Source organism: Flavobacterium zhairuonense, assembly GCF_004352915.1.
Lineage (GTDB): Bacteria > Bacteroidota > Bacteroidia > Flavobacteriales > Flavobacteriaceae > Flavobacterium > Flavobacterium zhairuonense.
Map to the genome: position 1 here is coordinate 115343 of NZ_SJSY01000070.1, position 57671 is coordinate 173013.

The window sequence follows — 57671 nt, forward strand, 5'->3', positions numbered from 1 at the left end:
AAAAGGGCGAAGGTAACTTATTACATTTCTGTCTAAATAATTTACAGTTGTTGCAAAAAAGACTAAACTGCAAATTGTCCAGCGGTATTTTCCAATTACTGCGTTGGTTTGGTTCATAATTTAGTTGGTTGGTTTAGGTTGGTTAGTAGCATCAAATCTCGGTTAGAGATCTTTAATTGGACTGTATTTTGGAACTAATGATTTCATCACTAACCAGCCTGCCAAATAAGAAACAGCACAGATTGAAAAAATAATCATATATCCAGTATTTATTCCGTTTACAACATTTTCACCAGCAGTTGTAAGCGACTTTAAGAACTCTTCTAAATTCCCTACTCCTCTTTCAGCCAGAAAAGCCTTTTCTGTTACTGCATTTTGGAATTGTGGGTATTTTTCCAATAATGGCTGGCCATTTATAGTACTCCAATTTCTCTGTGTAAAATCAAATAATACTCCAGAACCCTTGTTTATAATTGTAGAACCAATTCCTCCAGCTAATCCACCAATACCTGTAATCGTTGCGATTGCTTTTTTTGGAAACATATCTCCAACAGTAGTAAAAATATTTGCTGACCAAGACTGGTGAGCTGCACCTGCGATTCCGATAATAATAACGGGTACCCAATAACTAATATAACCTAAAGGCTGAGCAGCTAAAGCTAACAAGGGAAAGAAAGCAAAAATAAGCATCGATTTCATTCTTCCTTCGTACGGATTCATCCCTTTTTTCTCTACAAAATAGGTCGGCAACCAACCTCCGATAATCGACAATAACGTAATCATATAAAGAACAAATAATGGCAACGCCGCTTGTGTAGAGTCCATTCCGTAAACCGAACTTAAATAAGCTGGCGTCCAGAATAAAAAGAACCACCAAACTCCGTCTGTCATGAATTTTCCAAATGCAAAAGCCCATGTCTGTTTGTATTTAAAACATTCTTTTAAAGACACTTTTGACGAAGTTTCCGGAACAAAATTTTCTAATTTACTTTCAGCAATATCATCTTGCTGAATATAAGCCAACTCTTCTGGAGTTACTTTTGCATGCCTTTCTGGTTTGTCATACATAAACGTCCAGAATCCCATCCAAATAAATCCTAAAGCTCCAATAATAATAAAAGACATTTCCCAACCAAACGATTTAGCAATAAACGGAATTGTAACTGGCGCCGCTAGAGCTCCAACTGTTGCCCCCGCATTGAAAATACTAGTTGCAAAAGCCCTATCTTTTTTTGGAAAATATTCAGCTGTAGTTTTAATCGCTGCGGGAAAGTTTCCAGCTTCACCGACTGCTAGCACAAATCGTGCAAAAATGAACAAAGCCACACTTACATTAATCACTAAAGCAGTATCTTGAACAGTACTGATTATTGCTTTTGAACCATGAAAACCTACTAACCAATCGCCAGTAATGATTCCAGAGGTAGCAATGCCACAGAAAGCGTGAAGGCAAGCTCCTATAGACCAAATCCCGATTGCCCAAAGAAATCCTTTTTTTGTGTCTAACCAATCCACAAATCGACCAGCAAACAGCAATGAAACAGCATAAAAAATCGAAAACAATGCTGTTATGTCTCCATAATCACTGTTTGTCCAATGAAATTCTGGCGCAATAAAATCTTTCCATGTCAAAGAAAGAACTTGGCGATCTAAGTAATTGATAGTAGTTGCAAAAAAAAGCAAAGCACAAATGCTCCAACGATATTTTCCTGCTGATTTGACGCTTTGGCTGATAGTAGCTGAATCTTCTTGGGTCATGGTTATTTTATTGTAAAAATTGATGTTTTTTGGTTCTTTTATTTTATCACGAAATCCGAATTAAAAAGCACTAAAAAACAATGATTTAATACAAATAAAACGAAATAATGTAATCGATTGCACAAATATAGTTTTTAATCTTTATATTCCAAATAAATTATATAAAAAATTATTTTATCCGAGAAAATAAACATATCGCACAAAAAAAATAATACAATATTACATATTAAACAATATATTTGTTAAATAGCAACGGAGCAAATTCATCCGTTACTAGGGCTAAAATTGTACAAAATCCTTAGGCAAATTGCTTTGCTAGCTTCACCATTTTTTAGCTTATTTTCATTCGTATCAAATTCATCACAAAACAATTTTCTAAAAAATGAAACTCATTCTTTCTCCAAAATTATTTATTTACACAACATTATATCTACTAATTATCAATAACTTACACTCACAAAATCAAATAATTCCGTTATGGGCTAAAATTCCAGACGAAATTGTTTCACCTGATTATAAGGAAAAAGAAATCGTAAAAGACGGCGCAATTCAGAGTACAAGCTTTGTTTCTGTCCCTACTTTAACCGTTTTTATTCCGAAAGATGCAAAACCAAATCAAACTGCAATCATTATTTTTCCAGGCGGAGGTTATTCGCACTTAGCAATTGACAAGGAAGGAACCAAAGTTGCAAAATGGCTCAATAGTTTAGGCATTACAGCCTTCGTACTAAAATACCGATTGCCGAGTGATTTGATCATGAAAAATAAAAAAATAGGACCGCTTCAAGACGCACAAGAAGCTGTACGTTATGTACGCGAAAATGCTACAAATTGGAATATTGACAATGCTAAAATTGGCACATTAGGATTTTCCGCAGGTGGTCATTTAGCTTCAACATTAGCGACACATTTTGACGAAAAAACATATGAAACTAGGTCTAAAACAAGTGCCCGTCCTGACTTTTCGATCTTGGTTTATCCTGTTGTATCAATGGAAAACAATATTACGCACAAAGGTTCTCAGACTAATTTATTAGGAAATAGCCCATCGAAAGAATTAATCGATTCTTTTTCCAATGAAAAAAAGGTTAATTCACAAACTCCACCGACATTCTTAGTTCATGCCACAGATGACACTGCTGTTATTCCTGAAAACAGTATTAATTATTATTTGGCACTCAAAAAGAGTGGCGTTACATCAGAGTTGCATTTGTATGAAAATGGTGGCCACGGTTTTGGTTTAGGAGTGAAAGACACGAGCAAAAACTGGACAAAAGACTGCGAAGAATGGCTAAAAAATCACGGATATTATTAAACAAAAAAAGGGTTTTTAGATTGGTTAACGTGTAACTGAACCTAAAAACCCGATAAAAATTTTGACATCTTGTATTTATCTTGCAAATTTACACAAGTACCCACGATCAAATGAATATGTCAAATTTCAACTTACTGTGTTTCTCCAAAAACTAGTAACAATCAATAGAAATCTTTAATGATGATTAAAAAAGGCAAAAACATCATAAATCTCTATTTCTATGAGGCAAATGTATCGCGCTCTTAAAAGATAACATTACGGTTTTCCACATTCTGAAAAAAAAATTCTTCTTTTATTTAATCAAAAAAAAGAAAAACAAAACAAAACACTGTATATCAAAACAATAGCAACTTAAAATTTTATCTGCAAAAATTCAAAAAAAGAAAAATTAACTTTTTCTTTACATTATTTCTTGTCCTAGATTAAGTTCTAAACAAGTATTTACTTCTAATTTTGCTTTGAAAACTGACATATTATGAAAACTCTCGAATTCTTATTACTCGGAAAAAATGAAGCCATTTTAGCTATTTTGCTTCGCTTGGTGAATGCAGATGAAAATTGGAATGCTGTCGCTTTTAATAACGAAAAAGAAGCTCAAGAACACTTTCGAAACCATAAAATCGACATTGTCCTTTTAAGTTCTGCAATTGAAGATCATGTCGAAAAAGATTTTACTTCTTTTTGCCTGAAACAGCAACCGGATGTAGAAGTTATTGAACATTTTGGAGGCGGTAGCGGTTTGCTAAAATCCGAAATTATGCATCGACTATATTTAAAAGGAAAACTTTAAATTTGTGTAATTCAATGCCCCGAAAATGGAAAAGACATATTCAGTCGTAATTCATCCTTCAGATAACGGAATCGATTCTATCAAAATAATGAAGGATTATTTAAAAAGTAAAATTGGCTGGTTTAATAGTTGTAATTCAGTAGCGCATATTACGATTTGCGAATTCAAAATTGATGAATCTCAACTCGACCCCATTAAAAAAAAACTCTCTAAAGTTTCCGACACTTTTACATCTTTCCAAGTATTTTTAGATCATTTTGACTCTTATCAAAATAGTGGCGCTTTTTTTATTGGTGTAACTGAAGATTCAAAAAATAATCTTGTGCCTATTATGAAAAAGATTCATGAAACTTTGAAATTTTTAAAACTCAAAAAAAGTGATGATCCTCATTTATCAATTGGAAGAAGATTAACACCCGAAAATCTAAAAATCGCTTCACAGCTTTTCACTACAATTGATATGGAATTTTTGTTAGACAAAATTGTCTTGCGAGAATTTGATCCTGTTGTAAAGCAGTTTTTTATTATTGATACTATTCCGTTTGGCAATAATCCTCAGCCAGAATTTACACAAGGAAGTCTTTTTTAACCGTAAAGACACAAACTTGAAACTTTAAACCTGAAACAAAAAAACTAATCTTTTAATTTTCGTATATTTGAATTTTACAATTCATATATGAAATCCCTAGATTCATTTTATCAAGATATTACCGAAGGCTCAACAGTTGATCCCACTTCATTATTGCCAAATGACATTCAAAAAGAAATTGGGCATTTTAATGTTTTTGACATTAAAGAACTTCTAGAACGCATGAAAGGAAAACCGGGGATGCCCTATGACAGAAGAGCTTATTACAAAATAAGTTTAATCAGGGGACACAACAAAGCCGAATATGCCGATAAAGTAATCGAAATTAAAAAACAAGGATTGTTATTTGCTACACCAAAAATTCCGTACAACTATTTACCCCAAGACACGAATCAAGGTGGGCAATTTTGCGTTTTTACTAGCGAATTTTTATCCAAAAGCAAAAGCGGAATCGATCTTGACGAACTTCCAATTTTTGCTTCAGACGGATATCCAATTTTCCAGTTATCTGATGAAGAAGTTCTTGAAGTAGAACTGATTTTCAATAAAATACAAAAAGAAATTAATTCTGATTATATTTACAAATACGATTTAATCCGAAATTATGTTGCGGAATTAATTCATTTTGGACAAAAATTACAACCTATTACAGCATTGTATTCCAAACATAATTCTGCCGCTAGAGTTTCCTCTTTATTCGCCGAATTATTAGAAAGACAATTCCCGATAGAATCTCCAAATCAAAAATTGCAATTAAGAACAGCAAAGGATTTTGCAGAAAGATTATCCGTTCACGTCAACCATTTAAATAAAGTTCTAAAAGAAAGCACAGGAAAAACAACAACCGAATTGATTAGCTCAAGACTAACAAACGAAGCGAAAATCCTTTTAAAACAAACCGATTGGAACATTTCTGAAATTGCTTATTCATTAGGTTTTGAGGAGTTAGCGCATTTTTCTAACTTCTTTAAAAAGCAAACGTCATATACGCCTTTGGCTTTTAGAAGTTAACTTTTGTTTCAGGTTTCAGTGGGAACTTTATCAAAGTTTGAAACTTTGACAAAGTTTTACGCGACGTTTTGGAATTTAATTATTGGGATTTTACAACTGATTTGAATTTTGCAAACATCGGTTTGATATTTACAACTCCCCTCATCTACTTTGCTCCTACCTTTGTCTTATCAATTTAAAAGATCGAAAAGATGAATTTATCAAACAACAAAATTTTAATAACGGGTGGTGCAAGTGGCATTGGACTTGGACTTACTGAAAGATTTATTCAAGAAAACAATACTGTTATTATTTGCGGACGAAGAGAATCTGTTTTAAATGAAGTAAAAGCAAAATTTCCTTCTGCAATTATAAAAGCATGTGACTTGTCTATCGAAAAAGAACGCATTGCACTTTATGAATGGATTTCTGAAAACCATCCTGATCTAAACGTATTGATCAACAATGCCGGAATTCAAAAATGGGTTTCTGTAACCGATACTGATTTCTACGAAAGCATGAAAGCAGAAATCAATACAAATATCGAGGCTCCATTACATTTGACATCGCTTTTTATTCAGTTAAAATCTTTGAATACAGTAATGAATGTAACTTCTGGATTGGCATTTTCGCCTTTTGCAAAAGTTCCGGTTTATTCCGCTACAAAAGCGTTCTTTAGATCGTTTACGCTTTCATTGCGTCATCTATTAAAAGCAAAAAATATAGAAGTAATCGAGATTATTCCACCAGCATTAAACACAGATTTAGGTGGCGTAGGATTGCATGATGCACATCCGAGCGTGAGCAGTTTTATCGAATCTATTTTTGAACAATTAAAAGAAGGAAGACAAGAACTAACATTTGGGACAAGCGAAACAAGATTAAACGCAAGCGCAGAAGATTTGAGAAATCATTTTAACGCAATGCATAATTAATGGTAAATGATAAATGATAAATGGTGAATGGTAAATTGTTAATTGAAAACACAAAAAAATGACATTTCACATTCACAATTCACCATTCACAATTCACAATTCACAATTAAAAAAGATGGCAGTAAATACAAAAATAGCTCTCGTTACAGGCGGAAGCAGAGGTTTAGGGAAAAATATGGCAATTGCGATTGCTAAAAAAGGATTAGATGTAATTATTACATATAACAGCAAGAAAGACGAAGCAGATTCAGTAGTAAAAGAAATTGAAAATTTGGGTCAAAGAGCCGCTTCAATTCAATTGAATGTTGGTGATTCTAAAACTTTTGATTCTTTTTTTGAAGAAGTAAAAACAGTTTTGAAAGACACATTCAAAACAGATAAATTCGATTTTATTGTAAACAATGCTGGAATTGGAATCCATAATTCTTTCATTGGCACAACTGAAGCAGAATTTGATCAATTAACAAACATTCAATTCAAAGGTCCATTTTTCTTAACACAAAAAGGATTAAATATAATGAATGACGGTGGCGGAATCGTAAACATTTCAACGGGATTAGCGAGATTTTCATTTCCTGGTTACGCTGCTTATGCTTCTATGAAAGGCGCAATGGAAACTTTGACTAAATATCAGGCAAAAGAATTAGGTGCTAGAAAAATCAGAGCAAATATTGTTGCTCCCGGGGCAATTGAAACTGATTTTGGTGGCGGAGTGGTTCGTGACAATGAACAAATGAATCAGCAAATTGCGTCTGTAACAGCTTTAGGAAGAGTTGGATTGCCTGATGATATTGGTGCTGTTGTTGCTTTTTTATGTACCGAAGATGCACGTTGGATTAATGCTCAAAGAATTGAAGCTTCTGGTGGAATGATGCTTTAAGGATTTCAGGTTTCAGGTTTCAGGTTTCAGGTTTCAGGTTTCAGGTTTGAACGTGAAACTTGAAACCTGAAACTAAAAAAACAATTTGAATTAGTTAGAATTCTTTTTATTCCATTACAATCGTTTTGGTCAAATTTCCATCTTTATCAAAAATGAGATTATAATTTTTACCTTCTTTTTTGACTTTTACTTCATACGTTATTTCATTCTCTGCATCAAGCACAGAATACATTTCTCCCAAAGTCAAAGGAACAGATTTAGTTTTTGACTTGGATTTTGATTTTTCTTTAGAAGCTATATTAGTACGGTAATTGGTGTCCAGATAAAGGTGCGCACTTTTTGGCAATTTAGCGCTTGTTATTTGTTCTTTATAATCTTTAAAATTCCCTTGACTATCATAAATTGTAAAAGCCAGAGTTTTGGGCTTAGACATGAATTTTGCAGCAAAATTAACATCTGTTTCACTCTTGCTAAACACTATTGTCCAAACTGGCTTCTTTTTGGGATATTGTTTCTCAAAAGCGTTTCTTATATTTTCAGATGGCAGTAATATACTTTGACCAATTGATAACGTACTATAGAAAACACACAGAGATAGGTAAATATTTTTCATTTGCATTTTGTTAAAAAGACGCGAATGTAGTAAAAATATTACTTTTAATGAATTTAAAATTCAGAAAAAACAAAACCCGATAGTCCTAAAACTATCGGGTTTGCCTTTTTAAATATATTGAATTAGTAAGCAAGTATATTTCAATTTTTCTCGATAGAGACATTAAAGTCGCCATCTTTATCAAAAACCACATCATAAAATTTGGAGTCTTTTTTAACGCCAACTTCATAAGTCGTTTTATTTTTGTCATCCACCACAACCGCAATTTCTTCAATCTCTTTTAGCGAATAATTCTTTTTCAAATAAGCTTGCGCATTTATTGGCAACTTACTAAGCGAAATTTGCTGCTCGAATGCTTTCAAAACTCCAGAAATGTCATAAATCGCAACCGCTTTAGTATTTTTATCTTTATTGAATTTAGCCTCATAACGAACTTCATCATCATCATCTCCCACATATTCTTCAGACCAAACTGCAGTTTTCCCTGGATATTCCTTTTCAAAAGTAAATTTTACCTTTTCTGGAGGCGTTATTACTTTTTTCATATTTGTTCCTTCCTGTGCGATCAAAAAACCATTGCATGAAAACAAAACAATCAGTAAAAGCTTTTTCATAACTGCTCATTTATGAATTAATAATCGTATTAAAATTACTACTTTTAAATGAAGTACAAATGAAGACGCATTAAAATATTATCAACAATTTCTTATTTTTTTAAACGGTCTGACAATTCTCTTTTATATGTAATTCCTATTGGCAATTTTTCATGTTTGATCACCACAAAATCTTTTTCTGTATCTTCAATTTTGTCTAAAGCAACAATATATGACTTATGAATTCGCATAAAATTTTTCTCAGGAAGGCATTTTTCTAATTCAGTTGTTGTAATTGAAGCTAAATAAGTTCGCTTTGTAGTATGAAGTTTCACATAATTACCAAAACTCTGCGCATACAAAAGCTGCTCTAATTCGATCTCAATAAAATAACCGTCCACTTTTACGCTTATTGAATTTACGATTGTTTCTTCTTCTTTGATTTTTACTGATTCAGTCGAAAAAAAACGGTCGACTGCTTTCAAAAATCTCGGAAAATAAATAGGTTTCAGCAGATAATCAATTACACCATAATCATAACTTTCCAATGCAAATTCAGAATACGCTGTAGTTAAAATTGTTTTAGGATGATTCGGAATAATTTTCAACAATTCCATTCCTGAAATTTCCGGCATATTGATATCCAAAAACATCAAATCAACATGATTTTCACGTAAATAATCCATTGCTTCAATGCCATTATATCCTTGAAAAACCAATTCCAATTGCGGATTTTGTTTGATATAATTCGCCAAAACATAATGCGCCGCCGGCTCATCATCAACAATTATACATTTTTTTGGCTCTTTCATTATACAAACTTTTTCAATTGCAGTTTTAAATCGATTATATAGGTGTTTTTTTCATCCTGAATATCTAACTTATAATCTTTTCCATAAATCAAATTCAGACGCTCAATCGTGTTTTTCAAACCAATTTTTGTCGAAACTACATCTGTTTTTTTCGTCGGAATTGAATTGACGACATGCAAATGAAGATTTCCTTTTTCTACTGTAATAAAAATTCGGACAAAACATTTTTCGATTGCACAAGTTCCATGTTTAAAAGCATTTTCAATAAATGCAATCAAAAGCATTGGCGAAATTTTATACGCATTTTCGTTGTCAATTTTAGAATCAAAAGTAATATCACAACGGTATCCTACTCTTTCTTTTTCAAGCTGTACATAACTGTTTATAAACTCCAATTCATCTTCTAAAGACACACACTGCTTGTTATTGCTTTCGAGTTGGTAACGCATTAATTGCGAAACCTTCATAATCAAATCTGGGGTTCTTTCAGGAAATTCCAAACTGATTCCGTAAAGCGTATTAAAGGTATTAAATAAAAAATGCGGATTCAGCTGTCCTTTCAAAGAATTCAATTGCATTTGATTGAACAAAAGCGCTTCATCTGTCTGTTTTCTGTGAATTCTGTAGAATTTAAAAACAATAATCGGGCTTAAAATGCAAACCAAAGTTCCTAAAACGCTCGCCAATTGGTACACATAACTTCGTTGATGCGAATTCTGATACAAACGGCAATTGCTGAACATATCCAGCATTGTGATTTCATACAAAATAATAGAGAACACAAAAACCCCGAAAAGAGTGAGAAAAATATAAGTTAAGGGACGTTGGGTTTTGAATAATATAGGAAGAAGAAAAAAACGATTAAACTGTGCGTGCATGTACAAAATGCAATAGAAAAAAATCCCCATTAAAATGGACGTGACCGAACTGAAAAGCATCCAGTCATTTTTTAACGTATAAATTGTAAATGAAAAAAGGACAACAGCAATTTCTTGCCACCACTTGTTATCCAATATATTATCAAACTTTTTATTCATTTTTTAAACTTAAATAGTCCACAAAGTTCGCACAAATATTTAATTCTTTTTTCCAAAAAATGACAAATTCAATTGGTCATTTATCAGTGCAGTACATCACTTAACCTGACTTTTATCAGTATAAGAGAAATAAATTTGTGCCATAATTTCAGATTTTGAGTTTTATGTATTTCAAAAAAATTACCTTATTATTTTTCTTGATTCTAGCCTCAATTGGTTATTCACAAACCTTGTCTTTAAAAGAAGCAATAAAAACAGGTCTTGAAAACTACGGTTCGATCAAAGCAAAAAACAATTACGCCAGTGCCTCAAAAGAGACATTAAAACAATCTCGACGTGATTATCTTCCTAATCTTAATTTATCTGCACAACAAGATTACGGAACTATTAATGGACAAAACGGTGCATTATATGGATTTAATGGTTTAGGAACTGCTTCTTCTGGACCAGCGTTGCCAGAACAAAACTGGAATTCAGCTTTTGGCGCATTATATCTGGTAAACATGAACTGGGATTTTTTCACTTTCGGAAAAACACAGGAAAAAATCAATTTAGCAAAAGTTGATGTTCAGGCAAAAGAAAAAGATTTGCAGCAAGAAGAATTCCAACAGAAAATTAAAATTTCGGCTGCTTATTTGAATTTATTGGCAAGCCAAAGGTTACTGATTTCACAGCAAAAGAATTTAAGCCGTGCAGAAGTTTTCAAAAAGACAGCTGTTGCCCGAGTTAAAAACGGATTATTGGCTGGCGTAGATTCAACCTTGGCGACTGCTGAAGTTTCAAAAGCGAAAATTGCGCTGAATCTTGCCCGAAACTTTGTCAAAGAACAAAACAACAAATTAGTCGATTTGATGGGAGTTGCACCTCAGGATTTTATTGCAGATACTTTGTTTGTTAATCAAATTCCGAAAGAAGTTTTAAAATCAATAGTTTCAACAGACAGTCTTCACCCTTTATTGCAGTATTACAAAACAAAGATTGATTACAGCAATCAACAGGTTAAATTGTACAAACGTTTTTATTATCCTACGATGAGTGCTTTTGGTGTTTTGCAAACTAGAGCTTCGGGTTTTGAAACGGGTTATGCTGTCGATCAATCGAATTTCAGTCGAAATTATTGGGATGGCGTAAATCCGGATCGTTCAAATTACTTGGTTGGAGTCGGAATCACTTGGAATTTGACAACGCCTTTTAGGGCAAACAAACAAGTGACTTCGCAAAAATTTGTTTCTCAAGCTTTGCAGGAAGAATACAATCAAGCCAGCAGAGAATTGAAGTCGCAACTGACTTTTGCCGAAGATAAAATAAAAATCACTTTAGAAAATTATGCCGAAGCGCCAATTCAAGTCAATGCTGCACAACGCGCTTACGTTCAAAAATCGACCTTATACAAAAACGGCCTAACCGATTTGACCGATTTGACTCAAACCATGTTTACACTAAATCGCGCCGAAATTGACCGTGATATCGTCAACAACAATGTATGGCAGTCGTTTTTGCTAAAAGTGGCAGCAACAGGAGATTTTGACCTATTTATGAATGAATTTTAATTATAAAGCCAAATGAATTTAATACGCTTTGCACTCCGCAAACCCATCTCCATATTAGTATTGGTTGCGGGTCTATTTTTCTTCGGAATTGGTGCCATAAAGGACATTAAGGTAGATATTCTGCCAAAAATGAACTTGCCGGTAATTTATATTGCGCATCCCTTTGGAGGTTATACGCCAGACCAAATGGAGGCTTATTTTGCTAAAAACTACGTAAACGTTTTGCCTTTCTCGAATGGTATCAAATCTGTAGAAACTAAAAATATTCAAGGGTTAATGATTATGAAATTAACCTATTACGAAGGAACAAACATGGCTCAGGCTGCCGCCGAGTTGAGTGCGCTTTCAAACAGAATCCAAGCGGCTTTTCCTCCGGGAACGCAACCTCCGTTTATCATTCGTTTTGATGCTTCTTCACTTCCAATTGGACAATTGGTTTTGAGCAGTAAAATACGTTCAAACAACGAATTACAGGATTTAGCCAACGTTTATGTTCGTGCTTCTTTCACTGCAATTCCTGGTTTATTATCTCCAGCTCCCTTTGGCGGAAGCCCAAGAACAATTGAGGTTAACGTAGATCCAGATTTATTGCGTTCTCACAATATGACGCCAGACCAAATTGTAGAAGCGATTCGTTTAAACAACCAAACGGCTCCATCTGGAAACGTGCGTATGGGCGACAAAAACTATATTACGCCAACCAACAATACGATTAAAGAAGTTAAAGATTTTGAGCAAATTCCGTTATTCAAAGGAGGCGTTCAAAACCTAAAATTAGGTGATGTAGCAGTTGTAAAAGACGGTGCCGATATTACGGCAGGTTATGCCTTGGTGAACGGAAAACGTTCTGTTTACATCAGTATTGCAAAAGCGGGAGATGCTTCGACTTGGGATGTGGTACAGAAATTAAAAGCTGAATTGCCTAAAATCCAAAGCACACTTCCTGAAGATGTAAAATTATCTTATGAATTTGACCAATCAGTTTATGTAATCAACTCGGTTAAAAGTTTGATTACTGAGGGAATCATTGGTGCGGTTTTGACGGGATTAATGGTTTTATTATTCTTAGGCGACCGCCGTGCAGCTTTAATCGTAATTATGACGATTCCAATTTCGATTATTTCTGGAGTTTTATTCCTGAAATTATTCGGACAAACGATCAACTTAATGTCATTATCAGGATTGGCTCTTGCAATTGGTATTTTGGTGGACGAAAGTACCGTAACCATCGAAAATATCCACCAGCATCTCGACATGGGAAAACCAAAAGCACTCGCCATTTGGGATGCCTGTCAAGAAATTGCTTTGCCTAAATTATTGATCTTGCTTTGTATTCTAGCTGTATTTGCACCAGCTTTTACAATGGTTGGTATTCCGGGAGCGTTGTTCTTGCCTTTGGCTTTAGCAATTGGTTTCTCAATGGTAATTTCATTCTTGTTGTCTCAGACTTTTGTGCCTGTAATGGCAAACTGGATGATGAAAGGACACGGCAAACACGAACATGCACCTGAAATTACAGACGACGAAGCAGAGTTTAACGCTTGTGGATTAACACCTGAATCTGAGCAAAATTTAATTGGTCAGAAGAAAGATATGGTTGAAAGAGAAGATTTCAACGATGATGGAAAAGTAAGTGGTTTCGAAAAATTCAGAAATCGTTTCATGCGAACTTTAGATCGTTTGTTTGTTCATAAAAAAGCGACGACTATTATTTATCTAACTAGTTCGGTAATACTTGCTGTTTTGTTTATTAGCTTCATTGGAAAAGATGTTTTTCCAAGAACAAATTCAAGTCAGTTTCAATTGAGAATGCGTGCTGTTGACGGAACGCGTTTAGAACGAACAGAAGAACAAGCAAGAATTGTTTTGAAAGAATTGGAAAAAATGGTTGGAAAAGATCATATCGGAATTTCATCTGTATATGTCGGCCAGCACCCTTCTCTATTCTCGATCAACCCGATTTATTTGTTCATGGCAGGTTCTCACGAAGCGGTTTTCCAAGTAAGTTTGAAAGATTACGAAGCAGATATGGACGACTTTAAAGATGAATTTAGAGCAAGACTTAAAAAAGTACTTCCAAATACGAAGCTTTCTTTTGAGCCAATCGAATTGACTGATAAAGTTTTAAGCCAAGGTTCTCCTACTCCAATTGAGATTCGAGTTGCCGGAAAAGACAAAAAGAAAAATGAATTGTACGCTACCCAGATTGTAGATAAATTAAAAGCGATTTCGTATTTCAGAGATGTGCAAATTGGTCAACCAATTCATTATCCAGCAATGAATATTGATATTGACAGAACTCGTGCTGCCGAATTAGGAGTTGATATGAATGATATTTCTCGTTCACTTGTAGCTTCGACCTCATCATCACGTTATACAGAAAAAAACAACTGGGTTGACGAAAAAGCAGGATTATCCTATTCTGTTCAAGTTCAGGTTCCATTGAATAAAATGAAAAGCAAAACCGATATTGGAGAAATTCCAGTATTGAAAAACTCGCTTCGTCCCGTTTTAAGTGACGTTGCTAAAATTACGCCAGGCTTTGTGAGTGGTGAAAATGACAATTTAGGGGCCATGCCATACATTACTGTAACAGCAAACATCTATAAGACCGATTTGGGGACGGCTTCTAAAGATGTGAGCAAAACAATTAGTTCTCTTGGCGAATTGCCACGTGGTTTGTTTATCACGCCAATTGGACTAAGTACTGTATTGACCGAAACATTAAGCAGTTTACAAACAGGATTATTGGTTGCCGTTTTCGTAATCTTCTTAATGTTGGCCGCTAATTTCCAATCGTTCAAAGTTTCGCTGGTAATCTTAACAACAGTTCCTGCGGTAGTTTTAGGATCATTGCTAATGCTGACGCTTACGGGTTCAACACTAAACTTGCAATCATACATGGGAATCATCATGTCGGTTGGGGTTTCTATTGCCAACGCCGTACTTTTGGTTACCAATGCGGAGCAATTGCGCAAAATAAATGGTAATGCCTTAGAATCTGCTCGTGAAGCGGCTGCGTTGCGTCTTCGTCCAATTATCATGACTTCGGTTGCGATGATTATGGGTATGTTGCCAATGGCAATCGGACATGGCGAAGGAGGCGATCAGGTTTCTCCGTTAGGAAGAGCGGTTATTGGAGGATTATTATTTTCTACTTTTGCTGTATTGTTGATCCTGCCGCAGATATTTGCTTGGGCACAAGAAAAAACATCGACACAATCTGTTTCTTTAGATCCAGAAGACGAAGAAAGCATCCATTATATTTCATCAATAAGTAAGTCGAAATTTGGAAAGTCATAACTCATTGAGTGTAATTATTTTTTTAACACATAGAAACATAGATTTTAGTTTTAAATAAAAAAAGGTAAAAGAAAAAACTAGTTTTCACACATAGCTATGTGCATTGAAACAAGTGAAACGCCTTTACCCATAAAGAAGAGCTATGATTCTATGTGTTAAATTAAATTTTAAACACTTTCATCCAAAAGCTTAAAACATATTTATTATATAAAACCAAAAAATGAAAAACAACATTATAAAATCTACAGCGATACTATTTACAGCTTTAGTAGCACTAAGCAGCTGTGAAAAGAAAAAAGAAGAAACTGTGGCACCAGAAATCGAGCCTAAAGTTGAAACTTTCCTTTTATCGAAAGAAAAACTGACTACAGAGTTGCGTTTGCCTGCCGAATTAACAGGTTTCCAACAAGTTGATTTGTATGCAAAAGTGAGCAGTTTCGTAAAAACATTAAAAGTCGATATTGGTTCCAAAGTAAAAAAAGGACAGCTTTTGATTGTTTTAGAAGCACCTGAAATCAGTTCACAAGTTGCGGCGGCTGAATCGAGATTAAAATCGATGGAAGCCATTTACGCAACCAGCAAAAGCACATACAACCGTTTGTACGAAACAAGCAAAGTGGAAGGAACGATTTCTAAAAATGATTTAGAAATGGCGAACGGAAAGAAAAACTCTGATTACGCACAATATCAAGCAGCAATTGCAGCACACAAAGAAATCTCGATTATGAGAGGTTATCTTGAAATTCGCGCTCCGTTTGACGGTGTTGTAGCGGCTAGAAATGTGAATTTAGGAACATTTGTTGGCCCGCAAGGAAAAGGTTCAGATTTGCCTTTATTGACAATTCAAGAGCAATCAAAATTACGTTTGGCGGTTTCTGTACCAGAATTGTACACAGGCTATTTGCACCAAGGCGACAATATGAGTTTTAATGTAAAATCATTGCCAGATACTTTTACAGCAAAAATTACTAGAATGTCTGGCGCTTTAGATTTGAAGTTACGTTCTGAAAGAGTCGAAATGGACGTTCACAATACAAAAGGCGATTTATTGCCTGGAATGGTTGCTGAAGTTTTATTACCGCTTAACGCGAAAGACAGCACATTTGTAGTTCCGAAATCAGCAGTAGTAAGTTCTGCAGAAGGAATTTATGTGGTAAAAGTGGTAAACCACAAAGCCACAAGAGTTGACATTAAAAAAGGAAGAGAAATCGACGATAAAATTGAAATTTTCGGTGATTTAACTCCAAACGATAAATTGGTAAAAATTGCCAGCGAAGAAACTAAAGAAGGCGATACAATAAACGAATAACCTGCGTTTAGTCTTCTTTTTAGTAGATTACCCAAAAACTGTACGCATTTACGAATGCGGCATTTTAAAATTTGATTTGGTTTTAAAATGCAAAATTAAATTTATTTTGAAAAGAGAGCGGTGCTATTTTTAGTGCCGCTCTTTTTTTTTGTTGAAGAAATAATCTCGCAAAGTCGCAGAGTCGCAAAGTTTTTATTATCTATTTTTGTCATTTCGACCGAAGGGAGAAATCACACTAGAAACTCCGCAAAGTATGTCGCCAATCTTTGTCGATCAACGGGTGTGATTTCTCCCTTCGGTCGAAATGACAAACTGTACGCATTGATCAATTGTACGAAATGATAAAACTGTACAAAAAACACGTATATTCATACAAAAAAAATAAAATGTTTAATCCTCAAATTGGCTTTCATAGTTATTATGTCTATATCATAACTAATGAACATCGAACATCTTTTTACATTGGTGTTACAAATAACTTAAAACAAAGACTTGCAAAACATAAAGAAAATATAGATTTAAATATCAGTAGTTTCGCCGCAAAATATAATATTCAGTTTTTAGTTTATTACGAAAAATTCGCTTGGATACAGGAAGCAATCGCGCGAGAAAAAGAATTGAAAAAATGGCGAAGAGATAAGAAAATTGAATTGATAAGGAGTTTTAATGAAACTTTTGAATTTCTAAATTTTCATTTTGAATAAGTTTTACTTTCTTTCAAATCTTTGTCGATATACATGTGTGATTTCTCGTTTCTCGAAATGATAAACTACACGTTTAACATCATTTTGTCATTTCGACCGAAGGGAGAAATCACACTAGAAGCTCCGCAAAGTAAGTCTCAAATCTTTGTCGATATGCGTATGTGATTTCTCCCTTCGGTCGAAATGACAACCTGAACGCAAAAAAAAATAAAAACTTTACAAAATCTTAGCGAACTTAGCGGTTAAAATCAAAAACAAATGATTGATATAAAAACATTTGACCAAGCAGAAGATTTACAAAATCCGAGACGTGTATTGAAATATGTGCTTCTATTTTGTACATCGGGTGAAATGACGCTTTCTGTGGATGAAAACGAATATACACTTATTAAAAATTCAGTCATTACCATAACTTCTGGTCAAATTCATTTTATTAAAAACAGCTCAAATGCAACCGGATTTGTTCTTGAATTTACTTATGATTTTTTCTGCAAAAATGATAATGATATCGAACTCATTTTTCACAACAGTTTGTTCTGCCATTTTGCAATGAATGAAGTTATCAAAGTCGACAATGACAAAATGGTTGTTGATACGCTCAAACTTATTGAAAAAGAAATTGCTGAAAAACCTTATCAATACCTCATCTCTATTCATAATTATATCGAATTGATTTTAATCGAAATCAATCGTTCTAAAATAAAACTTGGAGAAGAAATCTACAAACCCGATGCTTTGTTTCTCCATTTTCTGGAAGCGATTCGAGGCAATTTTGACAAAAATCTTTCGGTTGCTGAAATTGCCAATTTAATTGGAACTACCGAAGCCAAACTCAACAAACTCTCCAAACTGCATTGCAATAAAACCGCTCAAAACATCATCTTCGGATTGCTAATTTCTGAGGCAAAACGTTTGTTTACTTACGAGAAATTATCGGTTAAAGAAACGGCTTATGCTTTGGGGTTTAATGATCCGTTTTATTTTTCGAACTTCTTCAAAAAGCATACTAATATTTCTCCTAAATCTTATAAGGAAAAAGTAGCGGATTTATAATTTACAATTCTTTGCGCATAATTTTTTAAACACATAGAGACATAGGTTTAAAATGTGGTTAAAAGAATGTAAAAGAGAAACTAGTTTCTCAACACATAGCTATGTTTATTAATACAAGTGAAACGCCTTAGTACGTGTGCAAAATCTATGTTTCTATGTGTTTAAATAAATCGAAAAGAATATCCCATTACATGCTTTTTCCAAGATTCTCTATTCTTTAAAAAGCACCACCGCCCGATCTTTGTATCTGATTAATAACTAACAAAATAGTTTATGAAAAGATATCAGGATTTTGCCACTTTGCTTTTACGAATCGCAATGGCAATTGGATTTTTATCCGCCGTTTTGAGTCGGTTAGGCTTGTTGGGAAAACAATCTTCGGGCTGGGAAAATTTTCTGGCTTACGCCGAACAAGTCAATTCTTTTTTGCCTAAAAGTTTTATTCCGCCAATAGCAATTATCAGCACTTTTCTAGAATCCTTTTTTGCTGTTTTATTGTTGATTGGATATCAAACTAGAAAAACGGCTTTTGGCGCTTCAGTCCTCACTTTTTTGTTTGCGCTGGCAATGACGTATTCTTTCGGAATTAAAGAACCTCTTGATTATTCTGTATTTGTGTTTTCGATGGGCGCTTTTCTTTTAGCAACAATCGAAAAATACAACTGGAGCTTAGATGAATTTCTTTCAAAAAATTAAACAATTAAAAATCAATTAAAAATGGAAAAACAAATTGCAAAAACAAGCGAATTAAACTGGAAACCTCTTATTGAAGAAGGAGTTAATACAGACGGTATTTTTTATAAAGTGCTATGTTTTGACGAAACTGCCAACAGACCGAAAACTTTTTTACTAAAATTTGAAGCAGGAGCTTCGTACCCAAATCATCTTCATCCATCTGGAGAGGAAATCTTTGTTCTTGAAGGTGAAGTGCGCTCTGCAAAAGATGAACTAAAAGCAGGTGATTATTTGTATATGCCACCTGAAAGCACACATTCTGTCTTTTCTAAAAATGGTTGTACGCTTTTGTTTATAGTACCAGAAGAAGTTGTGATTTTGAAATAAACAAAATTTCAAAAAAAAGCCAAAGGCTTGACCCATATTGTAGAGCTGTCCCGAGGCTTCGGGATCAGTCCTGCTTAAATTGAATTACATGAGGTAAAAAATTATACCCGATAGCGCGGATTTGCAATCCGTTCCCGCAAAGATTGTCTGGCACGTTATTTTAATGACTTACATTGCCTTAAACTGCTACGGGCACGGATTGCAAATCAGCGCTATCGATCTTGTAGATATATCTATGCGGTTTATTTTTTGTTTGAAGTTTTTTATAAAAAACACAGCCGTTATGGTTTTCCGTAATGTTCATCTCAAAATAATATTTACTTTTCAACTGATAAAAAATCCTTTAAATTTTCTTGGTTTAAAAAAGTTCACATGAATACAAAACTATTTCATAACAAGACAAAGGAAAAATAAAAACCACAATTCAAAACGTCAAGTTTAACAAATAAAAAAAACTCAAAACCAAAATATCAAAATGAAGCCAAAACTATTACTTGCCACGATGGGAATCTTTTTATCATTTGCTTGCAGTCAAAAAAATAACTTGACAGCAACTGAAACGGAGTTAATAAAAAAAGTAAACTTTGATACCGATTTACTTGTAGAGTTAAAAGAACTCACAAAAAGTGATTTCAAACAACTGCCTTTAATTGACGAAGAAACAGGCGAAATGCATTCGGATAAATTCTATGATGGTGTTTACACAGAAGCCACAGACGATCAAGCAGTAAAATTTGTCAAAGAACTTAAAAATAAATTTAGAGATAAAGGTTATTTAGTCTTTGAATTTGAGACTAATGACGATAAGAAAGCGGTGGCTGTAATTAAAGGTACAGATGATCTCGACATTATTAGATACAGAAAAACGGACGGCATAAATTATGATTTGGATAATACGGCGTTAGTGGCCAAAATTTCTGAGTGGAAAACAAAATATGGCTTGGTAATAATTGGTTGTAGCAGGGACTGGGTTAACCTTGAATTTAATAAATTACCTTCTGATTTAGATGCATTTGCAAAAGAAGTTTATGCTTTTTGTCCAGATTCTATTGATCAAGGCGTTGGCTCTTTAGACAATCTAAAAGAAGCAATCAAAGAAATGAACGGACTATGGTTGTGGTGGGATTAAATAAAAAAATTCACAATCATTTTATAAAAACATATAACTTTCTCTAGCCAATAAAACCAAAACCATGAAAAAAACAATAATCACATTCCTAATTACAGTATGCGCAGCAATCAGCGTGAATTCACAAACAAAATTTGATTTGCCAGAAAATATAGAACTTAAGAGAGACTCGGATTATGCTAAATATGAAAATGATATTGTCAGCGCTGCAAAATGGCTGGAAGAAACCGATTTAGATAAAGAAACAGACAAGAGAAAACAAGTTGATGCTTTTATTATAAAATGGGTATCCGGAACTCCAAATATCACGGTCGAAATGAATAGTTCTCTAATGAAATTGTATGGCAAAAACAATGAATTATTGGCTTTGTATATGGCAAGTTATTCAGCATATTTTCTACAAAACACAACTGCCGATAAAACTGCTGCAGTTAAAGCCGGAATAATCTCTATGATAAATGTCTATAAAAAAGGAATTTCGATTGCAAAAAGTAAAGAAATGGAGAAAGCAATCGAGGCGTTTGATCAAAATAAATTCGACGAATATATTGCAAAAAACTTTGGATAACTTTTGTTGGCGCGAGTGTATTACTCGTGAATAAAAAACTACCTAAATATTTCACTAAAAAATTTATGGCCAAAAATTCCGAAGACTGGCAAGAAACTAGAAAAATTTATCTGGCCGTTTCTACGCTTTGTTTTCTTCTTGGAACTTTCTTTTTTATCAGAGTAATAACTGGAAGTTACATCATTCAATTGTCAGATCTTGTCGTTTGCGAAAATCTAATAACTTCTGAAGGAGCAAAATTCAAAGAAACCAAAGGAAAACATAGCCAAAAATGGATCGAATTTAAATGCATTGATAACAAAAGTACTTTCAAGATTATCGATTATGATTATAGATGCGTCGTTGACGATGATATACTAAATGCAATAAAAGCGGGTGATACAATTTCGCTTTCAATTTTAAAAAGCGATATAGATGATTTTGATAACGATACTGCTTGTGAAATTCATTCGCTCGTAAAAAACGGCAAAGAATATTTAGACTTTAATTGCAGAAACAAAGAAGACAATGGAGATGGCGAAAGAGCATTTATACTATTATTTGCCATAACCATTATGACTGGAATAGTATTTTTATTTGCTAAAAAACCAAAGTTTTTTGATCATGTAAATCCAAAATTTATAATCTGGATTGTTATAATAGTACTTTTCTTTGCCACACTTTCAGGATGTCAAAATAACAAATTCGATTATGATCCTTCTTTGCCATATCCGGAATTAAAAGTTGGCGAACGATGGGATGATAAATACGACAATCGGGGTTTGCAAAATGGTATCGTTAAAGGTGATTTTCTGTATGTCAATACCATTAATATTTCCGAAGGAAAAGAGTTTCTGTATTGTTTAAATCTTGAAACCAAAAAAGTAACATGGAAAAACGAAGTAGATTTATACGCTTCGCAACCTGTTTGTATTAGTCAAAATCGAATCTATTACGTTAGTTATGTTGGCAGCATTTATTGCTTTTCAGCAGTTGGTAAAAAATTGTGGTCCCTAAAACCTGACGTCTATCATATGGCAGACCAACTTAAGACTGTCAATGATAATTTAGTGCTTACGAATGCGAACCATGAAGTTTTTGAATTTGATAAAAATTCTGGAAAAATAGTAACGCAATATGTTATAACAGAATAAAATAGCAAATTCAATTTCATAAGCCTTCGACTTCGCTCAGGGTGACAATTGGATTCTTAAAAAACGAAGTCAGCTAAAATTTTGAAGAAATTTAAAATTGCTGAATCTGGATTTAAGTTTCGATTTAGTTCTTACTTTTTAATTCCTATATTCGTCCAGAAAAATAAAATTCTTACAAAACTATTAATTGATTAAACAACAAAAAATTACAAAATAAAAAACTGAATGAAATATAAAATTACTCTACTTCTTTTTTTAGCTGTTTTTACATTTACCAATGCTCAAACTATAGATGCAACTTTAGTCGAATTAAATTTTCGTGAAGATAGCGACCCTCAAAAATTAACGCCTTTCAAATCTGGATTCTTTTTTACTGCAACAGATGGTTACTTTAAAAAATTTGGCCGGGAATTATGGTACTCAAACGGTACAACAAAAGGTACATCAATGGTTAAAGACATTAAGCCAGGGCAATCTTCTTCGAACCCAAGTTCTTTAACTGTTGTTGAAAATCTGCTTTACTTTACAGCCTATGATGAGCATGGTACCGAATTATGGAAAAGTGATGGAACTGAAGCTGGGACATCATTAGTTAAAGATATAAAGCCAAACAATACTGATGAATATAATGGGCCGACAGAATTAATTGGCTGGAAAGGGAAATTATATTTTAATGCGAGTAATGAATTCAATGGTTCTGAACTCTGGACAAGTGACGGAACTGAAGCTGGAACGCATATGGTAAAAGATATAAATCCAAAAGGTAACGCCAGTCCTAGTAATTTATTCATTTTTAACAATGCTTTGTATTTCATAGCAGATGACGGAGTAAATGGGTTTGAACTTTGGATAAGTGATGGTACAGAATCAGGAACTAAGATGGTTAAAAATATTAGTCCAAATAGCTCAGGACTTACTTTTGGCAATCAATTTTTGATCCTGAATAACAATTTTTATTTTTTCGCAAATAATACGTTTAATAATTATGAGCTATGGAAAAGTGATGGTACAGAATCTGGAACTCAAATGGTCAAAGATATCAATGCCAGTAATAATTCCATCACCACAATCTTAAAAGGAGTTTCTCTTGATAATTTGATAATTTTTGAAGTTAATGATGGCATTAATGGTTCTGAAATATGGAAAAGTGATGGTACAGAATCTGGAACAATGATGGTCAAAAACATCAATAATACAGCAACAAGCAGTATAAGTTATGATAATAAATTCGTCGTGTTTAATAATGAAGCTTACTTTTTAGCAAATGACAATGTAAATGGAACAGAAATATGGAAAACTAATGGGACAGCAAGTGGTACAATTTTATTAAAAGACATTAGTGAAGGACCATCATCAGTATGGATAGAAAAAATTCATGTGGATAAAGCAAATAACAAGCTTTTATTTTATTCCACAAGTACTAATTACCCAGAAAAAAAACTTTGGGTAAGTGACGGTACAGCAACTGGTACATTCAAATTATCAGATGTTCAAGCAAGTAATATCTCAGGAATAGAACAAAGCTTTGTTTCTGTTAATAATAAGACATACTTAACAGGGCAAACTGAAAAAGAAGGTAATGAACTATGGAGTACAGATGGTACAAAATCCGGAACTTCGTTTTTTGCCGATTTAAATTATTCAAATAGTAGTTATGCCTCTAAATTTACTAATGTAAACGGAAATCTTTTTTTTAGTGCAAATGGGAAACAATCCGGAAATCAATTGTTTAAAAGCGATGGTACTGTTCTGGGTACTAAAATGATTAAAGATATAAATCCAGGCTATAATGGCATGGACAATTTATCTGAAATGAAAGCAATAAACGGTACTTTATTTTTTAGTGGAATCGATGCTACTCATGGTTATGAATTATGGAAAAGCGACGGAACTGAAAATGGAACTATCATGGTTAAAGACATAAACCCAGGCAACAAAAGCAGTTTGCAAAATTATAACGACAAACAATCTTTTACTGTCATAAATAACATTCTTTATTTTTCTGCTGACAATGGTTTAAATGGTTTTGAATTATGGCGAAGTGACGGAACTGAATCAGGAACCTACATGATAAAAGATATAGCAACTGATAGAAGTAGTTATCCGAGAAGTTTTACCTCCTTGAACAATACAATTTACTTTATTGCTAATGATCTAACCGGAAGTGCATTATGGACAACTGATGGTACTCAATCTGGAACAATTAAAATAACAAATTTGAACGATATGAGGGTTCTACAAACCGTGAACAACAAATTGTTTATAGTTGCAGAAACATCTGGAACATCGTATGGACCACATGATGTATGGGTTTCAGACGGAACGGCGTCTGGAACAAGTCATATCAAAAGTTTTGGAGATAATATAGATAGTGATATCCAAATAACTGCCTCACTTAAAAATGAAATATATTTTGTTGCCAGAAGTCCCGAAAGTTATAATAAGGCAGTTTATAAAACTGATGGAACAATTGGAGGTACCGTTTTATTGTTTGATGGAGCAACACATCCAATATCAAATCTTGATATAAATACAATTTTAACATGTGGTGAATATGTTTATTTTGTGATTGAAGATTACTTAAGGATTCCTAGAGAACTGTGGAGAACTAATGGCAAAATAACAGAGCAGGTTGCTAACACAGAAACTGCTGTTTTTACCTATATCAGAGGTTTGACATGTTTTAATAAAAATTTATTATATTTTCTTGAAACGTTCCCTCATAAAGTGTCGATGATCAATGATCAATTAGCTCAACCAGTAGAGTTAGATATAAACCTTTCAAATGGCCAAAAATTTGCTGACAATGAAGGTATTGAAGAATTAGGAGCAACGGATAATACTTTATATTTCAGAGCACGAACTGATATTAGTGGAAATGAACTTTATATTGCGAAAATAAATAGCCCAAACTTGAGTACTATTGATCATAATAATATCAAAAATAATGACCTAAAACGTGTAAGTGTTTATCCTAACCCAGCTAATAAAATAATAAATATTAAATCTTTTGATAATTCTGAAATTGTTAAGTTCGAGATATGGGATGTAAATGGAAAAAAAATTCAGGAACAATTTAATGAAGACTTAAAAGGCGAAATTAAATATGATGTAAGCTGGTTGCATACAGGAATCTATTTTATGAAAGTATTACTTTCAGACGGAAAAGTGAACAATGTAAAAATCATAATTAATCACTAATAATTACAATTTTATAGTACTCCGCAAAGTCTTCTGATTTTGCGGAGTTTTTTTTTTAGCATAAATACAAAATGCTTAAAATGAACCTATATCACTTTTATAGTGAAATAAAACCTATTTAGCTGGTGTAATAACGATATTGCGATATTCCACAGGACCGTGGTCTCCCTGAAGAAATATTGGGCCGGGTTCGCTTTCATTACTATCAATCGCTCCACCTGTAATTCCGGGAATATTCTGATTGCTGATTACTGTTTTACCATTGGCAACAAGCGTTACCATTCTGCCGATCAGAGTAATATCATACGTATTCCATTCGCCGGCTTCTTTGGCAACCATTTCATTGGGAACTAATAGTCCGTAAATCGCTCCCATTTGGTCCAGAGCCGGTTCCATTCCTTTGCCATCTGTCACCTGCACTTCATAACGACCGCGAAGATACACACCGCTATTACTGTGTTTTGGAATACGAAATTCTATATGAAGTTTAAAATCATTAAATTTCTCGTTGGTCACCAAATTTACACCCGATTTTGGACTACGCAAAATACCATTTTCCAAAATCCACTGGCTAATGCCTTCTGTGTGCCATTCTTTCATAGAATTACCATTAAGAAGATGAATCGGTTTATCCCAAACAGACGAAGTAGTACGGCGAAGTTCAGGAGCGCGAACACCAGTCCAGGTTTGGGTTTTTCCATCAACCGTTTGTAAGGTTCCGAATATTTTTTCACCTTCAATTTCGCCTTCTACGCGAAGAGCGTTGCTTCCTTTCTCCCACTGCGGTGGTATTGAAAAGCTAAATTTTCGATCCTGAACATGAATTTCAGCTATTGGACGCGCACTGCCTACTACGCACATAAATTGTCCGACAAGCGTTTTGGGGCCCGAGCGTCTAATTTCGAGCCAGGCTGGCGCAGGTTTTCCTTCGACATCAATGGTTATATCCCAAAAGCCTTTTAAAGTATCCTTTTCAACTGCATAAAGATTGTTGCTGATTTGGCTAGCAAAAAGAGTCAAGAACAGGCTAAATATCAAAATCTGGTTACGGAAATTTGGAAATGCTGTGGTTTTGGTTTTCTGGTTCATGTATTTTTTTTGATATTAAAGATAATTAATTTTCAAAAGAAATCTATTTTGGAGTCAAATCTGTAAGATTGGAGCAAGAGCCAAAGGTTCAACCAATACTGGTATTGTTGGACTTTAATCCATTTTAAAAACGAATGTATTAACGTGGAAATTTGTTTCGTAAAAATTATTATCTAAATTGGACTGAAGTCCAGCTCTACAATATTGGTCATTCCTTCGGAATTTTCGTTTTCATTGAAATGAAAATTTTATTTCAGATCCTTCTTAATCACCAAATATTTCAAATCGGTTTTTCCTGCATTACTGATTCCGTGTTCTGCATTTGGAGGGCAATATAAACTTGTGTTTGGCCCCACAACAACTGTTTTTCCATCCAAGAAAAAAGAAGCTGAACCTTCAAGAATATAAAAGAATTCTTCTTCCGGATGATGATGTGGTGCGTGTGTCGATTTTCCTGGTTCAACTATACTCATTTTCAAGGTATTTTCCTGAGTGAAGTTCTTGTCGGCAAACCAATATTGATAACCAACTTTTGTTTTTGTCGCTTTATTTAAATCAAAATGATTGACGCAGTTTTCGATTGTGTATTGTGGTTCTGATGGAGTTTTTTCTTTTTTTATTTCCTGTGCATTTACAGCTTGTTGCATGAATAACGCAATAATTGGAATGGTGATGGTTGATGCTAGTTTCATTTTCTTTTTTTTTGTAATGTTACGAAAAAATGCTTTTTGATAAATTGAGATCAAAAGAAATTCTTCAATTACAAGGAAATTTGAATCCAACTTTGCAGAATATCAGAAATAAAAACTACTTTTAAAACCGCTTCAAAGGCAACTTTTAAATCTTATTATAATGACTCAATTCCAACTTAAAATAAAATCACTCTTTTTATTTTTTATTACTTTAAATTTTATATCTGCCCAGACATCAAAAGAAAAAAGCCAAACTTTAATAGCAAAAGGCGCAGTTCTCACAAAACTATCCGATCAATTCAGTTTTACAGAAGGGCCAGCTTCAGATAAGAAAGGAAATATTTATTTTACAGATCAGCCTAATAATCGAATCATGAAATGGTCGGTTAATGGCGAACTTTCTGTTTTTATGGAAAATGCAGGAAGAGCCAACGGAATGTATTTTGATCATGAAGGCAACCTTTTGGCTTGCGCCGATGAAAAAAATGAGCTTTGGAAAATAGACAAAAACAAAAACCATTCTGTATTACTAAACAACTTCGAAGGAAAAAGACTGAATGGCCCTAATGATCTTTGGGTCGATCCAAAAGGTGGCATCTATTTTACAGATCCTTTTTACCAAAGAGATTACTGGAAACATACCTCTAAAGAAATAGAGAAAGAGTGTGTTTACTATTTATCTCCAGATAAATCCAAAATAATCAACGTTGGAAATGACCTTGTAAAACCTAATGGCATTATTGGAACTTCGGATGGGAAAACCTTATATGTAGCTGATATAGGAGCAAATAAAACATACGCTTATACCATCGAAAGTAACGGTTCTTTAGGCAAAAAAACGCTTTTTACTGAATCAGGTTCAGATGGAATGACAATAGACGAGTTCGGCAACATTTACTTATGCGGAAAAGGAGTTACGATATTCAATCCACAAGGAGAAAAAATAGCTCATATTGATGTTCCTGAACCATGGACAGCTAATATTTGTTTTGGAGGTAAAAAATTTAAAACATTATTTATTACTGCAAGTAAAAGTGTTTATACATTAGAAATGAATGTTCGGGGAATGAAATAATCGTTCCTATTTCTCTTGTTTATTTTTTGCCCTTATCAGAATTTTGATTGAAATTTTATTCGTTAATGAGAAAATCAGACTTTTTTCAGAATCAAAAAACTTCAAAATCATCTTAATTTGATTCGGATTTAGTTTGAATTTTGCTTAAAATGAAATTTCACAAAAACACAAAACCTTTCGGAATATCTTATTTTAAAGGTGTTTTAGTTTTCTCTATGATTAAATAAGAAAATATTATGATAAAAATATTTTGTAATTCGAAAAACCGCCATACATTTGCCTAACAGTGTTAAACAATTTAATACTTAATCAAAATGGCTAGTAAAGATCGAATTTTAAGACAAAAAGAAGAGACAAGAAGTAACATTCTTGGGGCTGCTTATGACATCGTGAAAGAAGACGGCTGGAATGGTTTGAGTATGCGCAAAATTGCTGACAGAATTGAATATACTGCCCCTATTATTTATGAATACTTTTCTAATAAAGATGCTATTTTGACTGAATTGACTGGTCAAGGGTTTATTAAACTGGCAAAAGAATTAGAAAAAGCAAAAGCAAAATTTGAAAAACCTGAAGAACAATTAGAAGCCATGTGGATGGCGTATTGGGATTTTGCCTTTACAGATACCGAAATGTATCAGGTAATGTTTGGTGTTCAGATGAATTGCTGTTCGCAACAATGTTCACTTTCAGATTCGCCTTATATGATGTTCACTGCAGTTATTGCTGAAGTCATGAAAAACAGCAATCCGGATGCGGAAATTATTAAACAAAAGTATTTTACTTTCTTTTCTATTATTCATGGTTTGATTGCGATCAACATTATAAACCAAAATGGAGCATTAGAAAGTATCAACAATCAAATTTTGAAAGACGCTATTGGCGGTATTATCAAATCAATACAATAAAAAAATTTTCGATTTCACTTAACAGTGTAAAATAATTTAAGGACAATTTAAAAATCCTTTTTTTTGGAAGTTTTACTTAACACTGTTAGAAAATTTAATTAACGTAATTCGAGTTTTTTTACTCTTTTACTTAACAGTGATAAATAATTTAATACCGATTCAAAACAGAATCAAAAACAGCTAAAAAAAGCAAACTTGCGCACTTAAACTTAACAACGTTAGATAATTTAATTAAATTAATTATGAATCCTGAGAATGTCAGAATGCAAAAGATTTTAAAACAAATGAATGTCCAACAAATTAAAACCAATATGAAAATGAAAAATGTAATTATAACCAGCTTTATTCTGGCATTAGTACTAAGCAGCTGTGCTGATAAAAATCAGACGCCTGCTGCTCCGCCTCCACCGGTTTTACCTGTGGCAGCAATCACAAGCGCTAACACAACTACTGACGCTGAATATCCTGCTTCTATACAAGGTACTGTTGACGTTGAAATTCGTCCGCAAGTAAGCGGAAACCTTGAAAGAGTATATGTTGATGAAGGTGCTTATGTAACAAAAGGTCAAACTTTATTCAAAATAAACGAACGCCCTTTCCGTGAACAATTGAATAATGCTTTAGCAAATCTTCACGCAGCTGAGGCGGCATTGATCAACGCTAACTTAGAAGTTGATAAATTGACTCCATTAGTTCAAAACAAAGTAGTTTCAGATTATCAATTAAAAACGGCTAAAGCTTCTCAAAAAATTGCTGCTGCAAATATCGAACAAGCAAAAGCAATGGTGGGTTCTGCTAGAATTAATTTAGGATATACTACAGTAACAGCTCCAGTTAGCGGGTACATTGGAAGATTGCCTAAAAAACAAGGAAGTTTAGTTTCGGCTACAGATGTTGAGCCTTTGACAAACCTTTCAGATGTTCATGAAGTTTTTGCTTACTTCTCTCTTGGAGAAACTGATTTCATCAATTTCAAAGCACAATATGCAGGAAGTACAATTGGTGATAAAATCAGAAAACTGCCTCCTGTAACTTTAGTTTTGGCAGATAACAATGCCTATCCTCAAACCGGAAAAATTGATATGGTTGACGGTCAGTTTGACAAAACTACCGGAGCAATTACTGTAAGAGCAACTTTCCCAAATGCAAACGGAATTTTACGTTCTGGAAATACAGGAAGAATCCGTTTAGGTGTTCAACATGACGATGCGATTTTAGTGCCGCAATCAGCTACAGTTGAAATGCAGGATAAAGTATTTGTCTTCACTGTAGGCAAAGACAACAAAGTCAGCAAAATGCCGATCACGATTGCTGGTAAAAACGGCACAAATTATCTAATCAAAGATGGTGTAAAATCTGGCGACCAAATCGTTTTGAGCGGTATTGACAAACTTCAGGAAGGACAGGTTATTCAGCCTGAGAAATCAACTAAAGTTGCCCAAGTAATTAATCAAAAATAATAAAAACGACAATGTTCAAAATATTTATACAAAGACCTGTACTGGCAACCGTTATTTCCATTTTATTGGTGATTCTGGGAGTACTTGGCTTAACTAAATTGCCCTTACAGCAATTTCCTGATATTGCGCCACCATCGGTTTTGGTAACGGCGGTATATCCGGGAGCAAATGCAGAAACGGTTTTGCGTTCGGTTGCTCCTTCTTTAGAAGAATCTATAAATGGTGTAGAAAACATGACTTACATGAGTTCTACCGCAAGTAATGACGGTAGTTTGGCTATCACGGTGTTCTTCAAATTAGGAACTGATGCCGACCAAGCTGCAGTTAACGTTCAAAACAGAGTTGCTCAAGCAACAAGTCAGCTTCCGGCCGAAGTTGTACAGCAAGGTGTAATCACGGCGAAACAACAAAACAGTTTCATCATGGCCATTGGTATGTACACCGAAGATGAATCTAAATACGATCAGACTTTTGTTGCCAACTATGCACAAATTAATATTATTCCGGAATTAAAACGTATTCCAGGTGTTGGTTCTGCCAGTATTTTTGGTGGTGTAAAAGACTATTCTATGCGTGTTTGGTTAAATCCAACGCAAATGTCGACTTACAAAATCACGCCAAACGAAATCATGAGCGCGATTCAAGACAAAAGTTTGGAAGCGGCTCCGGGTAAATTTGGTGAACGAAGCAAAGAAGTTTTTGAATATGTAATCAAATACAAAGGAAAACTGACCAAACCTGAAGATTATGAAAACATAGCAATTCGTTCAAATCCTGACGGTTCTGTTCTTCACTTAAAAGATGTTGCGAGAGTTGAACTTGGTGCTTATTCTTATAACAGCTTAACGCGTTTAAACGGTAAAAAAGGAGTTGTAATTGGAGTTATTCAGTTAGCAGGTTCTAACTCAAATGATATTCAGATTGCCATCAATAAAATGATGGAAAAAGCCTCTAAAGATTTCCCTAAAGGAATAAAACATAATATTTTCTATAGTACAAAAGTATCGCTGGATCAATCTATTGAACAGGTTGAACACACTTTGTTAGAAGCTTTTATACTAGTATTTATTGTGGTATTTATTTTCCTTCAGGATTTTAGATCAACATTAATCCCGGCTATTGCTGTACCTGTAGCAATTTTAGGAACGTTCTTCTTCATGCAGTTATTCGGATTCTCGATCAACCTTCTAACGCTTTTCGCATTAATTCTGGCGATTGGTATTGTGGTGGATGACGCGATTGTCGTAGTAGAAGCCGTGCATGCGAAAATGGAACATAAACATTTGTCTCCAAAAGTAGCCACACATGAAGCGATGCACGAAATAACGGGTGCTATTATCTCGATTACGTTGGTAATGGCTGCTGTATTCCTGCCGGTTGGTTTTATGGAAGGCTCTACGGGAGTTTTCTATCGTCAGTTTGCCTTTACTATGGCAATTGCAATTGTAATTTCGGCTGTTAATGCCTTGACATTATCACCAGCACTTGCTGCATTATTTTTGAAAGATAATCACGGTGCTCATGATGCAAATGCGCCTTATGTGAAAAAAGGATTTAAAGAGAAATTCTTTACCGCTTTCAACAGCAGTTTTGAATCGCTTACTAATCGTTACGTGGGCGGAATTAAATTCTTAATCAGAAAAAAATGGTTGAGTTTGGGCGGATTAGCTGCAATTACTATAGCAACTGTTTTATTGGTAAAAACAACTCCAGCAGGATTTATTCCAACAGAAGATCAAGGATTTATTGCGATTGCAGTAAACACACCATCTGGAACATCTCTTGACGGAACTCAAAAAGTAATGACAGAAGCTGAAAATACTTTAAGAGGTTTAGATGCGTCACGATTTGTAACCGCAATTTCAGGTTTCAACTTATTGACAAATTCTACGAGTCCGTCTTCAGCAGTAGTTTTCGTATTGCTTAAACCAAATGAAGACCGTGGCGAAGTGAAAAACATCGAGGATATTATGAACCAAGTTCGTGGAAAATTGGGTAGTATTTCAGGCGGAAGCTTCTTCGTTTTCAGTTTCCCAACTGTTCCCGGATTTAGTAATGTTGAAGCTTTAGATTTAGTGCTTCAGGATAAAACCGGAGGAAAACTGGATAAATTCAGTGGAATTTCTCAGAATTTCATTGGAGAATTAATGAAACGCCCAGAAATTGCTGTAGCCTTTACCAGTTTCAAAGCCGATTATCCACAATTACAATTGGATATCAATGATGAAAAGGCAAATCAGTTAGGCGTAAATGTAAAAGACATTTTACAAACGATGCAAACTTATTTTGGTAGTGCTCAGGCTTCCGATTTTAATAGATTCGGAAAATATTACCGAGTTGTAGTTCAGGCTGATATTGCAGACAGAGCTGATCCATCATCAATTGACAGAGTTTTTGTAAAAAACAAAACAGGCGAAATGGTTCCGATAAACACTTTAGTAAAACTGACTCGTGTTTATGGATCTGAAACCGCTTCACGTTACAACTTGTTCAACTCAATTTCGATTAATGCGATTCCGAAACCTGGATTTAGTTCTGGAGACGCTATTAAAGCAATTGAAGAAGTTGCAGCACAACAGCTTCCTGCAGGTTATGGTTATGAATTTTCAGGACAAACTCGCGAAGAGATTTCTTCTGGAGGACAGTCGGCAACAATTTTCTTGCTGTGTTTGATATTCGTCTATTTCTTACTTGCCGCACAGTATGAAAGTTATATTCTGCCATTGGCTGTAATCTTATCAATCCCTGCAGGTATTTTTGGAGTATTCGTAGCTATTGGCTTGACCGGAATTGAAAACAACATTTACGTTCAGGTTGCACTTGTCATGCTGATTGGACTTCTCGCTAAAAATGCCATTTTGATTGTGGAGTTTGCGGTACAGAAACGAAAATCAGGACAAGCTTTGGTTAAAGCTTCAATAGAAGCTGCAAAATTACGTTTGCGACCAATTATCATGACTTCCCTAGCCTTTGTGGTTGGTTTAGTGCCAATGATGAGTGCCAAAGGACCATCGGCACAAGGAAATCATTCGATTAGTATTGGAGCAGCGGGCGGAATGCTTTCTGGAGTAATTCTAGGATTATTTATTATTCCGGTTTTATTCATCGTATTCCAGCATTTACAAGAAAAAGTTACTGGAAAACCAGTAGCCGTAATTCATAATGAAGAAAAATAAATGGAAAACTATATAACAACAATTCTTGTAGCCATAATATTTGGCATCGGATATATATCGTACAGAATCTCAAAAGATCTTGAAACGAAAAAAGATGTTTGCACAGAAATTTAATCTGTTAATGAGGTTAAATAAAATATTTTAACACATAGAGACATAGAATAATATGTCTAAAAAGAGATTAGAAGAAACTTGTTTCAACACATAGAAAACTATGTGAATTTAAAATAAGTGAAACGCCTTTTTCAAATCCCAAAAAACTATTTCTCTATGTGTTTAAAAAAAATTACACCCAAACGGGTTAAAGGAATTTTAATAAAAAGACAATGAAAAATCATATAACCAAAATCGTGGTCTTCGCCATTCTGATCACGACTTTAATATCCTGTAAGGTATCAAAGGATATTGAAACACCAAAAGATGCATTTCCTGAGAATTTCAGGAATGCAGCTGTTTCAAAAGATACAACCAGTATTGGCGATTTGGAATGGAAAAATTTCTATACCGAAAAAGATATTGTACAATTGATTGACAGCGCCATTGCAAGAAACAACGATTTACAGATTGCTACTAAAAATATCGAAATTGCACAATACCGTTTTACCCAGTCAAAATGGGGAAATATTCCTCAGATTAACTTAGCTGTAAATGCAAGTTCCAGCAATCCGTCAGACAATAGTTTTACTGGGATGAATTTGAATCAAGCCTTGGGTGCAAAACATATTGATGATTTCTCTGCAGGAGCAACGCTTTCTTGGGAAGCTGATATTTGGGGAAAAATCAAAAACCAGAAAAAAGGAGCTTTTGCAGCGTATCTTCAATCTGAAGAAGTGAAAAAAGCTTTGCAGACTAATATTGTTGCCAATGTTTCAAGAGGATATTACAATCTTTTGATGTTGGATGCTCAGCTTGATATTGCAAGACAAAATGTAAAATTGAACGATAGTACGACCAATATCATCAAATTAAAATACGATGCTGGACAAACTACTTCATTGGCCATTCAACAATCGGAAGCACAAAAATTAAATTCGGAGCAACTGATTCCTTTATTGGAACAAAATATTGCCATTCAAGAAAATGCATTGAGTGTTTTGACGGGTTCCTTTCCTTCATCAAAACAAAGAACAGCTTTATTAAATTCAGTTGCTATTCAAAACAATAATGCTGTGGGAATTCCTGCTTCATTAGTAAGCAGAAGACCAGATGTTAAAAGCGCTGAATTGGCTTTAAAAATTGCAAATGCAAACGTTGGAATCACAAAAGCCGATTTATATCCGACATTGAGAATTACTGCTCAAGGTGGCGTAAACTCTTTTGAAACTAGCACTTGGTTCAATATTCCGGCTTCTCTTTTTGGAACGGTTGCTGGAGGTTTGACGCAGCCATTATTAAACAATAAAAGACTAAAAACACAATACAATATTGCTGTCGCAGAAAGAGAAAAAGCAGTTATCAATTTCAGACAATCGGTTTTGATTGCGGTAAGTGAAGTTGCTGATGCTTTGGTTGTAACCGAGAAATTACAACAGCAAGAAACTTTCCTTCAGCAAAAAGTAAAAACGTTGCAACAAGCTATTAAAAATGCTAATCTGCTTTTCAAAAACGGAATGGCAGAATATCTTGAAGTTTTAACTGCGCAAGCGAATTTACTACAAAGCGAATTAGAATTAGCAGACATAAAAAGACAACAATTAACAGCCAATACTGAATTGTATCGCGCACTCGGAGGTGGCTGGAAATAATACCCATACCCGTTAATTATTTATTTTTTGAGATGAAAACGCTATGAGACTTTTTGGTTTCATGGCGTTTTTTTTTATCCAGCCACGAATTACACTAATTTTCACTAATTTGTTTTTATTCAAAATATTTATAGAAATAATTCGTGAAAATTCGTGAAATTCGTGGCAATAAAACTCAAAAAAAATGACTTTCAATAAAGACACATACCTCAACAATCTAAAACGATATTTCGAAAGTTATGCTCCAATTTCTGAAAAATCATGGAAATTGATTGAAAACCTGACGCATTTTCAGACCATCAAAAAAGGAGAAATATTGCTAGAAAATGGGGAAATCTGCAAAAATCTTTATTTTATTGCAAAAGGAATTCTGCGAACTTTTATTACAGACGAACAAGGAAATTTCTATAACAAAAACCTTTTTCTCGAAAACAAACTTGCCTGCTCTAAAGTGTCATCAATACTGCAAACTCCTTCCAGCTTTACGATCGAAGCTTTGGAAGATTGTATTTTAATCGCTCTTGATTACAAGAAATATACGCAGTTGATTAACGAAAATGATGACCTCAAAACCTTCTATATTGCCTATTTGGAAAAAAACTGGATTATTGAAAAAGAACAAAGAGAGGTTGCTCTGGTTATGCAAAATGCAACGGAAAGATATTTAGACTTTTTAGAGAAAAATCCAAATATTGCAGATCGAATTCCATTATTGCATATTGCCTCGCATTTAGGCATTACACCAACTCAGTTAAGTCGAATTCGAAAAAATCTTGAAAAAGTTTCATAAATCAACATATGTAAAGGCTTTCCTTAAATTGCTCATTTATCTTTGTTTTATAATTAAAATTCGACATTAAAATGAACACTATAAACCTCATTAAAGATAATATTGACAATCTTACCACGCTTTGGAAAACTGTTGCAACTCCTCTCCTTTCTTATCATAAAAACGATCCATTTCAATTCAGCCAAATAAAAAACTCAGGCTGGCCAAACCGATTATGGTTTCGCGAAGATATCACTGAAGAAAATCTTCCACAAATTTTTGAAATTATAGACAAGAATCCCGGTTTGATCATTCCGTATTGGGATATTTTTGGAAGCAATTCAAATGAAATCCTCGAGAAAAACAGATTTCAAAAACGAATTCAATTGGTAGCAATGGCATTGAAATTGGGTGAAAAATTTCAACTTGAAAACACTCTTACTTTCAAACGAGTTTTGAATGAAGAAGATGCCAAAACTTGGTCAGATATTTATCCGTTGTCTTTTAGTTATGTAGTCAGCAAAGAAACACTGGTTCATAATTATGAAAACAGTAAATTTTATCTGGTATATTTTGACGACAAGCCAATTGGAACACTAAATCTCTTTCAAACTGGAAACACTATGGGAATTCATGGCGTGGGCGTAATTCCTGAAATGCGAAAAAGAGGTTTTGCCGAGGAAATCATGAAATTCACCATCAATGAAGCTATTGAAGCAGATTGTGAATATGCACAACTGCAAGCCTCTGCCTTAGGAAAAGGTATTTATACCAGATTAGGTTTTGAGGATTTGTTTACGATTACGAATTACCAGTTAGCGTAAATTTCGGTCGCAATAAATTTACTAATTGAATCTCTCGCAAAGTCGCGAAGTCGCAAAGAAAAGAAACTTAAAAAGTGAGCTTTGCGACTTCGCGACTTTGCGAGAACTATTTTCAATCTAAAATCAAAAATCAAGAAATGTCCCAAATGCCCCTAAAATAGTCGGAAATACGTATTTAAATAAAAAAGTAAGAATATTACATTTGTAATACATTAACTGATAACTATTTTAAAAAAAAAAACATGAAAAAAGCAAAAATTATTTTTTGGACAACAACAATTCTAATTTTCTTATTTGAAGGCGTTATGCCAGCGCTGACTTCTCAAACAGAATTAGCTAAAGAAGGAATCAGACATTTAGGTTATCCAGAGTATTTTGGAAATGCCTTGGTCGTTTTCAAAGTATTAGGAGTTTTGGCCTTAGTGATTCCGCAAGTTCCTAAAAATGTAAAAGAATGGGCTTATGCCGGATTCGGATTTGATTTCATATTTGCTTCAATTAGTCATTTTGCAGTTGACGGAATGAATTTTCAAAGTTTTTTCCCATTGATTATCTTACTGATTTTAGCTACTTCATATATCTATTATCACAAAATCGAGCGCTATAAAAATATAGCCTTATAACCTTTTGGCGTGATGATCGAGGTTTTCAAAACAAATGTTCAAGAAGTCGAACAATCCAATTTGATTGTTGGGAAGCTTCTTGAGCATTTTCCAAACAGCATTATCAATTTTGACCTTGAAGACTGCGATAAAATTCTCCGTATTCATGCATCTTCAATTTGTAATACTAGTGTAATTGAACTTGTAAATTCATGTGGCTATTCTTGCGAGGCACTTTTATAAATTCACAATTAACTGATTTACAAATTATTAAAAATAAAGTTGTAATTTTAGAATACTGAATTTTAAATTACAGAAAAATGAATATTCCAGCAGAACATCAAACGATAATGCCGTATCTGATTTTACAAGGAGCTTCAAAATTCATCGATTTTACAAAAAAAGTTTTTGGAGCAACTGAAACCAATACAAAATCACTGCGCGGAGACGGAACCATTATGCATGCCGAAATCACTTTGAACGGAAGCACTATAATGATTACCGATGAAATAACAGATTGGGCTAAACAAACCGCAAACTTATTTGTTTATGTTCCAAATGCTGATGAAACCTATCAAAAAGCGTTAGAAAATGGCGCCAGTTCTCTAATGGAATTAAGCGATCAAGATTATGGTCGAACTTGTGGCATAACAGATCCTTTTGGAAATGTCTGGTGGATTACATCAGTAGATTGATCAACTTTTAAAATCAATACTATGAAAACCGAAGTCAAAAAAAATATTGTTGAAACTTTCAAAAAATTAAATAAAACCCTTGATTCTTTTTCGGAAGAAGAATTAAATACAGTTCCGTATAAAAACAGCTGGACAGCAGGACAAACTGCACAGCACATCATTTTGGCCTGTTCAGGCTATCCCGAATTATTTGCAGGAAAAACTGAAAAAACAATCCGAAAATATCAAGAATTTGTTCCGCAACTGGAAGGCATTTTTTTAAATTTTAGCGTAAAAATGAATTCCCCAGAATTCTTAAAACCTGAAAACAAGGAGTATAACAAAAATTCGTTAACTTTAGCACTTCAGAATATCGAATCGGATTTGCTTACGGCAACTGAAAATTATGACCTGACACTAACCTGTCAGGATTTTCAAGTTCCGGGTTTTGATAAATTCACCATTTTTGAGTGGATCAATTTTGCTCTCGTTCACACTCAAAGACATACACATCAACTAAATTCAATTTACAAAATGCTGACCAAAATATAATTTTAAGCTTCAAATCAACCAAAAACAAATCTATATGAAATCAAAAAGTGGGGCCCTTTTTATTACAGGATTAATTGCCGGAACTCTTGACCTTGTTGCAGCAATCACAATTTATGCAGGAATTCTCAACAAAACCACAGGAATTAAAATTTTACAATCTATTGCAAGTGGCATATTTAAAAAAGAAGCCTATTCTGGAGGTTCGCAAATGGCATTGTACGGTTTATTATTGCATTATTTTATAGCTTTTACCTTTACTTGGTTTTATTTTACTATCTATCCTTATTTTTCCTTTTTGAAAAAAAACACACTAATATCCGGAATTGTTTACGGCATATTTGTTTGGATTATAATGAATCTTGTAGTCCTTCCGGTTGTATTTCCGGTTTTGCCAGAAAAACATTTAGATTTTCCTTTATTCTTATCTATGATAATTTTGATATGTTGCATCGGGATTCCAATAGCCTTCCTTCACAAAAAATATTTAACATTGCGACAATAACTAAAAAATAACAAAAACAAAAAAAGCGAAACCAAATAAATTTTAGTTTCGCTTTTTTGTTTTGAAGAGCATTTCTTAACGCACCACTTTTATCTTTCCAATTATTACTGTTATAAAAGTTAAAATTAAAAATACAACGAAAAAAGCCTTTCCAATAAAAGAGGGATCATTTCCAATTTCTCCAAAACCAAGAATCCCAGCTAGAATGGCTAGAACAATAAAAGTAATAGTCCAATGTGTCATACTGTTCTTTTTTATTGTTAATAAAATTTAATAGGGTTTTAACCTTGCCAAATTTCGTTTTCTGGTGTAAAGTTAATTACCTCTAAAAATTATTTTTATAACACAATAGATTACAAATGAACCTTCCTATGTTAAATTTAAAATTCATTTTTCACTCTTACAAAATTCCCATGCCAATGCTATTGAGTTAATTTTTTGATCGATTGGATTAATAGCCGCTTCATTCCTAAAGTAATTTTAGATAAAATTTTTAGCATTATGGAAATAGCGACAGCTCAAGATATAACAGCCACAAAACATGGAATCATTTTAGAAAAAACAGAGCGTACCTTTGAAGAATTAGGTGTTTTAAACCCTGCAATTTATCAAGACGGAAATACGATCCATATGTTTTACAGAGCTGCAAAAAGAGGAAATTTTTCAACTATTGGATATTGCAGATTTGAAGGACCTAAGACACTAGTCGAACGACGAACTGAACCTATTTTTGTTCCAGAATATATTTATGAAATTCATGGTGTCGAAGATCCGAGAATTGTAAAAATTGACGATACGTTTTATATGACGTATGTTACATACGATGGAATAAATGCTTGTGGTGCATTGGCAACATCAAAAGATTTGATTTCTTTTAAAAAAAAGGGCATCATTACTCCCAAATTTATTTTAAACGAATTTACTAACCTGATTAGAAAGCACTTACAAAACACTAGTATTGCAAGGATATTGGCTTTCAACACCGAAAGAAATTATCCTTTGTCGGAAACTATTAAAGAAAATTTATTCGTTTGGGATAAAAATGTAGTTCTTTTTCCTAAAAAAATTGACGGAAAATTCATAGCTTTACACAGATTGTTTCCTTCAATTCAGATTTTCTCTTTTGAAAAAAAAAGCGACTTAACAGTTGAATTCTGGAAAGAATACATCAAAAACTTACCAGACCATATTATTCTGGAACCAAAATTTGACCACGAAACCAGTCATATTGGTCCAGGCGCCCCGCCAATTGAAACGAAAGATGGATGGCTGCTGATTTATCATGCAGCTGAAAGACGAGAAAAAGGTTTGGTATATCATGCCTGCGCCGCTTTATTGGATTTACACAATCCTGCAAAGGTGCTGTCAAGACTAACAAAACCTATTATTACGCCTTCTGAACATTATGAACGACATGGTTATGTCAATTATGTGGTTTTCCCTACCGGAACAGCCATTTTTGATAGCCAACTCTATATTTATTATGGTGCCGCCGATGACAAAATTGCGGTGGCCTCACTGAACTTGAACGACTTATTAACTGAATTAAAACAGAATCCCCATGAAGACGATAGCAAATAAATCGAAAATAGTTTTTCTTTCCACGTTTCCTCCAACACAATGCGGAATAGCAACTTATACACAAGATACCATTAAAGGAATTACCAATGTTTTTGGCAAATCAATTACTTGTGAAATTTGCGAATTGGTTGACAAACCCAAAGAAAATCCATCTCAAGCCTATACTTTGAATACTAAAAATAGAGAAGAATATGCTCAAGTAGCGGAGGAAATCAACAAGGATCAAAATGTAAAATTGGTTCATATTCAGCATGAATTTGGTTTATTTGGTGGAAATTATGGAGATCATTTGCTTGATTTTTTAAATGCAATAAAAAAACCTGTCACCTTTACTTTTCACAGTGTTATTCCAAATCCAAATAATGAACTCAAAACATTTGTAAAATTGCTTTTAAAATACAGCAATTCGGTTTTTGTGATGACAAATAAATCAAAAGAAATTTTGATGAACGATTACGGTATCAAAGAAGAAATAATCACCACAATGCATCACGGAACGCATATAGTGGTTTATGAAACGCCTCATTTGGCAAAAGCAAAATACAATATTCAAGACCGATTGGTATTATCGACTTTCGGCCTTTTAGGAGAAGGAAAAAATATTGAAACTGGTTTGCATGCTTTAGCAAAAATCATTGAAAAAGAGCCTAATGTTCTGTATTTAATAATCGGAAGAACACATCCAAATTTAATTGTTGATGGCGTTGACGCTTACCGTGACAAATTAGAATCAATTGTCAAAGAATTGAACTTGGAAAACAATGTTCAATTTATAAATGAATATTTGGATACAAATGAACTTTTGGATTATTTAAAAGCAACTGATATTTATTTATTTACCTCAAAAGACCCGAATCAAGCCGTGAGCGGCACTTTCTCTTATGCAATGAGTTGCGCTTGCCCAATGGTAGCGTCAAAAATTCCGCATACACTAGAAGTATTAACGCCTGAATTAGGAATTTTAGTCGATATTGGAAATGTAGATCAATTTGCTGAAGCGACTTTAAAATTAATCGCCAATGAAGATTTACGCCACGAAATGGGAATTCAGGCTTTTTCAAAAACCAGGGCTTTTTCTTGGGAAAATTGTGCAATTACACACATGAATACATATAAAAAACTGTTTCAAAATGCAGCAGAAATCAAATTCAGTTATCCTGATATTCAATTAAAACACATCAAAAAATTGACTACAGATTTGGGTATTATCCAATTCAGTAAAATCTCTATTCCTGATCTAGAATCGGGTTATACTTTAGACGATAATGCGCGTGCTTTGATTACTTTTTGCATGCATTATCAATTGACGCAAGACAAAGCAGATTTGCCATACATTCTAATTTATTTGGATTTTATTGAAAGATGCCAAAAACCAAACGGTAGTTTTATCAATTATGTCGATCAAGAAAATCGCGAACATATAGAGCAAAATGCCGAAGTTAATCTAGAAGATTCAAATGCAAGAGCGATTTGGGCTTTAGGAATTGTAATTTCAAATAAGGGTATTCTCCCTGAAAATATTTCTAAAAAAGCAGAAAAATGTTTGTTGAATTCCTTAAAATGGGCCGAAAATATTCAGTCGCCTCGTTCAATAGGTTTTGCAACAAAAGGATTGTATCACTATCATAATGCTGTTCCTAATTTATATGTGGCAGCTATCATAAATAAATTAAATACAAAACTGCTCGCCAATTATGAAGATCACGCCTCTGAAAATTGGCATTGGTTTGAAAACTATTTGACTTACGCAAACGGAATTCTACCAGAGTCGATGCTTTATGCGTATCTAATTACCAACAAGCCCGTTTACAAAAAAGTAGCCATGGATTCCTTAGATTTTTTAATGTCTAAAATGTTTGTCGACAAAGAGTTTAAAGTAATTTCGAATCAAGGCTGGCTTCAAAAAAATGCGGTTCCGAGACAATATGGAGAACAGCCAATTGATGTTTCTTACACCATTCAGACCTTAAATGCTTTTTACAATGCATTTCAAATTCCAGAATACAAGCACAAAATGAAAGCAGCTTTTAATTGGTTTTTAGGAAAAAATCATTTGGGCCAAATCATGTACAATCCAATAAGCGGTGGCGGTTACGACGGACTCGAAAAAGAAAATGTAAATCTCAACCAAGGTGCAGAATCAACAATTTGCTTTTTGACAGCACGTTTGTTAATGGAGAATTTTGTTCATTCAGAATCTAAAGTTATTCCACTAATGAAAACCCGTCGCGGCATCGCAATAAATTCTTAAATTTGCAACACAGCTGACCAAAATTTAATTAAACCCTTGAAATCCCTTTCTCAACGAAAGGGATTTTTTGTTTTTGAGAAATCCGAAAACGCTACAACAAACGATTTATTGTATTTGAATGAAAATTATATAAGCTTCCAAAAAAGTTCTGTAAAAGATTTTAACAAGTATTAAGGTAACTTTCATCTATATTTTAGAAAACGAATATAAAACTGTTAAAAAACTGATTTGCAAGGAATTTTAGAACTTTAAAAGGCATTATTTTGATTCTCATCTTAAAAAATACATTCTCACAAATTGGAAGTGCAACACTATTTGCATCGCGATTTTTTAAGGAACTTTTGATTCCTCCATATGAAGGAAAAGAGTTCTTGAAACAATGTTATGTCATTGGTTATAAATCTTTCCCTTTAGTTGCTATAACCGGTTTTATTATGGGTTTGGTCCTAACCATTCAGTCGAGACCTACTCTAGTAACCTTTGGTGCTGAAAGCTGGCTTCCGGGAATGGTTGCACTTTCACTCATTAGGGAAATCGCTCCTGTAATTACAGCACTAATTTGTGCAGGAAAAATTTCATCAGGAATTGGCGCGGAGCTTGGCTCTATGAAAGTGACTGAACAAATTGATGCTATGGAAGTTTCGGCTATCAATCCTTATAATTATTTAGTTGTAACACGAATTTTGGCCTGTACTTTAATGGTTCCCATATTGGTGTTTTTTGCAGATGCAATAGGAATTGTAGGCGGTTATGTCGGAATCAATATTCATGGAGATGTGACCTTTCGTCGTTATTTAGCACAGATTGTACAATCATTGGAATTTTTAGATGTTATTCCGGCAACAATCAAAACTTTTTTCTTCGGTTTCTTCATCGGAATGATTGGCTGTTTTAAAGGTTTTAGCGCTGCAAATGGAACTGAAAGTGTGGGACGCGCTGCAAACTCGGCGGTAGTTACGGCTTCTCTAAGCATATTTATTATCGACATGGTTGCCGTTCAGATAACCGATTTATTTTTTTAAAATGATTAAGGAAAAGAAAAATATCGATTCAAAGACAAAAGACAAAAAGCAGATTCCAATTATTGAAATCAAGAATTTGCACAAAACTTTTGGTGCCGAAAATGAGGTTTTAAAAGGCGTAAATCTGTCAGTCAATAAAGGCGAAGATTTAGTCATTTTAGGACGATCAGGTTCGGGAAAATCAGTTACGATAAAGTGCATCGTTGGGTTGATTGAACCGGATCAGGGCGAAATAAAAGTTTTTGATGAAAATGTATTGAATCTCAGCAAAAGCGAACTCAATAAAATAAGAGTCAAAATTGGTTTTTTATTCCAAAGTGCTGCTTTATACGATTCGATGTCAGTGAGAGAAAATCTCGCTTTTACACTTCGGGCACACAAAAGAGATTTGAGCGCTGAGGACTTAGAAAATGAAGTTTTAGAAGCACTTGAAAATGTTGGCTTAAGCGATGCTATAGATAAAATGCCTGCAGAATTATCTGGCGGAATGCGAAAAAGAATTGGATTGGCAAGAACACTGATTTTAAAGCCCGAAATCATTTTATATGACGAACCCACAACGGGACTGGATACCATCACATCAAGAGAAATCAGTGAATTGATTTTGGACATAAAGCACAAACAAAAAACATCATCAATAATCATTACGCACGATATGGCCTGCGCCAAAATGACTGCCGACCGAATTATGGTTTTGAAAGATGGCGTTATTCATGCCGAAGGAACCTATGAAGAATTAGAAAAAGATGAAGACGAATGGGTGCGCTCATTTTTTGAATAAAAATAAAAAAACGATTATAACACATAGAAACATAGGCTTGATTATGTTTTAAGAATAATAAAAAGAAACTTGTTTCTACAAATAAGTGAAACGCCTTTATAAGTTTTCGAAATCTATGTTCTTATGTGTTTAAAAATTTAAAAGTGATACCTAATTAGTTAAGCAAAATAAATTGTAGAAATCATGGAAAAGGAATCTGGATATACTTGGAAATTAGGAATGTTTGTATCAGTTGGACTGTTGCTTTTCATTATGGCCATTTATTTTATTGGAAAACAAAAAAACCTATTTGGCCAAACTTTTCACATTTCATCAAAATTTAAAACCGTAAGTGGTTTAGAAGTCGGGAATAATGTTCGTTTTTCTGGAATCAATATTGGAACTGTTGAAGAAATCAGGATTATTAATGATTCTTCGGTAATTGTTTCAATGGTCATCAAAGACGAAGTACGAAAATTTATAAAAACCGATGCCCGTGCAGGCATCGGGTCTGACGGATTAATGGGCGACAAAGTTTTAACTATTTCGCCTGGCGCCAAATCAAATAAAATTATTGAAGACAATGGTGTTATTGCTTCAATTGACGGAATTGAAATGAACGATATCATGAAAAGCGTCAAAAAAAGTGTTGATAATGTGGGCGTAATTTCTGAGGAATTAGCCATTTTCAGTCACAGTATGAACAACGGAAACGGCGCTTTAGCAAGATTGGTAAGAGATGATAAAATGGCAAACAGCGTTACAAATACACTTTCGAACTTAGAAAATGGCACTAAAGGTTTCAGCGAAAATATGGAGGCTGCGAAAAGCAATTTCCTTTTTAGAGGCTACTTCAAGAAAAAAGAGAAAGAAAAAGCTAAAAAGCAAGAAGAAATTAAAGAGAAGCAGGAAGAACAGCAAGAAAAAGCCGCTAAAGAAGAAAAGGAAAAACAAGAAAAAGCTAAAGAAGAAAAAGAAAAACAGGACAAACAAAAAGCCGAAGAAGCTAAAAAAGAGCCTGAAAAAAAACAATAAAATTTCTACGCCATGAAAACTTCATATAAAAATATAAGCCTTAAAATTCTCAAATGGTCAGGAATATCAATAGCAGGAATCTTATTATTACTTTTTTTGATTCCGCTTTTATTCCCAGGAAAAGTTGCATCCGAAGTTAAAAAAATAGCCAATGAACGTTTAGATACTAAATTGGATTTTTCGAAATCTAAACTTTCATTTTTTACTCATTTTCCGTCATTGACAGTTTCCCTTGACAATTTATCAATGACGGGTTCAGCTCCTTTTAGAAATGATACTTTGCTAAAAGCAGATCAAATTGCATTCGGAATAAATTTAAAAAGACTGATTTTCGACAACGAAGTTAAAATCAACAAATTGTATGTTTCTGATGCTTTGATCAATATAATGGTCAATCAAAAAGGACAAGCCAATTATAATATTTATATCGCACCAGAAGATCGAAAAGAAGAAAAAAACGATCCAAACGCACCCGAAGAAGGAACAGCAATTCGGTTAGAACGAATAGATCTAAAAAATTGCCATGTCAAATACAATGATCGCTCTGCGAAAGTACTAGTTGATGCCAAAGGTTTCAATTATGTTGGAAAGGGAAATCTGAGCGAAGATATTTTTGATTTGAGCACCAATGCCCAAATTGACAATCTTGATTTCTTTTATGACCGAACCGGTTATTTACGAAGAAAAAATGTAAGCGCAGATTTAATAACCCGAATCAACACACACTCGCTGTCTTTTATTCTCCAAAAAAATGAGCTTCATATCAATAAACTGCCCTTAAAATTTACAGGGCTTTTTACGATTTTAAAAGATGGGTACAAAATCAATATCAAAGCGGCTTCAGAAAACACAACTGTAAAAGATTTGCTTTCTGTAATGCCACCAGAATATTTGACATGGTTGGAAAAAACTGAAATTTCAGGTCGAAGCGATCTGCTTTTTACTTTTAAAGGAAATTATAATGTGGCAAAAAAGCAAAAGCCAAATTTAGCCTTTAACCTAAAAATTAATAATGGCGCGGTAAACTATAAAAATGCACCTGTTCCGCTAACAGATTTCCAAATGGATTTAAATGCAATTCTGCCCGATTTGGATATGGAAAAATTGTTGGTAAACCTTCGCACTTTTAAATTTAAGGTTGGTGAAAAAGACTATTTCAACGCTTATTTGCACAGCAAAGGTTTTAATGAAATGGCAATCGATGCTAGCGTAAAAGGCGCTTTGGATCTTGCGGTTGTCGATGCCGCATTAGGATTGAATTCTTTAGAATTAAAAGGAATTTTAAAAACTAATATTCAGGCGAAAGGAATTTTTAGCACTTCAAAAAAACTGTTCCCAAAAACTATTGGCGGAATTGCACTGCATAACGGCTGGCTCAAAACCGACTCCTATCCTAACCCAATTACCAACATTACTCTCGTAGCCAATGTGCTCAATAAAGCCGGAACTTACCAAGATTTAATTGTTGCTGTTGCTCCTGCTTCCTTTGTTTTCGAAGGAAATCCAATGTATGTAAATGCAACACTTTCTGATTTTAATGATTTGGCTTATAACGCAAAAATCAAAGGCGAACTTAATGTTGGCCGTATTTACCAGGTTTTCTCTCAAAAAGGAGTTGACATAACAGGTTATGCAAAAGCCGATCTTTCGCTTAAAGGAAAACAAAGTTATGCTACGACTGGACAATATAATAAACTGGATAACCGAGGAACAATTCTGCTGAAAAACATAAAAGCAACTTCTGAACTTTTTCCAAAAGCATTTTTTATCAAACAAGGAAATTTCCGTTTTCAGAACGAAAAAATGTGGTTTGAAAAATTCAATGCTTCTTATGGAAAATCAGATTTTGATATTAACGGATATCTTTTAAACACAATCAACTATTTCTTGGAATCGCACGGAACTTTGAGCGGGAATTTCAACATGAAATCTAAATTGATTAATGTGGATGAATTTATGGCGCTCGAAAAAGGTGAAAATAAAGACCGAAATATTGAGGTAGAATATGCCAAAGAAGATCATCCAAAAATGAGCGGTGTAGTTATTGTTCCGAAAAACTTAAATGTGTCCTTAACCGCAAATGCAGACAAAGTAGAATACAACGGATTAATCTTAAACAAACTTTCAGGAAAAGTTGGAATTAAAAAAGAAGGTTTTTATTTGGAAAAAGCCACTTTCAATATTATTGATTGTATTCTCGGAATTGATGCTTCTTATAAAGATGAATCGCCGACTTCTGCTCATTTTGATGCTCATTTTACGGCCAAGGATTTTAGCGTTCAAAGAGCTTACAAAGAAATTCCGATGTTTCATGATATGGTAACGGTAGCTGAAAAAGCGCAGGGAATTATTTCTGTAGATTATAAAGTCAAAGGAGATGTAGATGGAAATATGAGTCCGATTTATGAATCACTCGAAGGAGGTGGCACAATAGATCTTCGTGATGTTCAAGTGAAAGGCTTAAAATTATTTGACGGAATCAGTTCCAAAACGGGACAAAAAGGCCTTGACAATCCAGACATGAAAGGAATCGAGATCAATTCAACAATTGACAATAATTTAATTCGCGTTGAACCTTTTACTTTTTCTGTTGCCAGTTTTAGGCCCACTATTAAAGGCACAACCAGTTTTGATGGTCTTTTGGATTTAAGAATGCGTCTTGGGCTTCCGCCTTTTGGAATTATCGGATTTCCGATTGTCATTACCGGAACACACGAAGCACCTAAAATAAAAATCTTCAGCAAAACAGGACAACAAATTGACGAAGCCATTTATGACGAAAAACACAACAAAGTAATTCGGGAAGAAAAAGTCAGCAAACCAAAAAAATAAAATTCAAATGAAAACAAAGACTCAAAATAAAAACAGCGCTTTCGAAAGATTTTCTAGTGCTGTCTGCAAAGCAACCGGAAGCACTCCAGCATTTATTATCGCTTTTCTGATTGTTGTAGTCTGGGCGGTTTCTGGACCGTTTTTCGACTATTCAGAAACCTGGCAATTGGTAATCAATACAGGGACAACAATCATCACATTTTTGATGGTTTTCTTGATTCAAAAAGCACAAAACAAAGATTCATTGGCAATTCAGCTAAAATTAAATGAATTAGTCGCGTCAAGCGAATTTTCCAGCAACAGTCTAGTCGATATTGAAAGCATGACGGAAGAAGAAATGGAAATCGTTCAAAAATATTACCGCAGACTGAGCGAGCTTGCCAAGAAAGATGAAACCATTAGAACATCACATTCCATTGCAGAAGCGCACGAACAACATGCAAGAAAAGACAAAAATAGATCAGAAAACAGAACGAAGAATAAAATTGAACCCAAACCAAAAAGCAAAGCAGTCAAAAAAACAAATTTAACCACTACCTCAAAAAACACTAAAAAATGAAACTACGCTCAACCGAAACTTTCTGGCCTTTGAAAAACGAACTGAAAGCAAGTTATCCGTCATTAGATCGTGACCTCGAAACACCAATTTTAATTATTGGCGGAGGCATTACTGGCGCATTAATTGCCTATAAATTGATTAATGACGAAAGAAAAGTTGTTCTAGTTGACCGACGCGATGTTTGCAACGGAAGCACTGCCGCAAGTACGGCTCTGCTTCAATACGAAATTGATGTTTCTTTGCATGAACTTATGAAACTTCGTGGAGCAGATTGCGCTATCAATAGCTATATAAACGGTAAAAAAGCCATTTTTGATTTGCGAAGAATTATTGATACAATAGAAAGTGATTGTGGATTTGAATTCAAAAAAAGCATTTATTTCTGCACGCTAAAAAAGGATATTTCGTATTTAAAAAATGAATTCAAAGCCAGAAAACAACATGGATTTGATGTTAATTGGCTCGGAAAAGCGGAATTGGAAACAATGGGTTTAAAGGCGATTGCAGGAATAGAATCAAAAACCGCCGCGGTGGTTGATCCATATCATTTGGCGCAAGATTTACTTATATATTGCAAAAATAAAGGAATGGAAATTTTTGATCGCACAAATATTGAATCCATAAAAAATCAGGGCACAAAATTTATTGCTCATACAGAAAACGGCAATCTTATAACTGCAAATCATGTCATACATTGTTCTGGTTATGAAAGCACGGAAACCTTAAAAGAAAAAGTTGTCGATTTAAAAAGCACTTATGTCATTGCTTCCGAAAGTCTGCCAGATTTGCCAGCAGTTTTCAAAAATTATATTTTATGGGATACTTCAAATCCGTATTTATATTTTAGAGCAACTTCAGATAACCGTTTAATTGTAGGCGGTGGCGACGAGGAATTTATCGATGCTAAAAAGCGTGATAAACTAATGCCAAAAAAAGAGCAATTTTTGCTGCGTTCTTTCAAAAGAAAATTTCCAAACATCAATTTCAAAATAGATTATTCCTGGGCAGGAACTTTTGGAGAAACCAAAGATGGTCTTCCCTATTTTGGAAAACCGGATCCTAAAAAAAATGAACATTACGTTTTAGGTTTTGGCGGCAACGGAATCACCTTCAGCATCATTGGCACGAATTCAATTTTGGATTCGATCAATAATAAGGCAAATATGGATTTAGAGTATTACCGTTTCGGACGTTGAAAAAAAGCTTGCAGCTTTTTTTAGGTGCAAAGGGACAAAGTAACAAAGGGACAAAGTTTTTTTAGCGAACTTCAACCTTTGTCCCTTTGCTCCTCTGGACCTTTGCCCCTTAGACCTAGACCAACAAATTAAACTTATACTCTTTCGGGCTGCAGTTAAATTTTTGTTTGAAGATTTTCGAGAAGTAACTTCTGCTGGTAAATCCTATGCAATATACAATTTCAGAAATATTAAGGTCAGAGGTGCGCATTAAAATTTCGGCCTTCAAAACTCTCATATGTGTAATGTAGTCATTCACTGTTCTGTCGTGAATCATTTTAAATCCTCCTTGCAATTTGTTTGGCGACAAGCCCGATTTTTTACTCAATGATTTTATCGTAAATGGCTCTTCTGGACTTGATTTTATAAATTCCGAAAGTTCTTTGATTTCTTCCATTTCTTTCAAAGTCAAACAATTTGAATCTTTTGAAAAAGCATTTAAATCATCGCTGTGCTGCTGAATTTCCATTGCCAAAATAATCTTCAAAATTCCTTCCTTCAACAAATTCCTTACAATTCCAGTTTGTGTTACGGCATTGAGTTGTTCGATTTTATTTGCAATTTTTAAATTATAGGATCCCATGTAAAAAAAATTCTGCATGGCATTATTTTCAAAAAAAGTTTCTTTCACTTTTTGATTTAAAGAAGGCATTAAATACGCCTGTTCTATTTGAGTTCCAACAATAATCAAAGTCAGTTTTGTATTAATGTCTTTCTCAAAAAACAGAATATTATCCTGATTTTGGTCGGAAGCCAAAATAGCCGTTTGAAAAGTTTTAAATTTTCGTTCTTCGCCATCAACTCCAAAGCTATGCCTCAAACTGCCTTTTGAACAATACGCAAAATAAACAGGAGTTGAAATCACATTCAAAAAATCTATTCGAACCGGAGTTGAAAATGTCATATCAAACTGAACATATGAAATATTATCATTGAAAGATGCTCCAGTAATCGTTCCGCGAGCAAAACTATTATTGATTTCCAATTTGTATTCATCAAAATCAAAAGCTATTTTTCCATCAAAATTAGCATTCAATTCCTCAAAAACAGTGTTGATTTGCTCTGTATGTATTGTAACTATTTTCATTTTGCTTATATTTAGATTTGGTATTTCATTTCAAACATTAATCTTAAAACTTATTCTTGTTGTTTTTTAAATCAATATTCCAAAGTTCGGCCAAGTCATCCCGAAAAATGTTATATAATTTTTCAGTTTTGTTTTATAATTACTTCGGAATGAAAATTTTAACTCAAACAAAAAATTTCTTAATTCAAAAAAAATGAAAAGCTTTTCATTCGCTCCAATCTCCACAAATGATTCTGAAATCCTAATTCTCGGCACCATGCCCGGCACAAAATCATTAGAATTGAATCAATATTACGGACACAATCAGAACAATTTCTGGAAATTCATGTTTACCATTCTAGGAGAAGATTTTTCAACCGATTATGAAATCAGAAAAACACTGTTGCAAAAAAATAAAATTGCACTTTGGGACGTGCTTCAATATTGCGACCGAGTAGGAAGTCTGGACAGCGCGATCAAAAACGAAATAGCAAATGATTTTGAAACCTTTTTAAAACAACATTCAAATATTAAAACCATCCTTTTTAACGGACAAAAAGCGCATGCATTTTTCAAAAAATATATTCATATAGAAAATACATATCAGCTAATAACACTTCCGTCAACAAGTCCAGCAAACGCAGGAAAATCATTCGATTCCAAATTATCCGAATGGAAAATCATAGCCGTTTTAAAAAACCGCAGTTGAAATCATATAACAAATTAAATTTAAAATATAACAAAAAGATCCCCTCGCACAGTAACTTTACTATCAAGAAATTAAAGCCACGAAAAAGAAAGAATTTAAACAGAAATGAAGGCTTTTTTCAAATAAATAGAAGTACAAAACTGCAAAGTTTAGAGTATATAAGGAAACATTGGTTATGTTAGTTTATTTTGAGAAATAAAGCTATTCTAATTTTTTAGGGTAGCTTTGTTTTTTTATATAAATGCTTAAAAGAATAATTATGAAAGTACAAACTTATTACAATCACATACGATTCTACATACCTCATCATTTTATATATTACCCTGTTCTGATCTTTTTTCTAATCTGCAGCATTTACTTTGCCTGCACAACAAATGACACCTTAATTTGGTCGTTTATCAGCGTCGGATTTATTTTTCTGTTTTTCTTGGCCTTTATGCTTCGCCAGCATTACGCTTTAATACTTCAAAACAGGATTATAAGACTCGAAGTTCGTTACCGCTATTTTACTTTAACCGGAAAACGATTTGAAGAATTCGAATACAAATTAACCGATGATCAAATATTTGCGCTTCGTTTTGCTCCCGATGCCGAATTTCTGTCACTTGTTCAAGATGCGCTAAAAAACAATCTTCCGGGCGACTCTATCAAAAAAGCAATCGTTCATTGGAAAGCAGATTATGATAGAGTCTAAAATAGTTTCAAAGTCGAAAATCCAAAATCTAAAATCTAAAATCTAAAATCTAAAATCTAAAATCTAAAATCTAAAATCTAAAATCTAAAATCATCTGGGCGTGCCACCTTTTAAAAAAAGGCCTTAATATGCTTTGTGCGTATTGAGGCCTTTTTTTAAAAGCTGTCGGGCTATCCGCTCCGCAGTGGCGGACTGCTCCTATCCCTCACGCAGCATCCGTTTTCAAAAGAAGTTTAAGAGTTTACAAAACAAAACTTGAGTTATCAAACTGATATTCAAGTGAATTAATTAAATATTAAACGGTAAAAAATAAAATGGATGATTTTTTTTGTTAACTTTAAGTGTTAAAAATTTATCAAAAACTCTAAAATTAAATCCAATGAAAAAATTAATTTGTTTTATGATAGTTTTCTTCTCTTGTTTTTTGGCCAAAGCACAAACTACTGCCGAAATTCCAGCCGAAACTTTACCCGCCTTACAAAACAACTCTTTAAAATCTGACGAAGGTCAAAACTATGATCCCGAAGATTTGCCATGGCATGCACGCCGATTTAAATTTACGGCCGGTGCATTTTTTCCCATAAATAATACACAAGTTGAAGTAGGAAGCAATAATGGTGATTTTGGAAATATGATCGATTTTGAAAAAGATCTTGGTTTTAAAAAAAACACCCAATCATTTGCTGCTACTTTTGAGTGGCGAATTTCAAGAAGATCAAGACTAGGTTCTGAATATTATTATTTAGACAGAACATCAACAAAAGTACTTCAAAAAGATATAGAATTTGGTGATCATACTTATCCAGTTGATGGTCGTGTCTCAGCATTTTTTGACAATCAGATTATTAGAATATATTACAGCTACGCGTTTGTGTCAAAACCAACTTATGAAATAGGTGCTTTAATAGGTGCTCACGTAATGTTAATAGATGTTGGTTTGAGTTTGGAAGGGCAAACACAACAAGTTTCTTTTAGTGATGATTTTGGTGTGACTGCTCCATTACCAGATATTGGTGTTTGGGGAGAATTTGTATTAGGCAAAAAAGTGGGCCTTTATGCTAATTTCAATTACTTCGCTATAAAAGTAAATGATATCGATGGCCGTCTTTTGAGCTACAACCTTTCTGTATTATATAACGTTTATAAAAACTTTAGTTTAACAGCAGGCTTTACAGGCTTAAACATTAGAGTTGACGCTGAAAAAGAAAGATTAAACGGTTTCTTTAAATGGGGCTACAACGGACCAACTATAGCGGCTGTTTATACTTTTGGAAAACATATTCAGCTTCATAAATAAAGTTGCTAAGTGACTAAGATGCTAAGGTTCTATGTTTTTTAAACCGCAAAGCACGCAAAAGATTACGCAAAGTTCGCAAAGCTTTTAGATAAAGCTTTGCGAACTTTGCGTTTATATTAAGCTAAGCAAGAAACAAAACCTTGCGTTCTTTGCGGTTAAATCAACGCAACGTTAAACCTGAAACTTGAAACCTGATCCCGAAGCCTCGGGAGAAACAAAAAAATATAAAGAAGCCCGAAATCTTTTAAAAGAAATCGGGCTCATCTGCTCAAACTTAAACTTAACTAAAATAAACGAAAACTAATTCAATTAATTTAAAAGAGTGAATTTTATAGCTGTTCCTCCACCAGCTGCCAATTTGATATTTATTGAACTCTTGCTATTTACTTTTTGTTTTGAGATCGTTACCGGATATGGATTTGTTTTATAATCTGCTCCAGGTCCATCAGCATAAACTGTGGCTTCGTATTCTTTTCCAGCATCTAAAAATGACAAATCAACTTTTAAGTCTCTTGTATCTTTATTTGTAATAGATCCTAAATACCAGTTTTTCTCATCCCAATCCTTACGTGCAACTGTAGTATATTCTCCAATTTTTGAATCCAAAACTTTAGTATAAGACCACGTGCATGGAACGTCTTTTATAAATTGAAATTCAGGTTTTCCAACATAATTTTCAGGCAAGTCTGAAGCCATTTGCAACGGACTGAAAATAATCACATACAAAGCCAATTGATTTGCTAAAGTAGTTTGCACTCGTGCTCCAGAAGGCGTTTTATAATCAAAATTGAAATTTCCTGGCGTGTAATCAAAAGGTCCAGAAAGCATTCTTGTAAACGGTAAAGTCGTTAAATGCTGTGGCGTATTTCCACCATCAACTGACCAAGCATTGTATTCCTGTCCTCTTCCGCCTTCTTGTGACATAAAGTTTGGATACGTACGCTGAATCCCTGTCCCTTTCATTGGCTCGTGATTGTCAATCATAATGTGATATTTCGCTGCCGTTTCGATTACTTTTCTGTAATGACGCGCTCCATACTGACTATCATGCCATTCTTTTTTGTCCAAATATTTATTTACATAACCCGTTTTAACCGAGTTAACACCCATTTTTTGGTACAACTTAAAAGCGTCTTCCAATTGGCTTTCATAATGTTTTGAAGCGCCTGCTGTTTCATGGTGCCCAATTAAACGTACATTTTTTATAGCCGCATATTTTGTGATTTCTTCTAAATTAAAATCGGGATACGCTTTTACAAAACTAAATGCAGATCCGTCTGCAGTCCAGTCGCCATCCCAGCCCTCGTTCCAGCCTTCAACCAGAACGCCGTCAAAATTGTTTTTCGCAGCAAAATCAATATATTCTTTCGTATTTTTTGTTGTTGCGCCATGTTTTGGTCCTTGTCCCCAAGTGAATTTTTCTAAATGCATTCCCCACCAAATTCCAATATATTTTGATGGCGTAATCCAAGAAAGATCTTCAATTTTTGAAGGCTCATTTAAATTCAACATAATGGTCGAAGTTGCAACATCGCCCGGAGTTTTTCCAACAACAATCGTTCTCCAAGGCGTAACAAAAGGTGCTTCTGCATACACTTTTACACCGTCAGCCCAAGGCACTAAATCGCTTTTGTATTGTTTGTCGCTTGTTTTTAAAAGTGTCATTGAGGCAAAATCAGTCAAATTTGCTTCGTGAATAGCCACATACAATTTCTCTTTTGTTTCAAAAGTTGCCGGCGTGTTGATAGTATCTGTTTGACTAATTGGCGTTTTACGATATTCACTTTCATAATAGCTATTTTCACGATGAACAGGAATCCACCAAACATCATTATTTGATTTAAAAGTAAACTGTGTAATTTCATTCGAAATCTTCACTTTGCCTAAATGAGGCTGTTTTGGGAAAGAATAACGAAATCCTACACCATCATCAAAAACTCTGAAAATAATATCAACCAAGCGTTCTTCACCTTTAGCTTCCTTCAAATGAACGATCAATTCATTATGATGATCGCGCACTTTTTTGAATTCTCCCCATGGCTGTTCCCAAGTTTCATCAGCAGTTTTTTCTTCAGTAGAAACCACTTCAAAACCATCTGTCATTTTTTGAATTCCCTGAAACTCAAATCCCATCAATGAAGGTTCAATAACCGATTTTCCGCTAGAAGTAAAGCTGTACTGAGGCTGTCCAGAAGGAGTTAATTCAAAAACCAATTCGGTGTTTTTTCCTGGAGAACTGATTTTATAGGTCGTTTTTTTAGTACCGCAAGCGCAAATCAGCATTGAAGCTAAAGCAATCAGGCAGTATCTATATTTTATGTTTTTCATTATTTAATTGTATTAATTACAACTCTTATTTTATTTCGCTTAGTATTTGTTTTGCTTTTGCGGGCTGCATCGAAACAAAATAATTAAAAGCCTGATCTAATTTTTTCTGAGCGTCAGCGCTGCTTTTCTTTTCAATTCTTAGGTTATAGAGTTTACTTATATCTGCAAAATAAGATTCGGTATTTTTTACTCCGGCAAAAGTTTTCACTTTTTCGATATAATTGTATCCAAATTCAACTGTTGGTTCAAACATGGTTCCTTCGCCAAAGTCATTCCAAGTAATCAATTGCAAGTAGCTTAGGTTTGCATTTTTAGCCAGATTAAGTGTTTCGTCTAGCGTTGCACCATTATTATGCTCTATTGTCCAGCCAATTGCCGCTCCCCCACCGCCTTCAGCATAAAAATCTTTAAAACCAGGATAAGCACTTCCCATTGCTACTGAAAGTTTTGGTTTTGTATTCGTATAAAAATTAGTCAAATAAGTGCTGTTTTTATAAACCCATGCATATTCTCCAGAAGCATTATCTCCGGCTTCAACAGATTGATCCCAAAGCGTAAGGAAAGTAGGTTTTGCTGTCAATGAGCTAAAAACATTTGTCCATTCTGCAGGTGTTTGCAATACAATTGGTCCAAAATTCATCAATAAAGGTTTCCCGTTTATTTTGATGTAGTTTGCATTATTAAAACAATTGGTCTGCAAATAACTTAAATCTGTTTTTGCTGCGCTGGTTACTGAAATTGCTTTTCCTGCGTTTACAACATTTGTCGTTACTCTGTCTTCATACACAATCGCATACTCAAGACCAACTTTGCTCAACATGGCAATTAATTGCTCTGTATTTTCTTTTACCATTCGGTAATCGTTTACGTCATATGTTCCATACCAATCAATCAAAACACCATCAATCCC

General features: G+C 34.0%; 52 protein-coding genes (2 of these 52 running past the window's edge). 40 read left to right on the top strand and 12 right to left on the bottom strand.

Annotation, left to right across the window (positions count from 1 at the left end; genetic code table 11):
• Both EYY60_RS08175 and EYY60_RS08180 read right to left on the bottom strand, forming a co-directional pair.
• Positions 1 to 117, bottom strand: partial view of an MFS transporter gene (locus tag EYY60_RS08175; protein ID WP_132988895.1) — the beginning only. The gene continues 1200 nt to the left of window position 1, outside the view; 117 of the gene's 1317 nt are visible here — the first part of the coding sequence; it begins with the start codon at positions 115 to 117; its stop codon lies beyond the left edge, outside the window.
• A gap of 45 nt (positions 118 to 162) precedes the next feature.
• Positions 163 to 1758 carry an MFS transporter gene (locus tag EYY60_RS08180; protein WP_132988896.1) on the bottom strand — a complete coding sequence of 532 codons (1596 nt, stop codon included), beginning with the start codon at positions 1756 to 1758 and terminating at the stop codon, positions 163 to 165.
• 382 nt (positions 1759 to 2140) lie between these two features.
• On the opposite strand from EYY60_RS08180, the gene EYY60_RS08185 reads away from it, so the two are divergent.
• From EYY60_RS08185 to EYY60_RS08210, 6 genes are all read left to right on the top strand, one after another.
• Positions 2141 to 3073, top strand: coding sequence for an alpha/beta hydrolase (locus tag EYY60_RS08185; RefSeq protein ID WP_132988897.1), 933 nt, complete (start codon positions 2141 to 2143; stop codon positions 3071 to 3073).
• 475 nt (positions 3074 to 3548) lie between these two features.
• Positions 3549 to 3863, top strand: coding sequence for a hypothetical protein (locus EYY60_RS08190; protein ID WP_132988898.1), 315 nt, complete (start codon positions 3549 to 3551; stop codon positions 3861 to 3863).
• Positions 3864 to 3888: 25 nt separating this feature from the next.
• The gene (locus tag EYY60_RS08195; protein ID WP_132988899.1) at positions 3889 to 4452 is read left to right on the top strand and encodes a 2'-5' RNA ligase family protein; all 564 of its coding nucleotides are present in this window, start codon (positions 3889 to 3891) and stop codon (positions 4450 to 4452) included.
• An 87-nt stretch (positions 4453 to 4539) separates the two neighbouring features.
• Complete coding sequence (locus tag EYY60_RS08200; RefSeq protein ID WP_132988900.1) at positions 4540 to 5463, top strand: helix-turn-helix domain-containing protein; 924 nt, start codon at positions 4540 to 4542, stop codon at positions 5461 to 5463.
• Between the two features lie 191 nt (positions 5464 to 5654).
• Positions 5655 to 6377: an SDR family oxidoreductase gene (locus EYY60_RS08205; RefSeq protein WP_132988901.1), complete on the top strand. Its 723-nt coding sequence runs from the start codon at positions 5655 to 5657 to the stop codon at positions 6375 to 6377.
• Positions 6378 to 6492: 115 nt separating this feature from the next.
• Positions 6493 to 7257, top strand: a complete 765-nt coding sequence (locus tag EYY60_RS08210; RefSeq protein ID WP_132989026.1) for an SDR family oxidoreductase — start codon at positions 6493 to 6495, stop codon at positions 7255 to 7257.
• Positions 7258 to 7363: 106 nt separating this feature from the next.
• Here EYY60_RS08210 and EYY60_RS08215 read toward each other — a convergent pair whose 3' ends face one another.
• The 4 genes from EYY60_RS08215 to EYY60_RS08230 form a co-directional block, all read right to left on the bottom strand.
• Positions 7364 to 7870: a hypothetical protein gene (locus EYY60_RS08215; RefSeq protein WP_132988902.1), complete on the bottom strand. Its 507-nt coding sequence runs from the start codon at positions 7868 to 7870 to the stop codon at positions 7364 to 7366.
• Positions 7871 to 8010: 140 nt separating this feature from the next.
• On the bottom strand, positions 8011 to 8484 hold the full coding sequence (locus tag EYY60_RS08220; protein WP_132988903.1) for a hypothetical protein: 474 nt from the start codon (positions 8482 to 8484) through the stop codon (positions 8011 to 8013).
• A gap of 92 nt (positions 8485 to 8576) precedes the next feature.
• The gene (locus EYY60_RS08225) at positions 8577 to 9275 is read right to left on the bottom strand and encodes a LytR/AlgR family response regulator transcription factor (RefSeq protein ID WP_132988904.1); all 699 of its coding nucleotides are present in this window, start codon (positions 9273 to 9275) and stop codon (positions 8577 to 8579) included.
• The gene (locus EYY60_RS08230) at positions 9275 to 10312 is read right to left on the bottom strand and encodes a sensor histidine kinase (protein WP_132988905.1); all 1038 of its coding nucleotides are present in this window, start codon (positions 10310 to 10312) and stop codon (positions 9275 to 9277) included. Before EYY60_RS08230 ends, EYY60_RS08225 begins: the two co-directional genes overlap by 1 nt.
• Positions 10313 to 10476: 164 nt before the next feature.
• Between EYY60_RS08230 and EYY60_RS08235 the strand changes: the two genes are divergently transcribed.
• From EYY60_RS08235 to EYY60_RS08285, 11 genes are all read left to right on the top strand, one after another.
• A complete protein-coding gene (locus tag EYY60_RS08235; protein ID WP_132988906.1) occupies positions 10477 to 11862 on the top strand; it encodes a TolC family protein in 1386 nt (461 codons plus the stop codon).
• Between the two features lie 12 nt (positions 11863 to 11874).
• Positions 11875 to 15165, top strand: a complete 3291-nt coding sequence (locus tag EYY60_RS08240) for an efflux RND transporter permease subunit (RefSeq protein ID WP_132988907.1) — start codon at positions 11875 to 11877, stop codon at positions 15163 to 15165.
• Positions 15166 to 15385: 220 nt separating this feature from the next.
• Complete coding sequence (locus tag EYY60_RS08245) at positions 15386 to 16474, top strand: efflux RND transporter periplasmic adaptor subunit (RefSeq protein ID WP_132988908.1); 1089 nt, start codon at positions 15386 to 15388, stop codon at positions 16472 to 16474.
• A 386-nt stretch (positions 16475 to 16860) separates the two neighbouring features.
• On the top strand, positions 16861 to 17178 hold the full coding sequence (locus EYY60_RS08250; RefSeq protein WP_132988909.1) for a GIY-YIG nuclease family protein: 318 nt from the start codon (positions 16861 to 16863) through the stop codon (positions 17176 to 17178).
• Between the two features lie 258 nt (positions 17179 to 17436).
• Complete coding sequence (locus EYY60_RS08255) at positions 17437 to 18231, top strand: helix-turn-helix domain-containing protein (protein WP_132988910.1); 795 nt, start codon at positions 17437 to 17439, stop codon at positions 18229 to 18231.
• A gap of 273 nt (positions 18232 to 18504) precedes the next feature.
• Positions 18505 to 18927 (top strand): DoxX family protein, encoded by a 423-nt coding sequence (locus tag EYY60_RS08260; protein WP_132988911.1) that lies wholly within the window; start codon positions 18505 to 18507, stop codon positions 18925 to 18927.
• 21 nt (positions 18928 to 18948) lie between these two features.
• Positions 18949 to 19293 (top strand): cupin domain-containing protein, encoded by a 345-nt coding sequence (locus EYY60_RS08265; RefSeq protein WP_132988912.1) that lies wholly within the window; start codon positions 18949 to 18951, stop codon positions 19291 to 19293.
• A gap of 475 nt (positions 19294 to 19768) precedes the next feature.
• Positions 19769 to 20422, top strand: coding sequence for a DUF4253 domain-containing protein (locus tag EYY60_RS08270; protein WP_132988913.1), 654 nt, complete (start codon positions 19769 to 19771; stop codon positions 20420 to 20422).
• 64 nt (positions 20423 to 20486) lie between these two features.
• On the top strand, positions 20487 to 20990 hold the full coding sequence (locus EYY60_RS08275) for a hypothetical protein (protein ID WP_132988914.1): 504 nt from the start codon (positions 20487 to 20489) through the stop codon (positions 20988 to 20990).
• Between the two features lie 65 nt (positions 20991 to 21055).
• Entirely contained in the window at positions 21056 to 22123 is a 1068-nt protein-coding gene (locus EYY60_RS08280; protein ID WP_132988915.1) for an outer membrane protein assembly factor BamB family protein, read from the top strand.
• Positions 22124 to 22348: 225 nt separating this feature from the next.
• The gene (locus EYY60_RS08285; RefSeq protein WP_132988916.1) at positions 22349 to 25324 is read left to right on the top strand and encodes an ELWxxDGT repeat protein; all 2976 of its coding nucleotides are present in this window, start codon (positions 22349 to 22351) and stop codon (positions 25322 to 25324) included.
• Positions 25325 to 25438: 114 nt separating this feature from the next.
• Here the strand turns inward: EYY60_RS08285 and EYY60_RS08290 are convergent, their stop codons facing one another.
• Together EYY60_RS08290 and EYY60_RS08295 are read right to left on the bottom strand one after the other, a co-directional pair.
• Positions 25439 to 26413, bottom strand: a complete 975-nt coding sequence (locus EYY60_RS08290) for a 3-keto-disaccharide hydrolase (RefSeq protein ID WP_132988917.1) — start codon at positions 26411 to 26413, stop codon at positions 25439 to 25441.
• A gap of 248 nt (positions 26414 to 26661) precedes the next feature.
• On the bottom strand, positions 26662 to 27105 hold the full coding sequence (locus EYY60_RS08295) for a cupin domain-containing protein (protein ID WP_132988918.1): 444 nt from the start codon (positions 27103 to 27105) through the stop codon (positions 26662 to 26664).
• 160 nt (positions 27106 to 27265) lie between these two features.
• Between EYY60_RS08295 and EYY60_RS08300 the strand changes: the two genes are divergently transcribed.
• From EYY60_RS08300 to EYY60_RS08355, 12 genes are all read left to right on the top strand, one after another.
• Positions 27266 to 28180: an SMP-30/gluconolactonase/LRE family protein gene (locus tag EYY60_RS08300; protein WP_132988919.1), complete on the top strand. Its 915-nt coding sequence runs from the start codon at positions 27266 to 27268 to the stop codon at positions 28178 to 28180.
• A gap of 314 nt (positions 28181 to 28494) precedes the next feature.
• Entirely contained in the window at positions 28495 to 29088 is a 594-nt protein-coding gene (locus EYY60_RS08305; RefSeq protein WP_132988920.1) for a TetR/AcrR family transcriptional regulator, read from the top strand.
• Between the two features lie 242 nt (positions 29089 to 29330).
• The gene (locus tag EYY60_RS08310; protein WP_132988921.1) at positions 29331 to 30548 is read left to right on the top strand and encodes an efflux RND transporter periplasmic adaptor subunit; all 1218 of its coding nucleotides are present in this window, start codon (positions 29331 to 29333) and stop codon (positions 30546 to 30548) included.
• 11 nt (positions 30549 to 30559) lie between these two features.
• Positions 30560 to 33724, top strand: coding sequence for an efflux RND transporter permease subunit (locus tag EYY60_RS08315; protein WP_132988922.1), 3165 nt, complete (start codon positions 30560 to 30562; stop codon positions 33722 to 33724).
• A gap of 326 nt (positions 33725 to 34050) precedes the next feature.
• Positions 34051 to 35469, top strand: a complete 1419-nt coding sequence (locus EYY60_RS08320) for a TolC family protein (RefSeq protein ID WP_132988923.1) — start codon at positions 34051 to 34053, stop codon at positions 35467 to 35469.
• Between the two features lie 184 nt (positions 35470 to 35653).
• A complete protein-coding gene (locus tag EYY60_RS08325) occupies positions 35654 to 36259 on the top strand; it encodes a Crp/Fnr family transcriptional regulator (protein ID WP_132988924.1) in 606 nt (201 codons plus the stop codon).
• A 71-nt stretch (positions 36260 to 36330) separates the two neighbouring features.
• Positions 36331 to 37062 (top strand): GNAT family N-acetyltransferase, encoded by a 732-nt coding sequence (locus tag EYY60_RS08330; RefSeq protein WP_132988925.1) that lies wholly within the window; start codon positions 36331 to 36333, stop codon positions 37060 to 37062.
• 242 nt (positions 37063 to 37304) lie between these two features.
• On the top strand, positions 37305 to 37685 hold the full coding sequence (locus EYY60_RS08335; RefSeq protein WP_132988926.1) for a DoxX family protein: 381 nt from the start codon (positions 37305 to 37307) through the stop codon (positions 37683 to 37685).
• Positions 37686 to 37697: 12 nt separating this feature from the next.
• A complete protein-coding gene (locus EYY60_RS08340) occupies positions 37698 to 37907 on the top strand; it encodes a hypothetical protein (protein ID WP_132988927.1) in 210 nt (69 codons plus the stop codon).
• A gap of 77 nt (positions 37908 to 37984) precedes the next feature.
• On the top strand, positions 37985 to 38359 hold the full coding sequence (locus EYY60_RS08345) for a VOC family protein (protein ID WP_132988928.1): 375 nt from the start codon (positions 37985 to 37987) through the stop codon (positions 38357 to 38359).
• Positions 38360 to 38380: 21 nt separating this feature from the next.
• The gene (locus tag EYY60_RS08350; RefSeq protein ID WP_132988929.1) at positions 38381 to 38890 is read left to right on the top strand and encodes a DinB family protein; all 510 of its coding nucleotides are present in this window, start codon (positions 38381 to 38383) and stop codon (positions 38888 to 38890) included.
• A gap of 34 nt (positions 38891 to 38924) precedes the next feature.
• Positions 38925 to 39392 (top strand): DUF1440 domain-containing protein, encoded by a 468-nt coding sequence (locus EYY60_RS08355; RefSeq protein ID WP_132988930.1) that lies wholly within the window; start codon positions 38925 to 38927, stop codon positions 39390 to 39392.
• A gap of 75 nt (positions 39393 to 39467) precedes the next feature.
• Here the strand turns inward: EYY60_RS08355 and EYY60_RS08360 are convergent, their stop codons facing one another.
• A complete protein-coding gene (locus tag EYY60_RS08360; protein WP_132988931.1) occupies positions 39468 to 39635 on the bottom strand; it encodes a DUF1328 domain-containing protein in 168 nt (55 codons plus the stop codon).
• Positions 39636 to 39893: 258 nt separating this feature from the next.
• Between EYY60_RS08360 and EYY60_RS08365 the strand changes: the two genes are divergently transcribed.
• From EYY60_RS08365 to EYY60_RS08400, 8 genes are all read left to right on the top strand, one after another.
• Positions 39894 to 40973 carry a glycoside hydrolase family 130 protein gene (locus tag EYY60_RS08365; RefSeq protein ID WP_132988932.1) on the top strand — a complete coding sequence of 360 codons (1080 nt, stop codon included), beginning with the start codon at positions 39894 to 39896 and terminating at the stop codon, positions 40971 to 40973.
• Positions 40954 to 43224, top strand: coding sequence for a glycosyltransferase (locus EYY60_RS08370; RefSeq protein ID WP_132988933.1), 2271 nt, complete (start codon positions 40954 to 40956; stop codon positions 43222 to 43224). Before EYY60_RS08365 ends, EYY60_RS08370 begins: the two co-directional genes overlap by 20 nt.
• 263 nt (positions 43225 to 43487) lie before the next feature.
• Positions 43488 to 44246 carry an MlaE family ABC transporter permease gene (locus EYY60_RS08375; protein ID WP_132988934.1) on the top strand — a complete coding sequence of 253 codons (759 nt, stop codon included), beginning with the start codon at positions 43488 to 43490 and terminating at the stop codon, positions 44244 to 44246.
• Position 44247: 1 nt separating this feature from the next.
• Positions 44248 to 45027 carry an ABC transporter ATP-binding protein gene (locus tag EYY60_RS08380; RefSeq protein WP_132988935.1) on the top strand — a complete coding sequence of 260 codons (780 nt, stop codon included), beginning with the start codon at positions 44248 to 44250 and terminating at the stop codon, positions 45025 to 45027.
• Positions 45028 to 45210: 183 nt separating this feature from the next.
• Complete coding sequence (locus EYY60_RS08385; protein ID WP_132988936.1) at positions 45211 to 46041, top strand: MlaD family protein; 831 nt, start codon at positions 45211 to 45213, stop codon at positions 46039 to 46041.
• A gap of 12 nt (positions 46042 to 46053) precedes the next feature.
• Complete coding sequence (locus tag EYY60_RS08390; RefSeq protein ID WP_132988937.1) at positions 46054 to 48873, top strand: AsmA-like C-terminal region-containing protein; 2820 nt, start codon at positions 46054 to 46056, stop codon at positions 48871 to 48873.
• A 7-nt stretch (positions 48874 to 48880) separates the two neighbouring features.
• Complete coding sequence (locus EYY60_RS08395) at positions 48881 to 49432, top strand: low affinity iron permease family protein (protein ID WP_132988938.1); 552 nt, start codon at positions 48881 to 48883, stop codon at positions 49430 to 49432.
• On the top strand, positions 49429 to 50628 hold the full coding sequence (locus EYY60_RS08400; protein WP_132988939.1) for an NAD(P)/FAD-dependent oxidoreductase: 1200 nt from the start codon (positions 49429 to 49431) through the stop codon (positions 50626 to 50628). Before EYY60_RS08395 ends, EYY60_RS08400 begins: the two co-directional genes overlap by 4 nt.
• Before the next feature lie 115 nt (positions 50629 to 50743).
• Here EYY60_RS08400 and EYY60_RS08405 read toward each other — a convergent pair whose 3' ends face one another.
• Complete coding sequence (locus tag EYY60_RS08405; RefSeq protein ID WP_132988940.1) at positions 50744 to 51754, bottom strand: helix-turn-helix domain-containing protein; 1011 nt, start codon at positions 51752 to 51754, stop codon at positions 50744 to 50746.
• Between the two features lie 193 nt (positions 51755 to 51947).
• Here EYY60_RS08405 and EYY60_RS08410 point away from each other — a divergent pair, with 193 nt between their 5' ends.
• From EYY60_RS08410 to EYY60_RS08420, 3 genes are all read left to right on the top strand, one after another.
• On the top strand, positions 51948 to 52442 hold the full coding sequence (locus EYY60_RS08410) for a DNA-deoxyinosine glycosylase (RefSeq protein WP_132988941.1): 495 nt from the start codon (positions 51948 to 51950) through the stop codon (positions 52440 to 52442).
• Positions 52443 to 52701: 259 nt separating this feature from the next.
• Complete coding sequence (locus EYY60_RS08415) at positions 52702 to 53136, top strand: DUF6526 family protein (protein WP_132988942.1); 435 nt, start codon at positions 52702 to 52704, stop codon at positions 53134 to 53136.
• Positions 53137 to 53515: 379 nt separating this feature from the next.
• Entirely contained in the window at positions 53516 to 54433 is a 918-nt protein-coding gene (locus EYY60_RS08420; protein ID WP_132988943.1) for a hypothetical protein, read from the top strand.
• 309 nt (positions 54434 to 54742) lie between these two features.
• Here the strand turns inward: EYY60_RS08420 and EYY60_RS08425 are convergent, their stop codons facing one another.
• Complete coding sequence (locus EYY60_RS08425; RefSeq protein ID WP_132988944.1) at positions 54743 to 56761, bottom strand: glycoside hydrolase family 97 protein; 2019 nt, start codon at positions 56759 to 56761, stop codon at positions 54743 to 54745.
• 25 nt (positions 56762 to 56786) lie between these two features.
• Positions 56787 to 57671, bottom strand: the 3' portion of a protein-coding gene (locus tag EYY60_RS08430; protein ID WP_132988945.1) for a glycoside hydrolase family 71/99-like protein. Its footprint extends 363 nt past the window's final position; the window shows 885 of its 1248 coding nt (coding positions 364-1248); the start codon falls outside the window, past its right edge; its stop codon occupies positions 56787 to 56789.

Bases quoted from the DNA above. Each gene is read 5' to 3' on its own strand.
- EYY60_RS08325 (WP_132988924.1), top strand. From the start codon at position 35,654: ATGACTTTCAATAAAGACACATACCTCAACAATCTAAAACGATATTTC.
- EYY60_RS08355 (WP_132988930.1), top strand. From the start codon at position 38,925: ATGAAATCAAAAAGTGGGGCCCTTTTTATTACAGGATTAATTGCCGGA.
- EYY60_RS08215 (WP_132988902.1), bottom strand. From the start codon at position 7,870: ATGAAAAATATTTACCTATCTCTGTGTGTTTTCTATAGTACGTTATCA.
- EYY60_RS08195 (WP_132988899.1), top strand. From the start codon at position 3,889: ATGGAAAAGACATATTCAGTCGTAATTCATCCTTCAGATAACGGAATC.
- EYY60_RS08330 (WP_132988925.1), top strand. From the start codon at position 36,331: ATGAACACTATAAACCTCATTAAAGATAATATTGACAATCTTACCACG.
- EYY60_RS08410 (WP_132988941.1), top strand. From the start codon at position 51,948: ATGAAAAGCTTTTCATTCGCTCCAATCTCCACAAATGATTCTGAAATC.
- EYY60_RS08385 (WP_132988936.1), top strand. From the start codon at position 45,211: ATGGAAAAGGAATCTGGATATACTTGGAAATTAGGAATGTTTGTATCA.
- EYY60_RS08235 (WP_132988906.1), top strand. From the start codon at position 10,477: ATGTATTTCAAAAAAATTACCTTATTATTTTTCTTGATTCTAGCCTCA.
- EYY60_RS08210 (WP_132989026.1), top strand. From the start codon at position 6,493: ATGGCAGTAAATACAAAAATAGCTCTCGTTACAGGCGGAAGCAGAGGT.
- EYY60_RS08310 (WP_132988921.1), top strand. From the start codon at position 29,331: ATGAATCCTGAGAATGTCAGAATGCAAAAGATTTTAAAACAAATGAAT.
- EYY60_RS08415 (WP_132988942.1), top strand. From the start codon at position 52,702: ATGAAAGTACAAACTTATTACAATCACATACGATTCTACATACCTCAT.
- EYY60_RS08345 (WP_132988928.1), top strand. From the start codon at position 37,985: ATGAATATTCCAGCAGAACATCAAACGATAATGCCGTATCTGATTTTA.
- EYY60_RS08340 (WP_132988927.1), top strand. From the start codon at position 37,698: ATGATCGAGGTTTTCAAAACAAATGTTCAAGAAGTCGAACAATCCAAT.
- EYY60_RS08280 (WP_132988915.1), top strand. From the start codon at position 21,056: ATGGCCAAAAATTCCGAAGACTGGCAAGAAACTAGAAAAATTTATCTG.
- EYY60_RS08405 (WP_132988940.1), bottom strand. From the start codon at position 51,754: ATGAAAATAGTTACAATACATACAGAGCAAATCAACACTGTTTTTGAG.
- EYY60_RS08265 (WP_132988912.1), top strand. From the start codon at position 18,949: ATGGAAAAACAAATTGCAAAAACAAGCGAATTAAACTGGAAACCTCTT.
- EYY60_RS08380 (WP_132988935.1), top strand. From the start codon at position 44,248: ATGATTAAGGAAAAGAAAAATATCGATTCAAAGACAAAAGACAAAAAG.
- EYY60_RS08315 (WP_132988922.1), top strand. From the start codon at position 30,560: ATGTTCAAAATATTTATACAAAGACCTGTACTGGCAACCGTTATTTCC.
- EYY60_RS08400 (WP_132988939.1), top strand. From the start codon at position 49,429: ATGAAACTACGCTCAACCGAAACTTTCTGGCCTTTGAAAAACGAACTG.
- EYY60_RS08245 (WP_132988908.1), top strand. From the start codon at position 15,386: ATGAAAAACAACATTATAAAATCTACAGCGATACTATTTACAGCTTTA.
- EYY60_RS08395 (WP_132988938.1), top strand. From the start codon at position 48,881: ATGAAAACAAAGACTCAAAATAAAAACAGCGCTTTCGAAAGATTTTCT.
- EYY60_RS08305 (WP_132988920.1), top strand. From the start codon at position 28,495: ATGGCTAGTAAAGATCGAATTTTAAGACAAAAAGAAGAGACAAGAAGT.
- EYY60_RS08200 (WP_132988900.1), top strand. From the start codon at position 4,540: ATGAAATCCCTAGATTCATTTTATCAAGATATTACCGAAGGCTCAACA.
- EYY60_RS08335 (WP_132988926.1), top strand. From the start codon at position 37,305: ATGAAAAAAGCAAAAATTATTTTTTGGACAACAACAATTCTAATTTTC.
- EYY60_RS08190 (WP_132988898.1), top strand. From the start codon at position 3,549: ATGAAAACTCTCGAATTCTTATTACTCGGAAAAAATGAAGCCATTTTA.
- EYY60_RS08370 (WP_132988933.1), top strand. From the start codon at position 40,954: ATGAAGACGATAGCAAATAAATCGAAAATAGTTTTTCTTTCCACGTTT.
- EYY60_RS08220 (WP_132988903.1), bottom strand. From the start codon at position 8,484: ATGAAAAAGCTTTTACTGATTGTTTTGTTTTCATGCAATGGTTTTTTG.
- EYY60_RS08255 (WP_132988910.1), top strand. From the start codon at position 17,437: ATGATTGATATAAAAACATTTGACCAAGCAGAAGATTTACAAAATCCG.
- EYY60_RS08275 (WP_132988914.1), top strand. From the start codon at position 20,487: ATGAAAAAAACAATAATCACATTCCTAATTACAGTATGCGCAGCAATC.
- EYY60_RS08425 (WP_132988944.1), bottom strand. From the start codon at position 56,761: ATGAAAAACATAAAATATAGATACTGCCTGATTGCTTTAGCTTCAATG.
- EYY60_RS08365 (WP_132988932.1), top strand. From the start codon at position 39,894: ATGGAAATAGCGACAGCTCAAGATATAACAGCCACAAAACATGGAATC.
- EYY60_RS08295 (WP_132988918.1), bottom strand. From the start codon at position 27,105: ATGAAACTAGCATCAACCATCACCATTCCAATTATTGCGTTATTCATG.
- EYY60_RS08360 (WP_132988931.1), bottom strand. From the start codon at position 39,635: ATGACACATTGGACTATTACTTTTATTGTTCTAGCCATTCTAGCTGGG.
- EYY60_RS08240 (WP_132988907.1), top strand. From the start codon at position 11,875: ATGAATTTAATACGCTTTGCACTCCGCAAACCCATCTCCATATTAGTA.
- EYY60_RS08230 (WP_132988905.1), bottom strand. From the start codon at position 10,312: ATGAATAAAAAGTTTGATAATATATTGGATAACAAGTGGTGGCAAGAA.
- EYY60_RS08185 (WP_132988897.1), top strand. From the start codon at position 2,141: ATGAAACTCATTCTTTCTCCAAAATTATTTATTTACACAACATTATAT.
- EYY60_RS08350 (WP_132988929.1), top strand. From the start codon at position 38,381: ATGAAAACCGAAGTCAAAAAAAATATTGTTGAAACTTTCAAAAAATTA.
- EYY60_RS08270 (WP_132988913.1), top strand. From the start codon at position 19,769: ATGAAGCCAAAACTATTACTTGCCACGATGGGAATCTTTTTATCATTT.
- EYY60_RS08390 (WP_132988937.1), top strand. From the start codon at position 46,054: ATGAAAACTTCATATAAAAATATAAGCCTTAAAATTCTCAAATGGTCA.
- EYY60_RS08320 (WP_132988923.1), top strand. From the start codon at position 34,051: ATGAAAAATCATATAACCAAAATCGTGGTCTTCGCCATTCTGATCACG.
- EYY60_RS08260 (WP_132988911.1), top strand. From the start codon at position 18,505: ATGAAAAGATATCAGGATTTTGCCACTTTGCTTTTACGAATCGCAATG.
- EYY60_RS08250 (WP_132988909.1), top strand. From the start codon at position 16,861: ATGTTTAATCCTCAAATTGGCTTTCATAGTTATTATGTCTATATCATA.
- EYY60_RS08290 (WP_132988917.1), bottom strand. From the start codon at position 26,413: ATGAACCAGAAAACCAAAACCACAGCATTTCCAAATTTCCGTAACCAG.
- EYY60_RS08300 (WP_132988919.1), top strand. From the start codon at position 27,266: ATGACTCAATTCCAACTTAAAATAAAATCACTCTTTTTATTTTTTATT.
- EYY60_RS08420 (WP_132988943.1), top strand. From the start codon at position 53,516: ATGAAAAAATTAATTTGTTTTATGATAGTTTTCTTCTCTTGTTTTTTG.
- EYY60_RS08205 (WP_132988901.1), top strand. From the start codon at position 5,655: ATGAATTTATCAAACAACAAAATTTTAATAACGGGTGGTGCAAGTGGC.
- EYY60_RS08225 (WP_132988904.1), bottom strand. From the start codon at position 9,275: ATGAAAGAGCCAAAAAAATGTATAATTGTTGATGATGAGCCGGCGGCG.
- EYY60_RS08285 (WP_132988916.1), top strand. From the start codon at position 22,349: ATGAAATATAAAATTACTCTACTTCTTTTTTTAGCTGTTTTTACATTT.
- EYY60_RS08180 (WP_132988896.1), bottom strand. From the start codon at position 1,758: ATGACCCAAGAAGATTCAGCTACTATCAGCCAAAGCGTCAAATCAGCA.